Raw genomic sequence first — 57,671 nt, forward strand, 5'->3', positions numbered from 1 at the left:
CTGGCTGCGCCTCCGGCTGCATAACACGGGCGACGCCGCGAAGCGCTGGTACCTGCTGCTGAAATGGCCGGTGCTCGACCGCGTCGCGGTGCGCCTGTATTACCCGGACAGCGACCGCTGGGGTCAATCCATGCTGGCCGGGGATGCCGTGGCACTGAGCAGCCGACCGCTGGCCGACCATCACTTCGTCTATCCACTCGAGCTGCCGGCGGGCGAGCGAGCGGTGGTCTATCTGCAGCTGCAGGCCAGGGAAACCCTCGCCCTGCCGCTGGAGCTGATCGACGAAAAGCAGCTGATCCAGGGCAAGCTTCGCGACGTCACGCTGGTCAGTCTGTTCTTCGGCGGCATCCTGGTGATCGTGCTGTACAACTGCAGCCTGCTGATCTTCACCCGCGACGGCAGCTACTTCCTCTACGTGCTTTACCTGCTCAGCGCGGTGTTCTACGTGCTGACCATTACCGGCTTCGGCCAGCTCTACCTCTGGCCGGAAATCCCCGAGCTGTCGGCACGCTTCTACGGCCTTTCCGCGGCGCTGTGCTTCTTCACGCCGATGCTGTTCGCCCTGCGCTTTCTCGGCATACGCCGCTATGGCGGCTGGGTCTGGGCGGTGTCCGTCAGCCTGACCGGCTACTGGGGTGTGGCGGTGCTCATGCTGCTGCTGGCACCAACCCTGGCGCGCTATCTGTTCATGGACAGTGTCGCGCTGCTGCACTGCGTCGTGACCATGGCCGTGACGCTCAACCTGTGGATGCGCGGCAATCCGTCCGCGCGGCTGTTCAGCATCGCCTGGAGCACCTTGCTCGGCTTCACCGTGGGTCAACCTGCTGGCGCTCAACGGCACCTTGCCACTCAACGCCTGGACGCTGAATGGCCAGCTGATCGGCATGTTCGCCGAGTTCGTGCTGCTATCCATGGCGCTGGCCGAGCGCATCAACGTCGAGCGCAACCGGCGCATCGCCGCGCAGCAACTGGCATTGCACGCCTCGGAATCGCTGGCCGAGGAGCGCGCACTGCGCTTGCAGGCCAAGCAGGAGGCGCTGGATCTGCAACTGCGCGCCAACGAGGTGCTTGAAGCGCGGGTGTACGAACGCACCCGTGCGCTGGAAGAAGTCCGCCACGGCCTGGAAGCCGCGAATGCCGAACTGATGCGCTTGAGCACCACCGATTCGCTGACCCAGCTGGCCAACCGCCGGCGTTTCGATCGTCTGCTGGACGAGGAAATCCGCCGCGCGCGGCGCGCCGGCAGCCCACTGTCGGTGTTACTCGCCGATATCGATCACTTCAAGCGGGTCAACGACAGCTACGGCCACCCCTTCGGTGACGAGTGCCTGCGCCAGGTCGCGGCAGTGCTCGCCGCGCACTGCCAGCGCGCCGGCGACGTCGCGGCGCGCTATGGCGGTGAGGAGTTCGTCGTCCTCCTGCCGGGGCTCGACGCCGAACAGGCCGTCGCCCTGGCGGAATCGATCCGCTGCACGATCGCGCACCTGCAGCTGCAGCATGGCGAACAGCCGGTGGCGCTGACCATCAGCCTTGGCGTCGCCACGCTGACCCCCTCGCTCGCCGCGCCGGCCGATCTGCTGGCGGCGGCGGATGCGGCGCTCTATCAGGCCAAGAACGCTGGTCGCGACCAGGTGGTTCTGGCCGCTGAGGTGAATGCTGGCGAGCAGACTCCGGCCCTCAACGCTTGAGCGGTATGAAACGGTCCTGCGCGAGGTCCGCGCGGCTCGCTGGCATGCCCTGAAAAAGGGACCGCCCGCTGCGCGCCTAAATACAAAAAGTTACATACAATGACCCGCTTCAGGCTCCGATCGCACGGCGGGGCCGCGCCGATACCACCACGTCCTTCCGAAGCGCTTCCGGCTCGATTCCGGCGGCGCTACCGGCCATGAGAAATCGATGCCGTTCAATGCACTGCTGATCCTGTGCTTCATGCTCTTGCTTGGTGCCGCGCCGGGCCGGGCTGTGGCCGAAGACAGCCTGATGATCGAAAGCCGGCACGCTCCCGGGCTGCAGGTTGGCCAACCGGAGTACGCGCTTGGCCGGCTGGAGGCTGGCTTCGACCAGGCACGCAGCGACGACCGGGGCTGGCAGCCGCTGCAGGTACCCAATCTGCTCCGCCAGCCAGCAGGCGCATGGCTACGATTCCCGGTGCATAACCTCCAAGCAAACGCCAGCAGCTGGTATCTGTTGCTCAAGTGGCCCGTGCTCGACCGCGTTACGCTGCGTGTCTACTACCCGCGGCAGGACCGATGGGGTGAGCCCATGGTCGCTGGCGATACGCTGGCGGTCAGTCAGCGGCCGGTGGTCGATCACAACCTGGTCTTCCCGCTGAACCTGCAGCCCGGCGAGCAGGCGGTGGTCTATCTGCAGCTGGAGGCCAGCGAGCTGATGGTGCTGCCGCTGGAGCTGGTCGACGAGAAGAGCTTCATCGAGGGCAAGGTGCTCGATACGGCGCTGTTCAGCCTGTTCTTCGGCGGCATGATCGTCATCGTGCTGTACAACCTGAGCCTGCTGATTTTCACCCGCGACCTCAGCTATCTGCTGTACGTGCTGTATCTGCTCAGCGCAATGTTCTACGTCGGCACCATGAGCGGCTTCGGCCAGCTGGTGTTGTGGCCCGGCGCACCGCCGTTCTCGGCGCGCTTCTACACGCTGTCGGCAACCCTGTGTTTCCTTACTCCACTGCTTTTCGTCGTACGCTTTCTGCAGGTTCGCCAGTACGGCGGCTGGGTCTGGCACATCACCTGGGTGCTGGGCTGCTACTGGATCACGGTGCTGTTGGCGGTGCTGCTGATTCCGGAGCATGCACACTGGCTGTTCATGGAATACGTGGCGCTGCCCTACTGCCTGATCAGCCTGGCGGTGACGCTCACGTTGTGGGCCCGTGGCAACGTATCGGCGCGGCTGTTCAGCATCGCCTGGATAACGCTGCTGGGTTTCACCGTCATTCACCTTCTGGCGCTGTGGGGCTACATGCCACTCAATCGCCTGACGCTGCATGGCCAGCTGGTAGGCATGTTCATCGAGTTCGTGCTGCTATCGATGGCGCTTGCCGAACGGATCAACCTGGAGCGCAATCAGCGCATCGCCGCCCAGCAGCTGGCGCTGGAGGCATCGCGCAGCCTGGCCGACGAACGCGAGCAGCACCTGCAGGCCAAGCAACAGGCACTGCTGATCCAACAGCGTGCCAATGAAGAGCTGGAAACGCGCGTAGTGGCGCGCACCAAGGCGCTCGAGGAAGTCCGTCACGGTCTCGAGCTGGCGAATGCCGAGCTGCTCAGACTGAGCTCCACCGATCCGTTGACGCACCTCGCCAATCGCCGCCACTTCGATCAGCTACTCGAAGACGAGGTCCGTCGCGGACGCCGCAACGGCACGCCGTTGACCGTCCTGCTGGGCGACATCGATCACTTCAAGCGAGTCAACGACAGCTACGGCCATCCGTTCGGCGACGAGTGCCTGCGCCGGGTAGCGGCGGTACTCCAGCAGCATTGCCAGCGAGCCGGTGATCTCGCGGCGCGTTACGGTGGTGAGGAGTTCGTCATCACGCTGCCGGCAACCGGCGGGCCGCAGGCGGTGCTGCTGGCCGAGCGGATGCGGCGGGATGTCGAGCGGCTTGAGCTCGACTGCGATGGCGAGCGCATCAGCCTGACCATCAGCTTTGGCGTGGCTACGCTCGATCCGCAAGCCACGGCGGCGCCGCTGGAGTTGCTCAGTGCAGCAGACCGTGCGCTCTATGAGGCCAAGCGCAGCGGCCGCAATTGCGTGGTCGAGGCCGCCGACCTCGGACCGGATGGCGCGACCGTGTTTGCCTGAGGCGCGGCCGCCTTTCAGCTCTCGGCCGGTACGAAACGCACCCGCACCAGCAGGCCGCCGAGAGCGTCCTGATCCAGGCTGATCTCGGCGCGATGGGCGCGGACGATTTCGCCGACGATGGCCAGCCCGAGGCCGGCACCATGGCCGCCGGTGTCGCGGCGGTAGAAGCGCGCAAAGACGCGATCGCGCTCGGCGGCCGGAATACCCGGGCCGTCGTCCTCCACCTCCAGCACGGCGCCGTCGAGCACGCGCAGCACCACGTTGCCGCCGTCGCCGGTATGCGCCAGCGCGTTGTCCAGCAGGTTGCTCAGCAGTTCGCTGATCAGCGTCGGCTCGCCGTCGATCCATACCGGTGCCTCGGCCTCCAGCGCCAGGGCGACGCCGCGCTTGTGCGCCAGCGCGGCCATCGCCAGGCCCAGCTCGCGGGCCAGCTGCGACAGGTCCAGGCGCTGAGCGCCGCCTTCGGCGATGGATTGCGCGCCGCTTTCGATGCGCGCCAGCGAGAGCAGCTGGTTGGCCAAATGGATGACCTTGTCGGTGCTCTGTCCGGCGTCTTCCAGGGTGCTGCGCCAGACCGCCGGTTCGGCTTCGCGCAGGCCCAGCTCGATCCGCGCCTTGAGCGCCGCCAGCGGCGTGCGCAACTCGTGGGAGGCATCGGCGATGAAGCGCGCCTGGCGTTCGAACTGCCCGCGCAGGCGCTCGGTGAACCCGTTGAGCGCCGCCACCAGCGGCCTCAGCTCGCGCTGTACATGGATCAGCGGCAGCGGCCGCAGGTCATCCGGTGCGCGTTCCTGCACCGCCTCGCTGAGCTGCCCCAGCGGTCGCAATGCAGCGCTGACCGCCAGCCACACCAGCACCAGCGCGGCAACCGCCAGCAGGCCGACGCGCCACAGGGTGTCGGTCAGCAGGCTGCGCGCCATGCGCTCGCGGGCGCCGAGGGTTTCGGCCACGCGGATCTCGGCGATGCCGTTGAGCTCCGGTTCGCTGACCGGCTGCAGCAGGCTGACCAGGCGCACGCCCTGGCCCTGGAACTCGCCGTCGTAGAAGCGCGCCAGCGCCGGGTAGTCGTCGGTGCGCGGGACGTCGGCAGCGGGCGCCGGCAGGTTCTCGTAGCCGCTGACCAGGCGCCCCTGGATGTCCAGTACCCCGTAGTAGATGCGCCCGGCGCTGTCGTAGGCGAAGGTGTCCAGCGCCACGTAGGGCACGTTGGCGCGCAGCACGCCTTCATGGGTGACCAGTCCATCGGCGATGGCTCGGGCCGAGGCGAGCAGGGTGCGGTCGTAGGCGGTATCGGCGGCGGCGCGGCCGTTCCAGTAGGCGCTCAGGCCGCCAAACAGCAACAGCAGTGCGAGCAGGATCGCCAGCCGCCGCAGCAGCCGCGCGCGCAGGCTGCCGGCGAGCGCTTCCTCAGCCATCGAGCGCCTCGAGCAGGTAGCCGAGGCCGCGGAAGGTGACGATGCGTACCGGCTGGCCCTCGAGCTTCTTGCGCAGACGGTGGATGTAGATCTCGATGGCGTCGGCGCTGGCGTCCTCGTCCAGGCCGAATACCTGGGCGGCCAGCTGATCCTTGCTCATCATCCGACCGGGGCGGGCGATCAGCGCTTCCAGCACGCCCTGCTCGCGGGAGGTCAGCGTCAGAGGCTCGTCGGCCAGGCTGAAGCGCCGCGCATCCAGATCGTAGACCAGCGCGCCGCAACGCTGCTGGCGTTCGCCGCCGCCGACGCTGCGCCGCAGCAGCGCCTTGACCCGTGCTTCCAGCTCGGACAGTTCGAACGGCTTGGCCAGGTAGTCGTCGGCGCCGAGGTTGAGCCCGTGCACGCGATCACTGACCTCGCCGCGGGCGGTGAGCATCAGCACCGGCAGCGTCTTGCCGCGCTCGCGCAGGCGCGCCAGCACCTGAAAGCCGTCGAGCCGTGGCAGGCCGACGTCGAGGATCGCCAGCGCGTAGTCCTCGCTGGCCAGCGCCAGGTCGGCGGCGACGCCATCGTGCAGCAGGTCCACGGTCCAGCCGGCGGCGCGCATTGCCTGCGCCACGCTTTCGGCCAGCTGGGGGTGGTCCTCGACCAGAAGAATTCGCATTGCCTGTCCTCTGCGATGGCGACGGAGCGCCAGTGTAGCGGCAGAACTTTCACGCCGCTGCCGGCTTTCAGCGCTGAAAGGCTGGCGAAAGCTTGACCGCCTAGGATCGCTCGCAGGTGGCTCGAACCACCACGCGCGGCGCATGCGCCGTCACAACAAAAACAATAGTGGAGATACCCGATGCTGACTGCCGTCAGACGTTCACCCGCTCCTGCCCGTCTCGCTTTGGCCGTTGCCGCCGCCTCGCTGGCACCCATGGCCCAGGCCGCATTCATCGAAGACAGCAGCGCGACCCTGCAGACCCACAACATCTACCTGAACCGCGATTTCCGCGAAGGCAGCGGCCAGTCCAAGCGTGAAGAATGGACCCAGGGCTTCATTCTCGACGTCCAGTCGGGCTTCACCGAAGGCACCGTCGGCGTCGGCCTCGATGCCCTGGGCATGCTCGGCGTCAAGCTGGATTCCGGTGGCGGCCGCGCTGGCACCGACCTGCTGCCGGTGCACGACGATGGCAGCACGCCGGACGAGTTCAGCCGCCTGGGCCTGACCGCCAAGGCCAAGATTGCCGAGACCGAACTGCGCTACGGCTCGCACATTCCGGAGACGCCGGTAGTCAAGGCCAGCGACAGCCGCACGCTGCCGCAGGTGTTCGAGGGCGCTACCGTCACCTCCACCGATATCGACGGCCTGACCCTGACCGGCGGCCGCCTGGACAAGGTGATCGACCGCTCCTCGACCAACTCCCAGGACCTGCAGCTGAACAACAAGAACGGCCGCTTCGCCAGCGCCGCCGAGGCCGACCACCTGACCTTCGCCGGTGCCGAATACGCCTTCAACGAGAACCTCACCGGGCGCTACTACTACGGCGAACTGGATGACGTGTATCGCCAGCACTTCTTCGGCCTGCTGGCGAACAAGCCGCTGAGCGACAACTCCGCGCTGAGTGCGGACCTGCGGGTGATGCTCAGCGACGACACCGGCGCGGCGAATGCCGGCAAGATCGATAACCAGGCCTGGAACGGCATGCTCGGCTACAGCCTGGGCGGGCACAAGGTCAGCGTCGGCTACCAGCAGATGCGCGGCGATACCGGCTACGCCTACATCGACGGCGGTGATCCGTTCCTGGTCAACTTCGTACAGATCAACGACTTCGCCAACGCCGACGAGCGTTCCTGGCAGGCCCGTTACGACTACAACTTCGCCGCCATGGGCATCCCCGGGCTGACCTTCCTGACCCGCTACATCTCCGGCGACAACGCCGAGTACAGCGGCGGCAACAACGGCAGCGAGTGGGAACGCGACTTCGAGTTCAAGTACGTGGTGCAGAGCGGGCCGCTGAAGAACGTCGCGCTGCGCTGGCGCAACGCGATGTACCGCTCCGATTTCGCCCGTGACGCCGACGAGAACCGTCTGATCGTCAGCTACAGCCTGCCGATCTGGTAAACAGAACAAGAACGCGAGGACTACCCGATGAAAACCAGACTCAGCCGTTTCGCCCTGCTGTCGTCCTGCCTGCTGCTCTCGAGCCAGCTGCTGGCCGAACCCAAGCGCCCCGAGTGCATCGCCCCGGCCAAGCCCGGCGGCGGTTTCGACCTGACCTGCAAGCTGGCCCAGAGCGGCCTGAAGGACAGCGGCCTGCTCGAAGCACCGATGCGCGTCACCTATATGCCCGGCGGCGTCGGCGCGGTGGCCTACAACGCGGTGGTCGCCCAGCGTGCGGCGGAAGCCGGCACCATCACCGCCTTCTCCAGCGGCTCGCTGCTCAACCTCGCCCAGGGCAAGTTCGGCCGCTACGACGAGAGCGCCGTGCGCTGGCTCGCCGCGGTCGGCACTGATTACGGCGCCATCTCGGTACGTGCCGACGCGCCCTACCAGAACCTCGACGAGCTGATTGCCGCGGTGAAGAAGGACCCGGGCAGCGTGGTATTCGGCGCCGGCGCCACCATCGGCGGCCAGGACTGGATGCAGACCGCACTGATCGCCCGCGCTGCCGGTGTCGATCCGAAGAAGCTGCGTTACGTCGCCTTCGAGGGCGGCGGCGAAACGCTCACCGCCATGCTCGGCGGCCATGTGCAGGTCACTTCCAGCGGCCTCGGCGAAGTCACCCCGCAGCTCGACGCCGGCAAGATCCGCATCCTCGCCGTGCTGTCCGACGAGCGTCTGCCGGGCAAGCTGGCCGACATTCCTACTGCCAGGGAACAGGGCTACGACATCAGCTGGCCGGTGATCCGCGGCTTCTACATGGGGCTGGAAGTGCCTGACGAGGACTTCAACTGGTGGAAGACCCAGTTCGACACCCTGCTCGCCGACGAGGACTTCGCCAAGCTGCGCGAACAGCGCGACCTGTTCCCGCTGTCGATGACCGGCGATGAGCTGGAGGCCTTCGTCAAGAAGCAGGTGCAGGACTACAAGGCGCTGGCCGGCGAGTTCGGTCTGGTCAAGTAACGCGAACCGGCCCGCGCCCGCGGGTCGTACGGCTGGCCCGGCAGCTGCCGGGTCGCCGAATCCCTGAGGTATCCCGTCATGTACGTACGTGTCTTCGCCGCGGCGTGGCTGCTCGCCTGCGCCGGCCTCGCCCTGCTCGCCTGGGGCTTCGAGGCGCCCTTTGCCTACGACCCGGTCGGGCCGCGCGCCTACCCGCTGCTGTTGCTGTTGCTGATGGCCTGTGGTGCGGCGTGGCTGCTGTTCAAACCGCACGGTGAGCCGACGCCAGCGTTCGATCGTGCCAAGGCGCAGCGCGCCGTGCTGTGCGTGCTGGCCCTGCTGGCCTACGCGCTGCTGTTCGAAACCCTGGGTTTCGTCATCAGCACCGCTCTGGCCGGTTTCGCCCTCGGTCTGCTGTTCAACGGTCGCCTGTGGCCCAGCGTGATCAGCGGTGCGCTGCTTGGCGTGCTGCTCTACGGGCTGTTCGATTACCTGCTGGACGTGCCGCTGCCGCTTGGCCTGCTGCGTCTGCTGGAGAGCTGAAATGGAAACACTGAATTTCTTGATGCAGGGCTTCGATGTCGCCACGCGACCGACCAACCTGCTGGTGGCGCTGTTCGGCGCCTTCGTCGGCACCGTGGTCGGCCTGCTGCCGGGCCTCGGCCCAATCAACGGCGTGGCGCTGCTGCTGCCGCTGGCCTTCGCCCTCGGCCTGCCGCCGGAGACCGCGCTGATCCTGCTCGCCGCGGTGTACCTGGGCTGCGAATACGGTGGCCGCATCTCGGCGATCCTGCTCAACGTGCCGGGTGATGCCGCCGCGGTGATGACCACCCTCGACGGCTACCCGCTGGCGCGCCAGGGCAAGGCGGGTATCGCCCTGTCGCTTTCCGCGGTCAGCTCCTTTATCGGCAGCACCATCGCCACCTGCGGGGTGGTGCTGTTCGCCCCGCTGCTGGCCAAGTGGGCGGTGGCCTTCGGCCCGGCGGAGTACTTCGTGCTGATGATCTTCGCCATCGCCTGTCTCGGCGGCATGGTCGGCGACAAGCCGGTGAAGACTCTGATGGCCGCGCTGATGGGCCTGGCGCTGGCCACCGTCGGTGTCGACTCGACCACCGGCGTCTACCGCTTCACCTTCGGCAGCGTCAGCCTGTCCGACGGCATCCAGTTCGTCATCGTGGTGATCGGCTTCTTCAGCGTCAGCGAGATCCTGCTGATGCTGGAAAAGACCCACAGCGGGCAGAAGGCGGTGAAGGCCAGTGGCCGGCTGCTGTTCAACTTCAAGGAGTTCTGCCTGACCTTCTGGACCATGGTGCGCAGTGCCGTGGCCGGCTTCGTCATCGGCACGCTGCCGGGCGCCGGGGCGACCATCGCCAGCGCCATGACCTACATGAGCGAGAAGCGCATGGCCGGCGACAAGGGCCGCTTTGGTGATGGCGACCTGCGCGGCCTGGCGGCGCCGGAAGCGGCCAACAACGCCTCGGCCTGCGGCTCGCTGATCCCCATGCTGACCCTCGGCGTGCCGGGTTCAGGCACCACCGCGGTGATGATCGGCGCGCTGACGCTGTACAACATCACCCCCGGCCCGCTGCTGTTCGAACAGCAGCCGGACGTGGTCTGGGGCCTGATCGCTTCGCTGTTCATCGGCAACGTGATCTTGCTGGTGATGAACATCCCGCTGGTCGGTCTGTTCTCGCGCATGCTCGCCGTGCCGAACTGGGTGCTGGTGCCGGCGATCACCGTGATCAGCATGGTCGGCGTGTATTCGGTGCACAGCACCACCTTCGACCTGGTGCTGATGGTCGGCCTCGGCGTGTTCGGCTACCTGCTGCGCAAGCTGGACTTCCCGCTGTCGGCGCTGATTCTCGGCTTTGTGCTCGGCGAGATGATGGAAGACAACCTGCGCCGTGCGCTGTCGATCTCCAACGGTGAGCTGGGCATCCTCTGGGGCAGCCCGATCACCCTGGCGCTGTGGGCGCTGACCGTGGCGATGCTCGGCATGCCGGCGCTGCGCTGGTACCTCAAGCGCCGTCGCGGCAACGTGGTCGAGGCGCAGGCCTGACATGCATCGGCGGCTGCCGGCCTGGTGGGCGACCCCGCTGATCGGTGCGCTCGGCGGCTGGCTGGCGACTCTGGCCAACTGGCCGCTGCCGTGGATGATCGGCTCGCTGCTGGCGGTGATCGCCGTGCGCTGCAGTGGCTGGCTGGTGAGCGAGGTGCCGCGCGGCCGTCAGGTCGGGCAATGGATCGTCGCCAGCGCCATCGGCCTGCACTTCACCAGCGAGGTTATGCAGCAGGTGCTGGCGCATCTCGGCGTGATCCTCGCCGGCGCGGTCGGCACATTGCTGCTGGGCCTGATCGGCCTCTTCATCCTGCTGCGCAGCGGCACCGATCGCGCCACTGCGTTCTTTGCCAGCATGCCGGGAGGCGCCAGCGAGATGGTAGTGCTGGCCAACCGGCACCAGGCCGAACCGGCGCGGGTGGCGGCGGCGCACAGCCTGCGCCTGCTGCTGGTGGTACTGATCGTGCCGGCGCTGTTCACCTGGGGCCTGCCGTCGATGGAGGCGCCAGCGCCAGCGCCGGTGAGCTGGCCCTGGTTGGCGCTGCTGCTGCCGGCGGGCGGTCTGCTGGCGCTGCTCTGGCAACGGCTGAACCAGCCCAACCCGTGGATGCTCGGCCCGCTGACCGCCTGCGCGTTGGCCAGTGTGGCGCTCGACCTGCACGTCGGCCTGCCGGGCTGGGCCGGCGCGCTCGGCCAGTGGTTGATCGGCTGCTCACTGGCCTGTCATTTCGACCGGCCGTTCTTTCGCAGTGCGCCGGCGTTCCTGCTGCGCATTCTGCTGTTCACCCTGCTGGCGATGCTGCTCGCTGCCGCACTGGGCGGCGCGCTGGGCTGGATGACCGCGCTGGACGAGGTGTCGCTGATGCTCGGCATGATGCCCGGCGGCATTACCGAGCTGTGCCTTACCGCGGAAGCGCTGCAGCTGTCGGTGGCGCTGGTCACCGCGGTGCAGGTGCTCAGGCTGTTTCTGGTGATGTTTCTCGCCGAGCCGTTGTTTCGCCTCTGGCAACGCCGCGCTTGCTGACCGACGTGGCTCTGGATCAGGCCGGCCGTCCCGGCAGGTGGGGCTCTCCGGATATCACCCCCCGTGGCGCTTCGCCGGCTGTGCGCGCCTTGTTGCCGCCGGGGCCTTCCAGTGCCGGATAGGCGGCGCTGCAGAACAGTGAATTGAGGCGTTTCATGTCGGCAATCAGCTCCAGGTGCGCGGCGCTGGTCTCGATGCTCTCCACCACCTGCTGGTGCAAGCGCTGCACGTGGGAGTGCGCCAGTTCGCGCTCGAGCTTGCGGAACTGGCGTTTCTGCTGCAGCAGCTGGCGGGCGCTATGGGAATCGCCGGAGATGAAGACCGACAACCCCAGCCGCAGGTTGGTACTCAGCTGGGCGTGCAACTGGCCAAGTTCCTCCAGCCCGCTGTCGGAGAAGGAGCGGCGCTTGGACGTCTTCAGGTTCTGCACCTTGCTGACCATATGCTCGATGATGTCACCGGCCTGTTCCAGGTTGATTGCCAGCTCGATGATCTCCGCCCAGCGCCGGCCCTCCTGCTCGGCGAGGTCTTCGCGCGGCATTTGCGCCAGGTAGAGCTTCACACCGCTGTAGAGGGCGTCGACGTCATCGTCCAGGCGGCGAATCTCGTCGCCGGGCTCCGGTCGGTCTTCGCGCAGCACCTCCAGCAGCCGCGCCAACATCAGCTCCACCATGTCGCCGATGCGCAGGGTTTCGCGGACCGCATTGGCCAGCGCCAGGCTCGGCGTATCCAGCGCGGCGGGGTCGAGATGCCGCGGCTGCGCCACGCCGTTGTCCAGCGCACGCTCCGGCAGCAGGTATTCACACAACTGCGCCATCGGCTTAACGGTGGGAAGCAGGATCACACAGCGCAGGCTGTTATAGATCAGGTGAAAGCCGATCACCTGGGTCTGTGCGCTGACACCCAGGGTGTCCATCCAGGCCACCAGCATGCCGAGAAACGGCAGCACGATCAGCCCGGCCAGCTTGTACAGCAGGTTGCCCAGCGCCACGCGGCGCGCCGAAGCCGGCTGCAGGCTGGCGTTGAACCAGGCGAGCAGGCCGCTGCCGATGTTGGCGCCGATCACCAGGCCCAGCGCCACCGGCAGGCTGATCAGGCCGGCACCGGCCAGCGTCGAGGTCAGCAGCACCGCGGCGAGGCTGGAATACGACAGCACGGCGAACAGCGCGCCCACCAGCACCGCGAGCAGGGTGTCGCCGGCCAGCGAGGAGAACAGCACCTGCATGCCGCGCGCCTCGGTGATCGGCTCGGCGGCGTGCACGATCAACTGCAGGGCGAGAATGATCAGGCCGAGGCCGATCAGCACGCGGCCGATCTGGCCGACGCGGGTCTGTTTGCGCGAGAGGAACAGGCAGACGCCGAGCAGCGTCAGCAGCGGCGACAGCCAGGAAAGATCGAGGGTCAGCACGCGGGCCATCAGCGCAGTGCCGACATCCGCGCCGAGCATGATTGCCAGCGCCGTGGGCAGCGCCATCAGACCCTGGGCGACAAAGGAGATGGCCAGCAGCGCGGTGGCATTGCTGCTCTGCACCAGCGCGGTGACGCCGATGCCGGCGCCGAAGGCCAGCGGCGCGTTGCCCATGCTCTGGCCGAGCGCCCGTCGCAGGTGCGAGCCATACACCCGCATGATCCCGGTACGCACGATATGCGTACCCCAGACCAGCAGGGCGATGGACGACAGCAGGTGCAACAGGGTCAGCATCGGTCGGGCTCCTGCCCCGGCGAGCAGCAACGACGAAAGCCTGCGTCACAAGGACGCAGCGCTTTACCGGGGATACTCGATTGACCCTGGCCTGCCGGCCCCGTTCACCGAAACGTCACAAAGCCCGTTTCGCCCGATCCTCAGGGGCGGGTGTAGTAGCCGACACCGAGCAGTACGTCGTCGACCCGCTGGATCAGCGTGTGCTTCTGCTCGACCGCGTTGGTCGCGGGGTTGCGCCAAACGTAGTCGACGCTGCCGGAGCCGTGCTTGCGGGCCAGTTCGATCATCTCCTTGAATAGCGGCTTGCCGGCGGCATCGTTGACGTTGCGCACATCGACACCCACCAGGTTCGGCGAGCTGCCGCTGGCGCGGTAGCGACCGTCATCCAGGCCGATGGCGAAGACGTACTCGTCGTTGAAGACGAAGCCGCCACGCGGGTCGTTGAAGTTACGGAAGGCGGCCTCGGCACCCTTGTCCTTGACCTGCTGCACGGCGCGGTCGAGCAGCGCCTTGGCGTGCTCGGCCGTGGCACGCGGGATGTAATAGCCGACACAGAGCACGTGGTCGCCGATCTTGCGGAACTGGCTGATTTTGTTCTCGACCTTGTTGTCGGCCGGGTTGAGCCACTGGTACTCGACTTCGCCGCTGTCCTGCTTGGCCGACTTGTCGAGGATTTCACGCATAAAGGACTTGCCGGCGGCATCCTTGAGTTCAGCGACGTTCAGCCCCACCAGGCTGGCCGAAGGGCCGCTGCTTGCCTGCATGGTGCCGTCCTCGCCGAGCACGAAGATGTAGTACTGGCCGTGGACGAATTCACCGTTGCGGTCGTTGAAGGCGGCCAGTGCCTGCTCCGGGCCCTTGGCCTGGAAGGTCAGCACGGCCTGGTCGAGCAGGCCGCGGGCCTGGCTGGCGTGGCTGCGCTCCACCGAGCCGAGCGTTCGCTGCTGGGCTGGCTCCTGTGCGTGCAGAAGCAGCGGCACGGCGCCCAGCGTGGCGGATAGGGAAAGGGCGAGCAGCTTCTTGCGGTTCCGGTTCATGAACGACTCCTGACCTGATGGCGGGCGACTAAGCGGCCGCCCCGTATCCCCATGCTAGGCAGCAGCAGCGGAATTGATATTGGTCGAGAGGAGCAAAAGGACAAGGCGAAAGGAGGAGATTCGCCGCGACACGAGTTGTCGCAACCGGGATACAGACTCAAGTGCACGGCTCGCTCCGCTGCAGAGCGGCCTGTAACCTAGCGACTTCTGTTCACGCGGTGCACTCATGCTCAGCCTCTACCATGCCCCTGATCTGGAAACCCTCGGCGAACTGGCCACGCGCCTGCTTGCCCAGCCGCTCGCCGACCCCTTCGCCCCGGCGCTGGTGGTGGTGCCAAGCCAGGGCATGGGGCGCTGGCTGACGCTTGAGCTGGCACGCAAGCAGGGCATCGCCATGCAGCTGGAGATTCAGCTGCCGGCCAAGTTCGTCTGGGACCTGAGCCGCACGGTGCTTGGCAGCCTGCCCGAGCAGTCGGCGTTTTCCCCGACTACCCTGACCTGGCGGCTCTATGGCTGGCTTTGCGAGCCAACCAATCTCGAGCTGGCGCCACGTCTGGCGCAGTATCTCGACGGCGGCGATGAGCGCCGGCGGCTGTCGCTGGCGGCGAAGATCGCCGACGTGTTCGACCAATACCTGCTCTATCGCGACGACTGGCTGGCAGCCTGGGAGCGTGGCGAAACCTTCGATCTCGGTCCGGACGAAGCCTGGCAGGCGCTGCTCTGGCGCGAGCTGACCAAGGACGGCCATCCGCACCGCGCGCGGCTGCTCGACGATCTGCTGCAGCGGCTCTACAGCGACCAACCGTTGCCCGGCCTGCCCGAGCGCCTGCTGGTGTTCGGCATCAGCAGCCTGCCACCGCACCACCTGCGCGTGCTCGATGGTCTGGCGCGGCATATCGACGTGGTGGTATGCGCACTCAACCCGAGCCGCGAGGCGTGGGGCGAGATTCGCGATATCCGCGAGCTGGCGCGCCAGCCTGAGAGCGGCGCTGACGATTGGTACCTGGACGTGGGTCACCCGTTGCTGGCCAGCCTTGGCAAGCAGGGCCGGGACTTCTTCGATTCCTTGTTCAGCCTGACCGCCAGCGAAGGCAGCCAGGAGTTCGGCCTGTATTCCGAAGACGAAGACCTGCGCGACGACAGCCTGCTGCACGCCTTGCAGAACGACATCCTGCGCCTGCGTACCCGCCTGCCGGATGAGCGCATCACGCTGGGCGACGGTGACCGTTCGCTGGAAGTGCATATCGCCCATTCGCCGCTGCGCGAGGTAGAGATCCTGCATGACCAGCTGCTGGCTCGTTTCGCCGCCAACCCGGCGCTGACGCCTGATCAGGTGGTGGTGCTGACCCCCGACATCGAGCGCTACGCACCCTTTATCGAAGCCGTGTTCGCCCCCCGCGAGGGCAGCCCGCGGATTCCCTACAGCCTCGCCGACCGCAGCCTGCGCGCCGAAATGCCGCTGATCGAGGCCTTCCTCGAATTGCTGATGCTGGCGCAGAGCCGTTTTACCGCCGAGGAAGTCCTCGCTTGGCTGGAGCAGCCGGCCATTGCCCGGCGCGCCGGGATCGAAAGCGAAGACCTGCCGCTGCTGCGCGACTGGCTACGCGAAGCCGGCGTGCGTTGGGGCCGCGACGGTAGCCAGCGGGCGCGTCTCGGCCTGCCGGACGAGTCAGCCTTCACCTGGCGCCAGGGGCTGGACCGCCTGCTGCTGGGCTTTGCCGCGCCGCCGCAACTGGCTGGCGACCACGCGCCACTGCTCGGCGAGCACTGGCCGCTGGATGCCCTGGAAGGCGCGCGCGGGCAGTTGCTCGGGCGGCTGGTGGAGTTTGTCGAACGGCTCGGAGTCATGGCCGATCAGCTGGCGCGGCCGCGTCCGTTGGGCGAGTGGGCCGATGACCTGCAAATCCTGATCGACACCCTGTTCGACGAGCGCGAAGCCGGCGACACGTTGCTCTTGTTGTCCCAGGCCTGCGCGGCGTTGCGCGATCAGGCCCAGGCCGCCGACCTCACCCGGCCCATCGAGCTGGAACTGGTGCACCAGCAGCTCAGCGCCGCGTTGCAGCAGGGCGGCGGCGCCTCGGGCTTTCTCACCGGTGCGGTGACCTTCTGCACCATGGTGCCGATGCGCAGCCTGCCGTTCCGCGTGGTCTGTCTGCTCGGCCTGGACGATGGCGCCTTCCCGCGGCGCACGCCGCCGTCGGGCTTCGACCTGATTGGCCGGCATCCACGGCGCGGGGATCGTGCACGACGTCTCGATGACCGCTATCTGCTGCTGGAAACCCTGCTTTCGGCGCGTGAGGCGCTGTACCTGTCCTATGTCGGCCGCGACCCGCGCGACAACGCCGTGCTGCCGCCTTCGGTGCTGCTCAGCGAAGTGCTGGAAGCGGTCGACATGACGGCGGTGCTGGCCGATGGCACGAAGCCGGTCAGTCAGCAGGTCCTCGTCGCCCATCCATTGCAGCCCTTCTCGCCACGCAATTTTGGCGACGGGCTCTGCACCGGGTTCTCCTCGCCCTGGTTCCGCGCCGCCCAGCGCCTGGCCGAGCCACCACAGGCGCAGGCGCAACCCTTCGCCAGCGTGCTCGCCGAACCGGATGAGGCCTGGCTGACCATCGAGCCGTCGCAGCTGTTGCAGTGCTTTCGCCATCCGGCGCGCTTCCTGCTCGAACAGCGCCTTGGTTTGCGTCTGGCCGACGACCAGGAATCGCTCGCCAGTGACGAGCCCTTCGATCTGGAGATGCCGGCCTGGAATGGCCTGCGGCGTCTGTCACTGCAGGCGATGGAGCACGGCTGGAGTGATGAAGACGAACGACGTATGGCCTGCGCCGCAGGTTGGTTGCCGACGGGCGAGTTGGGCCAGGCGCTGTGGGGCAAGCTGCGCGGGCCGGTGCGTGCCTTTGCGCCGCGCCTGTTCGAACTGCGCCCGGAAGCGGTGCCCGAGCCGCTGCCGGTGGATATCACCCTGGCCGGCGTGCGTATCCATGGCTGGCTCGATGGCGTGACCCCGGCCGGACTGTTCGGCTGGAAGCTTGGCCGTCTCGGTGAGTGGGACCTGCCGCCGTTCTGGCTGCGTCATCTGCTGCTCAACCTGTCCGCCACGCCCGGTATCGAGCGCCACAGCCTGATGCTATCGCCCGCCGGTGACTGGCAACTGGGGCCGCTGGCCAATGCCGCCGAGCTGCTCGAACCCTGGCTCGCCGCCTATCGCTGTGCCATCCGTGAGCCACTGCCGTTGCTGCCGCGTAGCAGCCATGCCTTCGCCAAGGGCTATCGCAAGCCGGCCCGCGGCAGTGAACCGCTCGACTGCGCCCGCAAGCGCGCCCGCGAAGCTTGGCTCGGCGCAGAATTCAGCCCAATCGCCGCCGAAGCCGAAGACCCCTGGAACGCCTTGGCCTTCCGCGACCGCGATCCGCTGGACCAGCGCTTCGAAACACTGGCTCAGGAATTGATCGGCCCGGCACTCGACGCCCTGGCTGAAGACGAGGAGGAAGCATGAAACTCGACCTGCTCGACTCGCCCTTCGACGGCCGCTCGCTGATCGAGGCCAGCGCCGGCACCGGCAAGACCTGGACGCTCACCGCGCTCTACGCCCGTCTGCTGCTGGAGCGGCAGCTGTCGGTGGGGCAGATTCTGGTGGTCACCTACACCACCGCGGCCACCGCCGAGCTGCGCGAGCGCATCCGCGCAAGGCTGGCCGACCTGTTGGCTGTCTATGACGGCACGCCGAGCGAGGATGACTTCCTCAACCGCCTCCACGCCCGCTACCCGGACGAAGCCTCGCGCCGCCGGTTGCTACTGGCGGTGCACGGTTTCGACGAGGCGGCGATCTTCACCATTCACGGCTTCTGCCAGCGCGCCCTTCAGGACGCCGCGTTCGAGGCCGGTGGCGATTTCGACAGCGAGCTGACCGCCGATGACCGCGAGATCATCGACGCGCTGCTGGCCGACGCCTGGCGCAGCGAATTGGCTGATGCTGATCCGGCCTGGGCGCGCTTTCTGGCGAAGAGCCGGATCACGCCGCTGTGGTTACGTCAGCGCTTGCGCAGTCATCTGGGCAAGCCCTATCTGCGCGTCGAGCCGCAGGGTGCGCCGGTCGCCGCTGATCTGCGCCCGGTCGAAGCCGCCTGGCAGCGCGCCGCTGATTTGTGGAAGAGAGCGGGCAGCGCCTGGGTCGCCGAGCTGCTGGCCCATGGTGGACTCAGCCAGAGCACCCACAAAAGCATCAAATTTGCGCCCTGGCAGATGGATTTGGATGCCTATTTCGCCGATCCGGCCGTGATGTTCGACCTACCCGAGGGCGCGGCCAAGTTCGGTGTCCGCGCGCTGACGAAAGCCTGCAAGAAGGGCCATGACGCGCCCGTCTGCGAACTGGCCCATGCACTGGATGAACTGGCCGATCAGGTCGCCGAGGCGCTGCCGGCCGGCAAGCAACGCCTGATCGCCCTGCAGGTGGCGCTGCTGGAGCGGCTCAACCGTGAGCTGCCCGAACGCAAGGCGGCGCAGCGGCTGCTGGCCTTCGACGATCTGCTCAATCGTCTGGACCAGGCGCTGCAAGGCCCGGTCGGCGAAGACCTGGCGGCCTCGCTGCGTGCCACCTATCCGCTGGCGCTGATCGACGAATTCCAGGACACCGACCCGATCCAGTACGCCATCTTCAACCGCATCTACGCCAAGGGGGGCGAGGCGTCGCTGTGTTTTGTGGGCGATCCCAAACAGGCGATCTACGCCTTCCGCGGCGCGGACCTTGCAACCTATATGACGGCCAAGCAGCAGGCCGATCGCGAGCCCTTCAACCTGCCGACCAATTACCGCTCGACGCCCGAGCTGATCGCCGTCTTGAACCAGCTGTTCGATCATCCACAGCCGTTCGCCCAACCTGATCTGCGCTATCCAGCAGTAGGCGCGGCCGACAAGCCGCGTGCGAGCTTGCGGCTGGTGGAGGAGGGCGAGGCGGCGCCGCTGTCGCTGGTCTGGCTTGGCGACGATCCGCTTGGCAAGGGCGAAGCTGCACAGCTGGCGGCGAGCGACACCGCACGGCGTATCGCCCTGCAACTGGCAGGCGCTGCGGAGGGCCATGCTGGTTTCGAAAAGGACGGCGTGTTCACCCCTCTGAAAGGTGGCGACATTGCCGTGCTGGTCGCCAACCACCGGCAGGCCGGGATGATCGCCGATGAACTGGCCGCACGTGGTGTGCCCAGCGTGCGCCGAGGGCGCGACAGCGTCTGGCGCAGCGAGGAGGCCGGTGAGCTGGCCGCGGTGCTTGCCGCTTATGCCGAGCCCGGTCGTGAAGGGCTGCTGCGCTATGCACTGGCCACGCGCCTACTGGGCCGCAGCGCTGCCGATCTCGCCCGCTGCCAGGACGATCAGCAGCAGTGGGACGCCGAGCGCGAAGCCGCCGAGCGCTATCACCAGCTCTGGCAGCAGCAGGGCTTCATGCGCGTATTCCGTGCCTGGCTCGACGATCAGGCGGTGGCCGAACGGCTGCTGGCACGGGTCGATGGCGAGCGCCGGTTGACCAACCTCCTGCATCTCGGTGAACTGTTGCAGGCCGAAAGCCTGCTGCGGCCGGGGCTGGAGCCATTGCTGGCCTGGTTCAACCAGCAGCGAGGTAGCGAAGGCGCCGGCGAAGAAGCCCTGCTTCGCTTGGAAAGCGATGCCGAGCGGGTGCAGATCGTCACCATCCACACCAGCAAGGGCCTGGAATACCCGCTGGTGTTCTGCCCCTTCCTCTGGGACGGCAAGCTGCTCGGCAACAATCGCGACAACGCCCGCTGCCACGACGCTGACGGTCAGCCGCTGCTGGATCTTGGCAGCGGCGAGCTGGAGGACAACCTCGAACGCGCCCGCCAGGAAGTCTTCGCCGAACAGCTGCGCCTGGCCTATGTCGCGCTGACCCGCGCCCGTGACCGGCTTTGGCTGCACTGGGGGCCTGTGAATCTCTGCAAACCAAAAAAGGATGGCAGCCTGGCCGATGAAGGCCTGCACAGCAGCGCCCTGGCCTGGCTGCTGCATGGGCGCGAACTCCCAGGTGAACAACCGCTGAGCGAGCTGGGCAACTACTTGGCGGACTTCAACGGTGGCAGCCTGCGCCTGGCCATCGAGCGACTGGTGCAGGGAAGCGACGGCCATATGGCCTGCCTGCCGCTGGAGTCACGCGAAGCCAATGCCCAGGGTCCCGGCCGCGCCGCGCCGCCTCAGCAGCTGTCGCAGCTCAATCGCAGCCTGCACAGCGCCTGGCGCATCGGCAGTTTCTCCGGCCTTGCCGCCGGCATGCATATGGAAGCGCCGGACCGCGACGCCCTGGCCATTCCCGATGCCGGCGAGCCGGGCAGCGGCTTTTTTGCCTTTCCCCGTGGCGCGCGCGCCGGAACCTGCCTGCACGCGATTCTCGAAGACTGGGCGCGAGGCAAAGGCGAGCTGGAGGCGCTGGTCGAACCCGCTTTGCAGGCCTACGGTCTGCCGCTGGAGTGGAAGGAAATCGCCATCAGCCATCTGCAAAAGGTGCTCGACACCGATATGGATGGCGCCGGCCTGACCCTCGCCGCGTTGCAGTCGGCCAGACGCCTGCCGGAACTGGGCTTCACCTTCCCGGTGCGGGATCTGGATGTGGCGCGGCTGCGCGCATTGCTCGTCGATCCGGCCAACGGCCTCGCCGAACCCTTGCGCGAAGCGGCGGCGCGGCTGGAATTCGACAGCCTCAAGGGCTTTCTCAAAGGCTTTATCGACCTGACCTTCGAGCACAACGGCCGCTGGTACATCGCCGACTACAAGTCCAACTGGCTCGGCCCGGATGCCAGCTACTACGGCGGCGAACGGCTGCTGCAGGCGTTGGCAGGCGAGCATTACTACCTGCAATACCTGATCTATCTGGTCGCCCTGCGCCGCTTCCTGCGCCAGCGCCTGGCGGACTTCCACGACGAGCAGCTCGGCGGTGCCTTCTACCTGTTCCTGCGCGGCATGCCCGACGCCGGCGTCTACTTCGCGCGGCCGGACGATGCGCTGCTCGATGCGTTGGATCGATTGTTCGAGGAGGGCAAGTGATGCGCCCCATATTCGCAGGAGCCCTATCTCGCGAACGGCAAGCGCCCGCTCTTGTAGGAGCCAGCTTGCTGGCGATCCGCGGTACCGGAACGAGTACTGCCAGCAAGCGGGTTTCTGCTGGATCGAGGTCGCCACGATGACGAATATATTCGAGTTTCCGTTAGACCCACTGGAGCGCGCCTTCATCGCCAGTCTGCAGCGCCTCGAGCCGGATACCCCTGAAACGGTGCTGCTCGCCGCCGCGCTCTGCTGTGAAGCCCTGGCGTCCGGAGACGTCTGCCTGCCGCTGGGTCGGTTAGCCGGCAAGCGGCCATGGCCGGATCAGGATTTCAGCCTGCCGCCGCTTGCGACCTGGCGAGCGCAGCTGGACGCCTCATCGCTGATCGGTGCGCCGGGGGATTACGCACCGCTGATTCTGGTCGGGGAACGGCTCTACCTCGCCCGTTACCAGGCCTATGAACAGCAGTTGGCGGAACAGCTGCTGGCTCGTGCAGCGGACGCACCCGATGCCGACGAGGCTCAGCTGAGCGACAGCCTGGCGCGGTTGTTCGCCTTCAACCAACAGAGCCCCGACTGGCAGCGGTTAGCCGCGGCCCAGGCGGTACGTCGGCGCCTGGCGGTGATCTCCGGCGGCCCCGGCACCGGCAAGACCACCACCGTGGTACGCCTGCTGGCGGCGCTGCTCGAGCAGCCCGGCGGCGAGCGCCTCGCCATCGGCCTCGCGGCACCTACCGGCAAGGCTGCTGCGCGCATGGCCGAAGCGATCCGCAACGCCAAGGCCGATCTGCCGGTCAGTGATGCCGTCAAGGACGCTCTGCCGGACGAGGCGCGCACACTGCACCGCCTGCTCGGCAGCCGCGGCGATAGCCCGAAGGTGCGCCATGACGCGGCCAATCCGCTGGCACTGGACGTACTGGTCGTGGACGAAGCGTCGATGGTCGATCTGGCACTGATGGCCAAGCTGGTTGCAGCGCTACCGCCCAAGGCGCGCTTGATCCTGCTCGGCGACAAGGATCAGCTGGCCGCCGTGGAAGCCGGTGCGGTGTTCGCCGAACTCTGCGAAGGGCGCGGATTCGATAGTCAGGCCACGACCGATCTGCAACGCCTCACCGGGCAGAACGTACCGGTCGAGACGCCGCGCTCGCGCCTTGGCGATGCGGTGGTGCTGCTCACCCACAGCCACCGCTTCGCCGGCGACAGCGGCATCGGCGAACTGGCGCGGCGCATCAACGCTGGTGACGCCAAGGGCACCGTCGCGCTGCTGCAGGAAGGCCGTGCAGACCTCGCCTGGAGCGCAACGCCCAGCCCGACCGCATTGATCGAGAGGCTGGAACAGGGTTATGCACCTTACCTGCAGGCCGCACGCCAGACCGATCCATCCGCCGCGTTCGAGGCCTTCAACGGTTTCCGCGCGCTGACTGCCCAGCGCGAAGGCGCCTTTGGCGTCACTGGCATCAACGAGGCGCTGGAAGCGCGCTTCAAGCGTCGCCTCGGTGTGCCCGCCCGCGAACGCTGGTACCCCGGCCGCGCGGTGATGGTCCGGCAGAACGACTACGCCCTGGGCCTGTTCAACGGCGATATCGGCTTGTGTCTGAAAACCGAGCAGGGCCTGCGGGTGTTCTTCGAGGGCGACGAGGGCTATCGCGGCTTTGCCCCGGCACGGTTGCCGAGTCATGACAGCGCCTTCGCCATGACCGTGCACAAAAGCCAGGGCTCAGAGTTCACCGAGGTGCTGCTGGCGTTGCCGGAACAGCCCAGCCCGCTGCTGACGCGCTCGCTGTTCTACACGGGCATCACCCGCGCCAAGCGCAAGGTGGAGATCTGGGCGCTGCCGGCGCGGCTGGCCGAAGCGGTCAATACCCGCGCCGAGCGCGCCGCAGGATTGGCCGAACGCTTGGCGCCCCCCAGCGCTCAGACCAGAGCCACAGAGGCAGTGCCGGCGGCCAAGCCAGATGAGCCAAAAAGCGATCAGCTCAGCCTGTTCTAAACCGTGCGCGCCTGCTCGAAGCCGACATGATCGCTGCTCATCGCCGCCTGTTTCGTGAAGCGGTTGTGCGTATGGCGCTCGGAATTCTGTTCCGATGCGCTTTCGCCAAAAGCCGACACCGGGACTTGCGATGAGAACCTTCTTTCTTCTGCTATGGGGCGCACTCAGCCTGTTCATCAGCACCGCGGCGCTGCGTGAACTCTGGCTCGCGCCGTCCGTGGCCAGCGGTTTCGCCCTGCTGCTGGTGGTCTATTACATCGTTTGCTTCTTCCAGCTGATTCGCGCCGCCTACCTGCCATGGGGGCTGCTGGGTGCGTACCGGCGCAGCGGCTACTGGCTGTGCCTGATCCTGCTGCCGCTGACGCTGATCCCGCTGTACGCCGCCTACCAGATCTGGGAGCAGGGCGGTTACGTTGCAGTGGAAGCCTCGTTGCACACCGAATGGCTGCACCTGCTGCTCGGTTGGCTGCAGGACGCCCTCGGTTATCTCGGCCCGCTGCTGGTGCTCGGCGCGCTGGGTGTCGGCATGGCGCTGATGCTGCTGCGTCTGCTACGCGGGCAGGTCGCGCGCTGATCAGCCGTTGAGCAGCGTCAGCACCAGCGGCAGGCTGGCCGCCGCGAGCAGGGTCTGCAGGGTGATGATGCCAGCCATCAGATGGCTGTCGCCGCCGAGCTGGCGGGTGAGCACGTAGGCAGTGGGGGCGGTGGGCAGGGCGAAGAACAGCACCAGGATGGTGGTTTCCATATCGGGCAGGCCGAGCACCATCGCCACACCGTAGGCGAGCAGCGGAACGGCCAGCAGGCGCACCGCGCTGTTCCAGCCCAGCGCCGGGATTTCCCCGCCCAGCTCCTGGGGTTTGAGCGCCGCGCCGACGCAGAGCAGGCCCAACGGCAGGCTGGCGGCGGCGAGCAGACCTAGCAGGCGGTCGGTGCCGCCGGGCAGACCCAGGCCCGACAGATTGACCAGCGCGCCGGCGATACAGGCGAGAATCAGCGGGTTCTTTGCGATGGGCAGCAGCAGACCGCGCACGCTGACGCCGCGCTCGGCGGTCAGCGCCCACACCGACATCACGTTCACCGTCGGCACCATCAGCGCCAGCATCAGCGCAGCCAACGCCAGACCTTCCTTGCCGAACAGGCTGCCCACCGCGGCCAGGCCGAGGTAGGTGTTGAAACGCAGCACGCCCTGGGTGATGGCGCCGAAGCGGCCGGCAGACCAGCCGCGCAACCGCTTGGCGATCAGCAGCCCGATCCAGGCCAGGCCCAGGCCGAGCATCACGGCACCGGCCAGGCGCGGCAGTGCTGGGTTATCCAGCGGCGCTGTGGCCAGGCTGCTGAACAGCAGGGCGGGAAATAGGATGAAGTAGTTGATGCGCTCGGCGCCGGGCCAGAATTCGGCACTGGGAAAGGCGCGCAGGCGCAGGAAATAGCCGGCGACGATAAGGGCGAACAGGGGCCAGAGGGCGAGTAGCAGGGCGGTCACGGATACATCCAACAGTGCATGTAGCGCGATCTTCGATGCTGCCATCCGCCAGTGCAACCCTCATCTTCGAGCTGGCGTGGCGGCAGCGGTGCTACGTCGGTCGGACGGTTGTCTGTTGCGTGGTGGCTTGGTGATATCATCGCGCGTCGAACCTGCGAGCTTCCGATGCGCCACATACCCCCCCAGGCCTCTACCGAGGACTTCCGCGATACGCCTTATGGCCGGCAGTTGCATGGCGGGTTCCGTCTGCTGCGCTTCGCGCCGGAGCTGGAGAGGGAGTTTCGGCGCTATCTGGATCGTCATGCGCGACTATCGCAACGCCTCGCCGCCCTGCTGTTGATCTTCGCGGTCGGTGGATATCTGTATTGCGAACACCGGTTGTTCGATCTTGCCGATACCGGCTGGCTGACAACGCTGACGCTGTTGCGCCTCCTGCAGATTCTGCCGGGCGTCGTCGTGCTGGTGCTGACCTTCTACAGCCGCAGGTTTCGCGCGCAGGCCAACCGCATATTTCCGGTGCTGCTGGTGATGGTCGGCATGCTGGCCGCGCTGATCGACATCCGCTTCGAAACGCTCGATGCGGAGCTGAATTTCCGTTATGGCGCCGGGCTGCTGATCGTCGCGTCGTTCTTCTTTCTCGGCGTGACGTTCTGGTGGGCGCTGCTGTGCGCGGTGCTGATCGTGCTGGCCGATGTGTGCATGGCTAGCCTGATCCTGTCGGCCGAGCAGATGCCGGAACACTGGATCGCCGTCAGCTACTACCTGCTGTTGCTGATCATCGGCGCGATCAGTCGCTATGTTCATGAGTACTCGCAGCGCGACCAGTTCCTCACCCGCCAACTGCTGGGCTGGGTCGCCGAGCACGACGCGCTCAGCGGTCTGGCCAACCGGCGCAGTTATGATCGCGCGCTGCCCCAGCGGATCGCCCAGGCCCGCCGAGACCGGCGCCCGCTGAGCCTTCTGCTGCTCGATCTGGATGATTTCAAGGCCTATAACGACACCTTCGGCCATCCGGCCGGCGATGCACTGATCCGCGCCTTCGGCGAGCTGCTCGCCGGCTTCGCGCGGCGCCCGCTGGACGAGGCGGCACGGGTTGGCGGTGAGGAGTTCGCACTGCTGCTGTACAACTGCGACAACGCCGCTGCACAGCGCATTGCCCGTCAGGTGATCAACGCGCTGGCCGCGCTGGATATCAGACATCCGCATGATCCGGCGGCGCGTGTGGGTGTCAGTATCGGGATCGCCACGTTGCAGGACGGCCAGCAGGCCGAGCAGCTCTATCACTGCGCCGATACCGCGCTATATCAGGCCAAGAGTGGTGGCAAGAATCGCTTTGCCGTCGCGGCCGGGCTACTGCGACCCGAGCCACAGCCTCACTAGCGGATGGCTTAGCGGCGCGGTGGCACCGAGCGGGTGCGGCCGCTGCCGTCGATGGCGACGAATACGAAGACGGCTTCGGTGACCTTGCGCCACTCGCTGGACAGCGGGTCATCACTCCAGACTTCCACCAGCATGCGGATCGAGCTGCGCCCGACCTCCAGCGTCTGGGTATAGAAGGACAGCTGCGCGCCAACCGCTACCGGAACCATGAACGCCATGCGATCGATGGAGACCGTGGCGACACGGCCGGCGGCCACGCGGCTTGCCATCGCAGTGCCGGCCAGATCCATCTGCGACACCAGCCAACCGCCATAGATATCGCCAAAACCATTGGTTTCCCGCGGCAATGCGGTGAGCTGCAGGGCCAGGTCGCCCTGCGGGATCGGATCTTCCTGTTCGTATTCTTTCATTCGGTCGGACTCGCGGCGCGTTGTTGTTCTGGCGCGAAATGCCCGCTCTGGCACGGGCGACGGCGCGAGTATAGCGGCTGTGTTGCGCTACAGCGACCGAACCAGGTCAACGGTGCGCTTGGTAATCAGATTGTCACACTTGCTTCATAGAGTGTTCACACGGCCTGCAGATACTGGCCCCCGTTCCAACACACTCGAGCACACACCTGCTAGGAGCAAGGTATGAAACTGAATCGTTTGATGGCGGCCCTGACCTTTGTAGCCGCTGGCGTTGGCGCCGCGAGCGCGGTCGCTGCTGTGGACCCGGCGCTGCCGAGCTACCAGAAGACTTCCGGTGTTTCCGGCAACCTGTCCAGTGTCGGTTCGGACTCCCTGGCCAACCTGATGACCCTGTGGGCTGAGGAATTCAAGCGCAGCTATCCGAACGTCAACATCCAGATTCAGGCTGCCGGCTCCTCCACCGCGCCGCCCGCTCTGACCGAAGGCACCTCCAACATGGGCCCGATGAGCCGCCCGATGAAGGACAACGAGATTCAGGCCTTCGAAGAGAAGTATGGCTACAAGCCAACTGCCGTTCCGGTGGCCATCGACGCCCTGGCGGTGTTCGTGCACAAGGACAACCCGATCAAGTCGCTGGACATCGAGCAAGTCGACGCGATCTTCTCCAGCACCCGCCTGTGCGGTGGCGAGAAGGACATCAAGACCTGGGGCGACCTGGGTATGACCGGCGAGTGGGCGGCCAAGCCGATCCAGCTGTTCGGTCGCAACTCGGTATCCGGCACCTACGGCTACTTCAAGGAAGAAGCCCTGTGTAAAGGTGACTTCAAGTCGAACGTCAACGAGCAGCCGGGCTCCGCTTCGGTGGTGCAGTCGATCTCCAGCACCCTGAACGCCATTGGTTACTCGGGTATCGGCTACAAGACCTCCAGCGTCCGCGCCGTACCGCTGTCCAAGGGTGGCGAGGCTTTCGAGGCCAACGAAGAGAACGCTCTGGCTGGCAAGTTCCCGCTGGCGCGCTTCTTCTACGTCTACGTCAACAAGGCGCCGAACAAGCCGCTGAGCCCGATCGACGCCGAGTTCCTCAAGCTGGTGCTCTCCAAGCAGGGCCAGGAAGTCGTGGTCAAGGATGGCTACATCCCGCTGCCGAAGAAGGTGGTCGACAAGACCATGCAGGACCTGGGTCTGTAAGACCCGCGTGACGGCCGGCGACGTAGCGCGCCGGTCATGCGCAGATGCCCGCCACGCGAAACGCGCTGGCGGGCTTCGTCGCGTCACCTGGCTGTAATTTTTCTGTCACACAGCTTCATTAGATTAGGCGCCCCGAAGGGCCGCTCTGGCCCAGGAGCCCTGGCATGAACGACATGGAAAACATGACCGCGAATTCCGATGTGCAACGGCTGGACTTCAACACGCCGGCGCTGCAACGCAAGCGCCGCATCCGCGCGCTGAAAGATCACCTGGCGCGCTGGTACGTGTCCATCGGCGGTCTGGCGGTGCTGGTCGCCATTACCCTGATCTTCTTCTACCTGGCGCAGGTCGTACTGCCAATGTTCCAGGGCGCCGAGCTGGAAAGCCGCGCGGCGCAGCAACCGGCCTGGTTGGCCGATGCCGGCGAGCCGCTGCTGCTGGCGGTGGAGGAGCAGAACCAGGTCGCAATGCGCCTGGGTTCCGACGGGCAGGTGCGCTTCTTCGGGCTGAGCGACGGTGCACTGCTGTCGAGCAAGACGTTGCCGCTGCCAGCCGGCAGCCGTGTCGTCTCGGTGGGGCAGGACACGCCAAGCACACGCCGGCTGGTGCTGGGCCTGGATAACGGCCAGGCGCTGGTGCTCGAGCACAACTACAAGGTCACCTACCCAAACAATAAGAAGACCATCACCCCCGAACTCGCTTATCCCTTCGGTGAGGAGCCGCTGCAGCTCGACCCCGAGGGTCGGCCGATCGATCAGGCCGCCATCAGCCTGAACGGCAAGACGTTGCTCGTTGCCGGCGCTACCGGCACGGCATTGCACGCTCAGCGCATCGCCAGCAGCGAAAACCTGATGACTGGCGAGGTGACGCTGGAGCAGGAACGCCTCAATCTGCCGCAACTGGCCGAGCCGATTCGCCAGCTGCTGCTCGACCCGCGGCATATGTGGCTCTACGCAATCAGCGGCAAGGCCAGCGCGGATGTCTTCGATCTGCGCCGCAAGCAGCTCAATGGTCGCTACAAGCTGGTCGGTGACGGCAGCGAGATCACCACGATCAGCCCGCTGCTGGCGGGCATATCGCTGATGATCGGCGACTCCAAGGGTGGCATCGGCCAGTGGTTCATGGTGCGCTCCGCCGACGGCCAGGCGGAGCTGAAGAACGTACGCAACTTCAAGCTGGGCAGCAGCCCGATCCGCCAGATCCTGCCGGAGGAGCGCCGCAAGGGCTTCCTCGCGCTGGATGACGCCGGCAGCATCGGCATTTTCCACAGCACCGCGCATCGCACCTTGCTCAAGGAACAGGTCGCTGAAGGCGCCGCTTTGGCTGCCATGTCGCCGCGTGCCACGCGCCTGCTGGTGGAGTCGGAGCAGGGTCTGCAGCGCTTCGTGATCGACAACCCGCACCCGGAAATCTCCTGGAGCGCGCTGTGGGGCAAGGTCTGGTACGAGAGCTATCCGGAGCCGGACTATGTCTGGCAGTCGACCTCGGCCAATGGCGACTTCGAACCCAAGCTGAGCCTCGCGCCGCTGGCCTTCGGCACGCTCAAGGCGGCGTTCTACGCGATGCTGCTGGCGGCCCCGCTGGCGATCTGTGCGGCGTTCTACACCGCGTACTTCATGGCGCCCAGGCTGCGCAGCAAGGTCAAGCCGATCATCGAACTGATGGAAGCGTTGCCGACGGTGATCCTTGGCTTCTTCGCCGGCCTGTTCCTCGCGCCGTTCCTGGAAAACCACCTGCCGGGCATCTTCAGCCTGCTGTTGCTGATGCCGGTCGGCATTCTCTTCGCTGCCTGGACCTGGAGCCGCCTGCCTCAGGCCGTGCGTCTCGCGGTGCCGGATGGCTGGGAAGCCGTGCTGCTGATCCCGGTGATCCTGCTGATCGGCTTCGGCTCGCTGGAAATCAGCGGCCATCTGGAGAATTGGTTCTTTGGCGGTGACATGCGCCTGTGGCTGTCCAACGACATGGGTATTCCTTTCGATCAGCGCAACGCGCTGGTAATCGGCCTGGCGATGGGCTTCGCGGTGATCCCGACCATCTACTCGATTGCTGAAGACGCCGTGTTCAGCGTGCCGCGCAGCCTGACGCTGGGCTCGCTGGCTTTGGGCGCCACGCCCTGGCAGACGCTCACCCGCGTGGTGCTGCTGACCGCCAGCCCGGGCATTTTCTCCGCGCTGATGATCGGCATGGGCCGCGCCGTGGGCGAAACCATGATCGTGCTGATGGCCACCGGCAACACGCCGATCATGGAAGCCAACATCTTCGAAGGCATGCGCACCCTGGCCGCCAACGTCGCCGTGGAGATGCCCGAGTCCGAGGTCGGCGGCACCCATTACCGCGTGCTCTTCCTCGCCGCGCTGGTACTGCTGATGTTCACCTTTGTGATGAACACCCTCGCCGAGCTGATTCGTCAGCGTCTGCGTGGAAAGTACGCCAGCCTGTAAACCAGATTTCGCAGAAGGTATCGATCCGTGAAAAAGGATTCGTTGAACACCTGGGTCAAGAGCGGCACACCCTGGATCTGGATGAACGCCGGCGCGGTGTCCATCGCCGTGATCATGACTCTGGGGCTGCTGGCGATCATCGCCGTGCGCGGTCTGGCGCACTTCTGGCCGGCCGATGTGATTGTCGCCGACTACAGCATGCCGGGCGCCGAGATGCGCGTGCTGGCCGGTGAGGTGGTCCAGGCTGAAGAGGTGCCACGCGCGCGTCTGGCGGCCAGCGGCCTGCCGGTGAACGTCGAAGGTGGCGAGTTCATGACTCGCGAGCTGCTCAAGGTCGGCAACCGCGAGGTGTACGGCGCGGATTTCTCCTGGGTGGTTGGAGAGTGGCTGAGCAATCAGCACACGCCCGCCGAGCTGATGGTGCTGGAGCGTCGTGAGTGGGGCAATTTCTATGGCTACCTGCTCAACGTGAAGGAAGCCGGCCAGCTGGTCGCCGAGGGAGAAGGCGCCTGGAACGAGTTGCAGGCACGCATCGACCGCGTCGACCAGCTGCACACGCAGATATCTCGTATCGAAAAGGTGGAGATCGGCCGCATCAACCACGGCCTCGAGCGTCTGCGCCTGAAGACCCGTCAGCTGGAGCTGAACGATCGCCTGGACGCGGCTGCCCAGGCCGAGCTGGATGCCGAGCGCGCCCAGTGGGATGCCGAGTACCGGGTGCTGGAAGAAAAGCTGGTCGCCCTGCAGCAGCAGTTCAACCGCGACAGCATCACCGTGCGCACGGCCGACGGCCGCGAGCAGGAGATCACCCTGGGCAAGGTGGTGCGGGCGTTCCAGCCCAATGCCATGTCGACGCCGCAGAAGCTGATGTTCTACTTCGCCAAGCTGTGGGAATTCGTCAGCGACGAGCCGCGCGAGGCGAACACCGAGGGCGGCGTGTTTCCGGCGATCTTCGGTACCGTACTGATGACCCTGATCATGGCGGTGATCGTCACCCCGTTCGGCGTGATCGCCGCGGTATACCTGCGTGAATACGCCAAGCAGGGCCTGCTCACCCGGATCATCCGCATCGCGGTAAACAACCTGGCCGGGGTGCCGTCGATCGTCTACGGCGTGTTCGGCCTGGGCTTCTTCGTCTACGTCCTGGGCGGCTCGCTGGACCGGCTGTTCTACCCCGAAGCCGCACCGGCACCGGTGTTCGGCACGCCGGGCCTGATGTGGGCTTCGCTGACTCTGGCAATCCTCACTTTGCCGGTGGTGATCGTTGCCACCGAGGAAGGCCTGGCGCGCATCCCACGGATGATCCGCGAAGGCTCGCTGGCCCTTGGTGCGACCAAGTCGGAGACGCTGTGGAAGGTGGTTTTGCCAATGGCCAGCCCGGCAATGATGACCGGCCTGATCCTTGCCGTGGCCCGCGCCGCCGGTGAAGTGGCGCCGCTGATGCTGGTCGGTGTGGTCAAGCTGGCACCGAACCTGCCGCTCAATGGCAACTACCCCTACCTGCATCTGGACCAGAAGATCATGCACCTGGGCTTCCACATCTACGACGTCGGCTTCCAGAGCCCCAACGTCGAGGCGGCACGGCCGCTGGTGTATGCGACTGCGCTGCTGCTGGTGCTGGTGATCGCCGCGCTCAACTTCACAGCGATCTACATCCGCAACCACCTGCGCGAGAAGTACAAGGCGCTGGATCATTAATTGAAGCGGCAAGCTCAAGCCACCGGCCTCGGGAGAAACGAGGCGCTGACTTGGGCTTGCAGCCTGTAGCTTGCAGCTGGCAGCTGCGAACGGAGCGAGCACATGCAAACCAACACGCATTCCATCGACATCTCGGCCCTCGGCCGCGACAAGCGCAGCCTGAGCCTGGCCAACGAGCAGGTCGCCATCGAAGTGCCCGATCTGAGCCTGTACTACGGCCAGAAGCAGGCGCTGTTCAACGTCGCGATGAACATCCCCAAGCAGCGCGTGACTGCCTTCATCGGCCCGTCCGGCTGTGGCAAGTCGACCCTGCTGCGTTGCTTCAACCGCATGAACGACCTGGTCGACGGCTGCCGCATCGAGGGTGCGATCAACCTCGACGGCACCAACATCTACCGCAAGGGCGAAGACGTGGCCGACCTGCGTCGCCGCGTTGGCATGGTGTTCCAGAAGCCCAACCCGTTCCCCAAGAGCATCTACGAGAACGTGGTCTACGGCCTGCGCATCCAGGGCATCAAGCAGAAGCGCGTGCTCGACGAGACCGTCGAATGGGCGCTCAAGGGCGCTGCGCTGTGGGATGAGGTGAAGGACCGTCTGCACGAATCGGCGCTCGGCCTCTCCGGCGGTCAGCAGCAGCGTCTGGTCATCGCCCGCACCATCGCCGTGCAGCCGGAAGTACTGCTGCTCGACGAGCCGAGTTCGGCGCTCGACCCGATCTCCTCGCTGAAGGTCGAAGAACTGATCTACGAACTGAAGACCAAGTACACCATCGTCATCGTCACCCACAACATGCAGCAGGCCGCGCGGGTATCCGACTACACGGCGTTCATGTACATGGGCAAACTGATCGAGTACGGCGATACCGATACGCTGTTCACCAACCCGGCCAAGAAGCAGACGGAAGACTACATCACGGGCCGCTACGGCTAGTCTGGCCATGTCAGAGGGCGCCAGGCGGCGTCGGCGGAACTTGCCGTACAAATCGTACTGTCTGCGTTCCGCCTCCTTGCCTGACACACTCTGCCAAAGCCCAGACGGGTTTGCGTGGTACTCATTTTTTCCAGGTGCGCTGCGCACCAGATCCGCCTAGCGGCAGTCTCCTCGGAGCGAGAACAATGATCAGTAAAGACAGCCACACCCAACACATTTCCCAGCAGTTCAACGCCGAGCTCGAGGAGGTGCGCAGCCACCTGCTGGCCATGGGCGGGCTGGTGGAGAAGCAAGTCAATGACGCGGTGACCGCCCTGATCCAGGCCGATTCGGGCCTCGCTCAGCAGGTGCGCGACGTCGATGACCAGATCAACCAGATGGAGCGCAACATCGACGAGGAGTGCGTGCGCATCCTCGCCCGCCGTCAGCCGGCGGCCTCCGACCTGCGTCTGATCATCAGCATTTCCAAGTCGGTGATCGACCTCGAGCGCATCGGTGACGAGGCGACCAAGATCGCCCGCCGCGCCATCCAGCTGTGCGAGGAAGGCGAGTCGCCCAAGGGCTATGTCGAGGTGCGCCACATCGGCGACCAGGTACGCAAGATGGTGCAGGAAGCGCTCGACGCCTTCGCCCGCTTCGATGCCGACCTCGCGCTGTCGGTGGCGCAGTACGACAAGACCGTCGACCGCGAATACAAGACCGCGCTGCGCGAACTGGTCACCTACATGATGGAAGACCCGCGCTCGATCTCCCGCGTGCTCAGCGTGATCTGGGCCCTGCGCTCGCTGGAACGCATCGGCGACCACGCACGCAACATCGCCGAGCTGGTGATCTACCTGGTGCGCGGCACCGACGTGCGCCACCTGGGCCTGGCGCGCATGGCCGAGGAAGTGGAAGGCTCGAAGGAGCGCTGATTCGCGGTCGCGGGGCGGGCAGCGATGTCCGCCCGGCGCCAAAATCTGCGGACAGAGCCGCCGCTGGCGTTGAGGCTCGACCCATCCACCGGCATCGGTTCGCCCGCACGGATGCCGCTCAGGTGCGGATCAGCGCCTCGCTCAGATAATCGATCAGCGCCCGCGTCTTCGGTGGCAGATGATGATTCTGCCGCCACAGCAGCCAGGCCGCGCCCTGGTATGAACCGGTGTAGCGCCACTGCGGCAGCACTTCGCGCAAGCGTCCCTCGGCCAGTGCCTGGGCTGCGGTGAAGTGCGGCAGGCAGGTGATGCCAAGACCCGCCAGCGCTACCTGCAGCCGCGCTTCGCTGTGGTTGCTGATGTAGCGGCCACGCACCGTCACCGTTTCCTGCTGCTCGCCGCGGCGCAGGTGCCAGCGATTGTCCCCGGCCGTTTCCCCCAGATACAGACAGCTGTGGCGCAGCAGGTCCTGCGGATGCTGCGGCTCGCCGTGGCGTTGCAGGTAGTCGGGGCTGGCGCAGAGCAGCTGGCGTACCGGTCCGAGCGGTTTGCCGGCCAGGCCTTCGGGTGGGGTGTCGGTGACCAGTACCAGCAGGTCGAAGCCGTCCTCGATCAGGTCCGGGCTCTGGTCGCTGATCCGCAGCTGCACATCGACCTCGGGGTAGCGCTGCAGAAAGGCCGGCATCAACGGTCCGACGACGAACTTGCCATAGGCCTTGGGCACGCTCAGGCGCACCAGCCCGCGCGGGCTGCGCATCAGCCGTTCGCCGATGGCGACGGCGGCGTCGGCCGCATCGAGCATGTCCCGGCAATGCTGGTAGAACTCCGCCCCGGCCTCGTTCAGCCGCAGCTGGCGCGTCGTGCGTTCCAGCAGGCGCAGTGCCAGAGCCTGCTCCAGCCGGGCCACCTGGCGGCTTACCGCCGACGGTGTGCTGCCCAGCCGCCGAGCGGCGCCAGAGAAGCTGCCGGCCTCGACCACCCGCACGAACACGGCCATGTAGGGCAGCAGAGCTGCGCTGTCATTCGTTCCCATGCGGAACAGGTCCTGTGCTGTTTCGCTGGATTATCGACCGTGGCGGCAGGCCCGACAATCAGCGCCTGATTGGTGCGGGGATTCGAACATGAAAGGCACGTCGAGACAGGGGCTGTGGCTGGCCGATGGCATGCTGCTGATGGTGGCGCTGATCTGGGGCAGCAGCTATGCAGTGGCCAAGCAGGCGCTGCTGTTCTATCCGGTGCTGGGTTTCTTGGCGATTCGCTTCGGCCTGACCTTCGTCCTGTTGCTGCCGCAACTGCGCGGGGTCGGCCGCCGGGCGCTGCGCCCCGGTCTGCCGTTGGGGCTGGTGATGCTGGCGATCTTTCTCTGCGAGACCTGGGGCGTGATGCTGACCAGCGCCAGCAATGCGGCGTTTCTGATCAGCCTGTGCGTGGTGATCACACCGTTCATGGAATGGCTGCTGCTGCGCCAGCGGCCGCACAACACGCTGTTCCTCGCCTGCGCGCTGTCGCTGGCGGGCGTCTGGCTGCTGACCGGCGGGCCGCAGCTGTCGCTCAATCTCGGCGATGCGCTGATGCTGGCCGCCGCATTGCTGCGCGCGGTGCTGGTCTGCCTGACCCGGCAATTGACGGCCGGTCAGGCGATTCCCGCGCTGGCGTTGACTGCGGTGCAGAGCGGGGTCGTTGCGAGCGGCTGTATCCTTCTCGGCTTGTCTTTGCCTGGCGAGCTGCCTGCGCTGCCAGGGGAGCCGGCGTTCTGGTTCGCGGCGCTGTATCTGGTGCTGTTCGCCACGCTGTTCGCCATGTACGCGCAGAACCGCGCGCTGGGGCGCAGCAGTGCAACGCGGGTGTCGCTGCTGATGGGCTCCGAACCGCTGTTCGGCGCGATCATCGCCGGCCTCTGGCTGGGTGAGCGGCTGGGGCCGATGGGCTGGGCGGGTGGGTCGCTGATCATGCTGGCAACGCTGTGCACCTTGAGCATCGGCCGCCAGCCGGCGCCGAGCACGGCCGGCGATGGTGCACCGATCCGTGCCCGTGCCTAGCGCGTACGCACGGCGGGGCTTGCAGACCGGTCAGCTCTGCCGTAGTTCGGCCTGCAGCTCATCCAGCGCCGCCTGGCGCTCGCCGTCCTGCAGGCGGGCGCCGGGGTTGAGAGAAGACCACTCGGGATGCGCGCGGCAGCGCTGCAGCGCATCGGGTAGCTTGCCCTCGCGCCAGCCCTGATCCTGCGGTGTGGCCAGGCGGATCGCTTCCGTGGCAGCGTGCCCTCGGGTGGCGAGCACGGCGAGCAGCTGGCGTTGGCGCAGGGCGAGCAGGCGCAGCACGGCGTCATCGACGCTCAGTTCACGCTGGCCCTTTAGTTTGCCCAGCAGGCGATTGCCATAGTGCCGCGCGGTCTGCGCGCCGCCGCCGGCAAGGGCGCCGAGCAGTGCCGCCGCGCCGAGGGTGATGCCGCCGACCATCAGGTCGACCCCAGCACCGGCGGCCGCGCCTGCGGCCATACCACTGCCGATCTTCACGCCCAGCTGCTTGAGTGTTTCCGGATTGAACACGTCGTCGCCCCAGCGGCCGTCGAGCAGTGGCAGGTCGCTTGCCGCCGCCTGCTCCTTGCGGAAGGCGTACAGGCGCAGCAGGGCCTCGACGCAGCGCTGCTCGCGGCCGCGCACGGCGTCGTGCAGTTCACGAATGGCGCCGCGCTCCAGTTCCGGCTGTGCGGCCACGCTGCGTCGGCAGGCGGCGACGTCTACCAGTAGCTCGGCGATCAGCCGCTGGCCGCTGACCAGGCGCGCCGCGGCCTGTGCTTCATGGTCCTCGATCAGCCGCTGCAGCTTGGGCCGCGCCTGTTCCAGCAGCAGCGCCAGGCTTTCGTACAGCCGGCGCTCGCCGTCCACGGGGGGCGCCACGCTGTCGAAGCGCACCAGTGCATGCAGGCCGAGACGGGCCAGCGCCTGACGCCATTCCTCCTCGCGATGGCCGGGCTGGGCGACGAAGTTGAGCACCGGCAGCAGCGGCTTGCCGCAGCCGGCGAGTACCGCCAGCTCGTCCTTGTACTTGGCCAGTACCGGCTCGCGGGCATCAATCACGTAGAGCCCGGCATCGCTGGCGAGCAACTGGCGCAGCACCTTGGCTTCCTGCTCGAAGCGCTGGCGCGCCTCGCTGCCGTCGAGAAAGCGTGCGGTTCGCGCCGGGCCGTCGAGGCGTTCGCCGGGGCGCTCCACGCGTTCCAGGTAATCGAGCAGGGCGATGGCATCTTCCAGGCCGGGGGTGTCGTACAACTCCAGCAGCGCCTCGCCGTCCACCGACAGCCGTGCGCCTTCGACATGGCGGGTGGTGCTGGGACGGTGCGAAACCTCGCCGAAGCCTGCATCACGGGTCAGGGTGCGCAGCAGCGAGGTCTTGCCGACATTGGTATGGCCGACCACGGCGAGCTTCAGGGCTTCAGTCATGTCCGCTCTCCAGCCAGCCGAGCGGCGTCGTATTGGAATGGGGCAGGCCCAGGGCGTCCAGCGCCTGGTGCCAGTCATTCAGACGCGCACTGTCCAGCGCCTCGCCCGGCGGTGCCTGCAGCAGCCAGACCCGTGTCGCCGCGGCACAGCGCGACAGTTCGCCGATCAGCGCCAGCGTGCCGCGATCCGGCGAGCGTCGGGGGTCGCAGGCGATGGCCAGGCGTGCCGGTGGAAAACGGCTGAGCTGATCGAGTAGCCGCCGGCGCCCCTCGCGATCGTCGAGGATGCCGGCATCGGCGATGCCCTTGGATAGAGCCGGTGGCCAGGGGCGACTGCCGTCCAGCTCGATGGCCACCAGCACGGCGCCGGCACTGCCATCAAGCTGGGCGCCGGCGCTGGGAGCGTGCAGTTGGGCGGGTGCTGCATCACTGATACCGAGTCGCTCGCTGGGCGGCTGCAGGCGTTCGCGCAGCAGGCGATAGGCCGGCAGGCTCAGGTCGAGCTTCAACGCGGCACGACCGCGGCGCCAGCGCCACAGGCTGAACCCCGCCAGCAGCAGCCGCGGCAGCAGCCCATAGATCAGCAGCACGCCGACCAGCCAGCCGGCCCAGAGCTGGCGGGCACCTTCCAGATCACCGCCGAGCGTGCCGCTGGCGCGGATCTGCCCGGCATCCGGCACGCTGAAGCCGAGCAGTGCCGGCAGCGCGCCGAGGGCCTGGGTCAGGCCGACGAAGGCGCTTTCACCGAGAATGGTGGTCTCCCAGACGAAGCCATAGCGCCGCGTAGCCAGTAGCGCCAGTAATGTCAGCATCGAGCTGCCCATCGCCAGCAGCCACAGGCCATGCACGCCGACGCCCAGCAGCCAGCGACCTAGTCGGCGCTGGTGCAATACGCTCAGCAGCGCTGGTGCCAGTTGCGCGGCGCGGGCGTCGCGGGCGAGCTTTTCGCTCTGCCAGAGCCACAGCCGCCCCAGCGCACCGCCGCTGTCGCCAGCGAAGAGCAGGCCGAGCAGCCAGCCAAGCAGGGTCAGCAGATTCAGCCCGAGCAGGCTGCCCAGCGCCCAGAACACATTGACCGGTCGCTGCCCGTCGCCCAGTGCAGCGAAGGCCAGGCCGGCGCCGGTGAAGACCGCGAGCAGTGCCAGCACGAACCCACCCAGCCGTGCGCCCTGACGCCAGTGCAGGAGCGCTTCGACCAAGCCATCACGGCGGGCCAGCCAGAGCGCGCGCTGTTCGATCAGGGCCGGCAGGTCGCCGCCTTGGGCGCGGGCCTGGCGGTTGGCTTCGTCATCCTCCAGCGGCCCGGCATGCTCTTCGCGCAGGCGCACGGCTTCGGTCAGCCAGAGGCGGTCGAGCGTATCGAGATCAGGGGTGGGGCGGGCTATCACACGGCATCTCGCTGGCGGGTCGTGCCTTGAGGATAACCGCTGCCGTGGGGAACGGGAAAACGGGGAGCCGTTGCGGCTCCCCGCTGTGGCCGTCAGTCGGCGTTGCGCAGGCGCACGGCGATGTCGGGCTGGTCGATGAATAGGCCATCGATACCGGCGTCGAGGAAGGTGCGAATCTCCGTTTCACTGTCGCCGCGTTCGTGGCGCTTGTCGCTGCTGCGCAGGTTGGCCGGGAGGAAGGTGTTTTCCGCGCGGAAGGTGTACGGGTGGACCTTGAGGCCGGCGGCGTGGGCGGCGGCGACGAAGCCGGTCGGCGTGCCGAGGTTGCCGTTGGCATCACGCGGGATGATGTAGCTCTTCTCCGGACCGACGCCGGCGGCGTAGCGGGAGATATCCTTGAGCCCGGCCGACGTCGCCATCTGCGCATAGGTCAGCTTGCTGCCGCGCACCTGCTGGTCATACGGCTGGCCGGAGCTGAACAGCTGCACCAGGCGCAGCTGGGTCAGGCGGCTGAGGGTCTTGAGGTTGTCCACTTCGAACGACTGGATATACACCGGCGCCTGCCGCCCGACGTAGCCGTTGCGCGTAAGGATGCGCACCAGTGGCTTTTCCATGGCCAGGCCAAGCTGCTGGAAGTGCGTCGGGTGCTTGGTTTCCGGGTACAGGCCGATGCGCCGGCCCTGGCTCAGCTGCAGGGTTTTCACTAGGTCGATGATTTCCTGCAGGGTCGGGATCTCCAGGCTGCCGTCGAGGCGCGCGTTGCCCGGGCGGGTATCCGGGATACGCTCGATGGCGCGCAGGGTCTTCAGTTCGGCGAGGGTGAAGTCTTCGCTGAACCAGCCGGTAAGGGTGACGCCATCGACCTGCTGGGTGCGCTTGCGATCGGCAAACTCGGGGCGCTGCGAGACGTCGGTGGTCAGGCCCAGCTCGTTGTCGTGACGGGCGACGATCTGTCCGTCGCGGGTCATCACCAGATCCGGCTCGATGTAGTCGGCGCCCTGGAAAACGGCCAGCGCATAGGCGGCCAGGGTGTGCTCCGGCAGGTAGCCGCTGGCGCCGCGGTGGGCGATCACCAGCGGCGTCGGCTCGCCCCGCGCAACCTGGTGTTTCGCGGCGTGTTCATCCGGCGCAGCGAAGCCGGTGAGCGGTAGCAACAGGCTGCAGGCGGTCAGCCAGCGGCGAAGGGAAGCGGTGGTCTTGCGGGCCATTTCGGCATCTCCTCGGTTTGGATGTCACAGCCTGAGGCACTTGCATGACCGGACTTTGACGCTGCGGTGCCGCTTGTATTGCAAAGCGATGAAGCCGACGAACGGCTGACGCTGCGATTTCTGTTCGACTCAATGTGGCCAACAGCGCTGCAGTAAGACACGGCCCTCTGATATTCTCGCCGCCATGAATCAGACCCGCCTTCCCCTCGCCATGATCGCTGCTCTCGCTGAGCGGCACGTGATCGGGCGTGACAACATCATGCCCTGGCACCTGCCCGCCGATCTCAAGCATTTCAAGGCCATGACCCTCGGCAAACCGATCATCATGGGCCGCAAGACCTGGGATTCGCTCGGCCGTCCGCTGCCGGGGCGGCTCAACCTGGTGGTCAGTCGCCAGGCGGATCTGCAGCTCGACGGCGCGGAAACCTTCACCGACCTGGATGCCGCGCTGGTGCGTGCCGAGCAGTGGGCGCGTGAGCAGGGCGTCGACGAGCTGATGCTGATCGGCGGTGCGCAGCTGTACGCCCAGGCGCTGGGGCAGGCGCAGCGGCTGTACCTCACGCGTATCGATGCGGCTCCCGAAGGCGATGCGTTCTTTCCAGAATTCGACGAAGCTGAGTGGCAGTGCGTCGAAAGCCGGCCACATCCGGCTGAGGGCGAGGCACCAGGCTACCGTTTCGAAACCTGGCAAAAACAGAGCTGACCGGCACCCTCTTCGCTTGATCGGCGCCAAATCTTTCGCGGGCCGCAGCTTCTATGCTGGCCCGTCGCTGTCGTAACGAGAAATCTCATGCAACCTGACAAATCCGACGCCCCGGAAGCCGAGCGCGTTGCCGCGATCTTCGTCCGCCACCCGCTGTGGGAGGATGGTCTGGCGCTGCTCACCGGCACCGCGCTGGTCGCCCTTGGCATTGCCTTCTACAGCCATGCCGGGCTGCTCACCGGCGGCACCGTTGGGCTGGCGTTCCTGCTCAAGTACCTGGCCGGCTGGTCCTTCGGCCCAGTGTTCTTCCTGCTCAACCTGCCGTTCTACGCGCTGGCGATCTGGCGCATGGGCTGGCAGTTCACCCTGCGCACCGTCTGTGCGGTGGGGCTGGTCTCGCTGTTCGCCGAACTGACCCCGCAATGGGTGCGCTTCGCCGAGCTGAATGTGGTCTACGCCGCTGTGTTTGGCGGGTTCGCCATCGGCATCGGCCTGCTGATCCTGTTCCGCCATCGCGCCAGTCTTGGTGGGGTGAACATCCTCGCGCTGTTCCTGCAGGAGCGTTTCGGCCTGCGCGCCGGCACCTTCCAGATGGGTATCGACGCGCTGATCGTCATGGCCGCGGTGTTCGTCGTGCCGGCGGACAAGGTGCTGCTGTCGGTACTCGGCGCCGTGGCGCTGAATCTGGTGCTGGCGATCAATCACCGCGCCGATCGCTACATGGGCGTCAGCTGAGGCTGATCAGCTCGACCTGTGCATCACCGTCGTTCAACTCCAGCAGCGCCAGGCTGATCGGCAGGCTGAAGCGTCGCGGACCGGCGCTGCCCGGGTTGATGTAGAGCACGCCGTCGCGCCGCTCGACCTTCGGTTTGTGCGAGTGGCCGGCGATCACCACGTCGATGCCGGCGGCGAGCGGATCGATATCCAGCTGCTTGAGGTCGTGCAGCACGTGCAGGGTGAGACCGCCGATGCGCAGATCCAGTCGCTCGGGCAGCTCTAGCGCCCAGTCAGCCGTATCGATATTGCCGCGAATCGCCTCCAGCGGCGCGATGGCGCGCAGCCCGTCGAGCACCTGCGGTTTGCCGATATCGCCGGCGTGAATGATCTGCGCGCAACCCTGCAGCGCCGCCAACGCCTCAGGGCGGAGCAGGCCGTGGGTGTCGGAGATCAGGCCGATGCGCATACCGGTTTTCCTTGAAAAGACATCGTTAGGACATCCGACCCTTGGCCGGCCGCTGTGGTTGCGGCAGGCTTGGGACCCTCGGGTCGAGGAGTCTGGCATGGATCGAGTGGATTGCGTGGTGGTGGGTGCGGGAGTGGTCGGGCTGGCGGTGGCACGCACGCTGGCGCTGGCCGGCCGCGAGGTGCTGATACTGGAAGCCGAAGCGGCCTTCGGCACCGCTACCAGCGCGCGCAACAGCGAAGTCATCCACGCCGGCATCTACTACCCGCAGGGCTCGCTCAAAGGCCGGCTGTGCGTCGCCGGGCGCCGCCAGCTCTACGGTTTCTGCGACAGCCATGGCGTGGCCTATCGCCGCTGCGGCAAGCTGATCGTTGCCACCGACGAGGCCCAGATCGCTGCGCTGGAGCAATTGCAGCGGCACGCGCAGGCCAATGGGGTCGACGATCTGCAGCGTCTGGATGGCCACGAGGTGCTGACGCTGGAACCGCAGCTACATGCGCTGGCTGGGCTGCTTTCGCCAAGCACCGGCATCATCGACAGCCACGCGCTGATGCTGGCACTGCTGGGCGATGCCGAGCGCCACGGCGCGGTGCTGGCGCTGAACGCGTCGGTAACGGCGATCACGGCTGGCAGCGAAGGCTTGCAGGTCGAGGTGGGCGGCGCCGATCCGCTGCAGCTGCTGGCCCGCACCGTGGTGAACTGCGCCGGGCATGGCGCGCCTATCCTCGCCGCGCGCACCGCCGGGTTGGACCCGGTGGTGCGGCCGCGGCAGTACTTCGCCAAGGGCAGTTATTTCAGCCTGGCCGGGCGCACACCGTTTCGCCATCTGGTCTATCCGCTTCCGGAGCCCGGCGGGCTTGGCGTGCACCTGACCCTGGACCTGGCGGGTCAGGCGCGTTTCGGCCCGGATGTGCAGTGGGTCGAGGACCTGGACTACCGCATCGAGCCGGAACGGGCCAATGGCTTCTACGCGGCGATCCGCCGTTACTGGCCGGGGCTGCCGGACGATTCGCTGCAACCGGCCTACACCGGCATCCGCCCGAAGATCAGCGGGCCCGGCGAGGCGGCCGCGGACTTTCGCATCGATGGCCCGGCGCAGCACGGTATCGCCGGCCTGGTGAACCTGTTCGGCATCGAATCGCCGGGACTGACCGCCTGTCTGGCGATTGCCGAACACGTCTGCGGGCTGCTCGACCCTGAGCCATTGGCGACCTGATCACGCGCTGTCGCACCTGCGTTGCGGCCCGTCCGGGCGGGTAGCACACTGCAACCCGCCGCGATCGGACGGCGCAATCACCGGCAAAAGGAATGTGCATGGAACAGACAGGCGAAGCTCGACCGCTGAAAGTCTATCTGGCGGTCGGATTGCTGCAGGGGTTGACGCTCTGGGCGGCCAGCGAGGCCTGGCCGCACGCTGCTGGCTGGCGCGTGCTGTGCTCGGCACTGCTGGCCTTCACGGTGATTGGCGGCTGGCAGTTGCAGCTGCTCTGGGGCGATCTGCGCGCGGCCGGGCGCTGGCGCCTGGTCCTTGCCGCAGCCCTGTTGCCGGCCGTGCTGGCGGGCGGTCTCGCACTGCAGTTCGACCAGCCGCGCTGGTATTACCTGGGTGAATCCGTCGGCACCCTGCTGCTCTGGAGCAACCTGATCCTGGCCTATGTGCTGACACCCTTCATCCAGGCGCGGGATGTCGATCATCGCTGGCGTGTCGACTACGCCGCTCTGTACCGGCATGCCATCAACAACGGCCTGCTGCTGTTCATGGCACTGCTGATGCTGGCGGCGTTCTGGCTGCTGATCTGGCTCTGGGCCGGCCTGTTCAAGTTGGTCGGCATCAGGATCTTCTCAACGCTGTTCGAGTCCTCCGGCTTTATCTGGATCGCCAGCGCGACGGTTGTCGCCATCGGGCTGTGGATCGGGCTGGAGCGCGGCCAGGTGGTCGATGCGCTGCGCAATGTGCTGCAGGCGATGTGTCGCTTCCTGCTGCCGCTGACGGTGCTGATCCTGCTGCTGTTCGTGGTCTGCCTGCCTTTTACCGGCCTGCAGCCATTGTGGGAGACCCGCCACGCGACGCCGATCCTACTGGCCATGGTGTTCGCCCATGTCGCGCTGCTCAACGGCGTCATTCAGGATGGCCGGCAAGCGGTGCATTACCCGCGAGCGCTGCGCGTGCTGGTCGACGCCAGCTCCCTGTGCCTGCCGCTTCTGGCAGGGCTTGCGATTTACGCGCTCTGGCTGCGGATCGGCCAGTACGGGCTCACGCCTGATCGGGTGGTGGCGGTCGGTGCGACGCTGGTTGCCCTGCTGCATGCGCTGGCGCTGATGGCAGCGGTGCTGCAACGGCGGGATGGATGGCTGGCCGGCCTGCGCCAGAGCAATCCGCTGCTGGCGCTGGTGTCGGTGGCACTGTTGCTGCTCATGCATTTGCCACCGTTGAGCCCGTTGCAGCTCAGCGCAGCCAACCAGTACCAGCGCCTGCTCGACGAGCAGGTGCCGGCAGAACGCACCGATCTCGGCGCACTGCGCTTTCAGCTGGGGCAACCCGGTCGCGACCAGCTCGAAAAGCTGCGTCAGCGCGTGGTCGAGCCTGGTCTCGCAGACGCGCGACGGGAGCAACTGCAGGCAGACCTGCAGCGACTGGACAAGGCCGACAGCTACTGGAACTGGCGACACGAGCACGATATGGCCAATACCGCACCGGTGCCCTGGATCGGCGAGCCTCTCGAGGATGCCGGTGGCGCGTTGGCACAGGCCATCGCGACCCAGGGCTGTGACGGGGACTGCGCCCTGTTCGCCGTCGATCTGGATGACGACAGCCAGCCCGAGGTGCTGCTGCTACGCGGTGCGCGGCAGCGGATCGTGACGGTGCTGGGGCGTGGCGATACCGGTACTTGGCGATGGATCGGGCACCTTCGCACGACCGATCAGCAAACCCTCGACGGCGAGACCCTCAAGCAGCAGATCGAGCGTGGCGCTTTGCAGGTGGTAGCGCCGCGCTTCAAGGCGCTGGAAATCGACGGCATCCGTCTGGAACCGGCGATTACCGAATAGTCTGCTGAGCATGAAAAAGCCCGACGCGAAGGTCGGGCTTTTCATTTACAGCGAGCAAGCCTGGCGATCAGCCGTCCAGCATCGCCTTGTTGCGCACCGCACCCTTGTCGGCGCTGGTGGCGAGCAGGGCGTAGGCCTTGAGCGCCGTCGTCACCTTACGAGTGCGTGGCTGGGCGGGCTTCCAGCCTTTCTTGTCCTGCTCGATGCGGCGGTGGGACAGTTCTTCATCGCTGACCTGCAGCTGGATGCTGCGGTTGGGGATGTCGATCAGCACCTTGTCGCCGTCCTGCACCAGCCCGATGGCGCCGCCCGCAGCCGCTTCCGGCGAGGCGTGGCCGATGGACAGGCCTGAGGTGCCGCCGGAGAAGCGGCCATCGGTGAGCAGGGCGCACTCCTTGCCCAGTCCCTTGGACTTCAGGTACGAGGTCGGGTAGAGCATTTCCTGCATGCCCGGGCCGCCCTTCGGGCCTTCGTAGCGAATGATGACGATGTCGCCAGCCTTCACTTCGTCATTGAGGATGCCTTTGACGGCGCTGTCCTGGCTTTCGAAGATCTTGGCGGTGCCTTCGAAGACGTGGATGGATTCATCCACTCCAGCGGTTTTCACCACGCAGCCATCGAGGGCGATGTTGCCGTAGAGCACGGCCAGGCCGCCTTCCTGGGAATAGGCATGCTCGACGCTGCGAATGCAGCCTTCGGCGCGGTCCAGGTCCAGGGTGTCCCAGCGGGTCGACTGGCTGAATGCCGTCTGCGTCGGAATACCGGCCGGGCCGGCCTTGAAGAAGGTGTGCACCGCTTCGTCTTGGGTCTGGGTGATGTCCCACTGCGCGATGCCTTCAGCAAGCGTCCGGCTGTGCACGGTGGGGACGTCGGTGTGCAGCAGGCCGCCACGGGCGAGCTCACCAAGAATGGAGAAAATGCCGCCGGCGCGGTGCACGTCTTCCATGTGGTACTTCTGGATGTTCGGCGCGACCTTGCACAGCTGCGGAACCTTGCGTGACAGGGCATCGATGGCGCGCAGGTCGAAGTCGACCTCGGCTTCCTGAGCGGCGGCCAGCAGATGCAGGATGGTGTTAGTCGAGCCACCCATGGCGATATCGAGCGTCATGGCGTTTTCGAACGCGCGGCGGCTGGCGATGTTGCGCGGCAGGACGGATTCGTCGCCCTCGCCGTAATAGCGCTGGCACAGCTCTACGATGGTGCGGCCGGCGCGCAGGAACAGCTGCTCGCGGTCGCTGTGCGTAGCGAGGGTCGAGCCGTTGCCGGGCAGGGCAAGCCCTAAGGCTTCGGCCAGGCAGTTCATCGAGTTGGCAGTGAACATGCCGGAGCAGCTGCCGCAGGTCGGGCAGGCACTGCGCTCGTATTCGGCGACCTTCTCGTCCGAGGCGCTTTCATCGGCCGCGATAACCATGGCGTCGACCAGGTCCAGGCCGTGGCTGGCCAGCTTGGTCTTGCCGGCTTCCATCGGGCCGCCTGAAACGAACACCACCGGGATGTTCAGGCGCAGGGCGGCCATCAGCATGCCGGGGGTGATCTTGTCGCAGTTGGAGATGCAGACAATGGCGTCGGCGCAATGCGCATTGACCATGTACTCCACCGAATCGGCGATGATCTCGCGCGAAGGCAGCGAATAGAGCATGCCGTCGTGGCCCATGGCGATGCCGTCATCGACTGCGATGGTGTTGAATTCCTTGGCGACGCCGCCGGCCTTTTCGATCTCGCGGGCGACCAGCTGGCCCAGGTCTTTGAGGTGCACGTGGCCAGGCACGAACTGGGTGAAGGAGTTGGCGATGGCGATGATCGGCTTCTTGAAGTCTTCATCCTTCATGCCGGTGGCACGCCACAGCGCGCGGGCGCCGGCCATGTTGCGGCCGTGCGTGGAGGTTTTCGAGCGGTAATCAGGCATGACGGTTCCTGCGGCTGATCAGGTAATCGGAGGTATGCGTATGGTGAGCAACGCCTGTGCCGGATGCAACGGAGGATGACCGTGCGTTCGGAAGGGGCCGGGTCGAGGCGGGTAGACGCTCGTAGGGCCTGGGCTCAGAGTCCGCCGTGTGGTGAATGGCGAGATATCACCGATTCTACGCACGTTCCGGCAGCCGGGCCAGGCGGGACGATTGCCGGTCCAGCGCTATCCCGCATGCCAGCGGCCCGGAGCGGCTGGATAGGGCGTGAGGCCTGCGCATCGGCCGCCTTTTTCGGCGTATGACCGCCGGTCCACTTGACTGGCAGGTCGAGGATCGCTCGCTAGAGTCCAAACCCGACCGTTTCGCTGGTGACTGCACCTTGTCTTGCCGCTGGCCAGCGAGCGGTCGCCTCGCCATGGGTGCGCGTTCTGCGGAGTAGCGGGCAGTCGATGATGGGCGAGGCGTCCTTATACCAACGATAAGAACGAGGAATGCAGATGCACAAATTCACACGTCTATACCTGAGCGCCGCTGCTCTGGTGGCCCTATCCGCAACCGCCGCCGCCGCCCCCCTGCCGGACACACCCGGAGCACCATTTCCCTCGGTTTCGAGCTTCGACAATTCCGGCCCCTACGCCGTCACCAGTCAGAGCGAAGGGCCGAGCTGCCGCATCTACCGGCCACGCACGCTGGGCCAGGATGGCGTCAGGCATCCGGTCATCCTCTGGGGTAATGGTACCGGCACCGGGCCGACGACTTATTCAGGGCTGCTGACCCACTGGGCCAGCCATGGCTTCGTGGTGGCCGCGGCGGAAACCTCGAATGCCGGCACCGGGCGCGACATGCTGGCCTGCCTCGATTACCTGGTACAGGAAAGCAATCGCACCTACGGCACCTACGTCGGCGTGTTGAACACCGGGCGCGTCGCCACATCGGGCCACTCCCAGGGCGGTGGAGGCTCGATCATGGCCGGGCAGGATGATCGCGTGAAGGTCACCGCGCCGATCCAGCCGTACACCATCGGTCTTGGCCATGACTCGTCGTCGCAGCGCAACCAGCGCGGGCCGATGTTCCTGATGTCCGGGGGTGCCGACACGATCGCCATCCCCTATCTGAATGCGCAGCCGGTCTATACCCGCGCCAATGTGCCGATCTTCTGGGGGGAAAGGCGCTATGTCAGTCACTTCGAGCCGGTGGGTGATGGCGGGGCTTATCGCGGACCGACGACGGCCTGGTTCCGTTATCACCTGATGGACGACGAGAGTGCGCGTGGCACCTTCTACGGACGTTTCTGCGGGTTGTGCACCAGCCTGCTGTGGAGCGATCAGCGCAAGGGCATCGAGTAGCACCGCACGTTGAAACCTTCGCCCGCACTGCCGGGCGGAGGTTTCATGGCGATACGGTAGGCGCGTGTGCCGCCCCTCAGCTGTTGGGCAGGATGCGGCAGGTCAGGCTCTTGATGTAGCGGGTTTCCGCGATCGCCGGATGCACCGGATGATCCGGGCCCTGGGCGCCGCGTTCGAGCAGCTGGATATTGCGGTCCAGATGGCGTGCGCTGCCGAGCAGGATGTTCTGCAGGTGATCTTCTTCCAGGTGCATGGAACAGCTGGCGCTGACCAGGATGCCGTCCTTGTTCAGCAGGCGCATCGCGGCTTCGTTGAGGCGGCGGTAGGCGGCCTCGCCGTTCTTGATGTCCTTCTTGCGCTTGATGAAGGCCGGCGGGTCGGTGATGACCACGTCGAAGCGTTCCTCGGCGTTCTTCAGTTCCTTCATCGCCTCGAAGGCATCACCCTCGACGCAGGTCATCTTCTCCGCCACGCCGTTGAGTGCGGCGTTGCGCTCCACGCCATCCAGGGCGAAAGCCGAGGCGTCGACGCAGAACACCTCGCTGGCACCGAAGGCCGCCGCCTGCACGCCCCAGCCGCCGATGTAGCTGAACAGATCGAGTACGCGCTTGCCCTTCACGTAGGGCGCCAGGCGCGCGCGATTCATGCGGTGGTCGTAGAACCAGCCGGTCTTCTGGCCCTGCAGCACCGGCGCCTCGAACTTCACGCCGTTCTCTTCCAGCGCGACCCACTCCGGCACCACGCCGAACGCCGTATCGACGTAACGCTCCAGGCCTTCGGCATCGCGGGCGCTGGAGTCGTTTTTCCACAGCACGCCGCGCGGCTTGAGCACCTGGACCAACGCCTCCAGCACGGCATCCTTGTTGCGCTCCATGGTCGCCGACGCCAGCTGCACCACCAGATGGTCGTGGAAGCGATCCACCACCAGGCCCGGCAGAAGATCGGAATCGCCATAGATCAGGCGGTAGCACGGCTGATCGAACAGGCGATCACGCAGCGATAGGGCGACCTGAATGCGGTGCACCAGCAATGACTTATCCAGGCTGTGCTTGAGATCGCGTGACAGCAGGCGCGCACAGATCAGGTTGTTCGGCGATACCCCGACGATGCCCAGCGGCTTGCCGCCGGCGGCTTCGAGTACGGCCTGATCCCCGGCAACGAAGCCCGCCAGCGGCGTGGCCGCGGTGTCCACCTCGTTGCTGTAGACCCACAGATGGCCGGCGCGCAGGCGGCGATCGGCGTTGGCTTTGAGGCGCAGGCTGGGCAGGGTCATCGGCGGGGCTCCGGGAAAAAGACGGGCATTCTAAACGAGCGGCAGGCCACGCGCGCCGGCGCTGCCGGAAATTCCTCGCAGCGCCCGTCACGCATCACCGGTCAGGCGGACAGGGCTTGAATCAGCGCCTGGCTGAACGCTGGGATGTCATCCGGCTTGCGGCTGCTGATCAGTTGACCGTCCACCACCACCTCCTGATCCACCCAATCGGCGCCGGCGTTCTTCAGGTCGTCGGTAAGCGACGGCCAGCTGGTCATGCGCTTGCCCTTGACCAGTCCGGCCGAGATCAGCAGCCAGCCGCCGTGACAGATCACCGCGATCGGCTTGTTCGCCGCGGCGGCGTCGCGTACCAGCTTTTGTGCGCTTTCGTCGGTGCGAATGGTGTCGGAGTTGACCACCCCGCCGGGCAGCAGCACGGCGTCATAGTCATTCATATCGAGGTCGTCGAAGGTCTTGTCCACATGAAACTTGCTGGCCGGGGTGGTGTGGTTCCAGCCGGTCACTTCGCCATTCTTGGCGGAGACGATCTGCGCTGTCGCACCGGCCTTCTCCAGCGCTTCCTGCGGGCCGGTCAGCTCGACCTGCTCGAAGCCGTCGGTCACCAGGATTGCCACGCGCTTGCCGTTGAGGGATTGGGTCATGAGCATGCCTCCGTCTGTCTGTCGGTAACGCTCGCCGAATGCGAGTCACTTGAAATGGGACCCGCATCTCAGCCAAAGTTCGCCCTTTCGTGCCGATGGCACTTTGCCTTCTAGTCGAGCGTCCCCCTCATGGCCGTTGAACTCTCCGCCGAACAGATCCGCCGGGTGCTGCAAGGCATCAGCGTGCCGCCGCAGCCGCAGATCATGGTCGACCTGCAGATGGAGCAGGTCATGCCGGTGCCCGATCTGAAAGCCATCGCCCGGCTGATCAGTCAGGACCCGGGGCTTTCGGGGGCGCTGCTCAAGCTGGTCAACTCGCCGCATTTCGGTCTGGCCAACCGCATCGCTTCCATCCAGCAGGCGGTGAACCTGCTGGGCTGCAATTCGGTGATCAACCTGATCAATGCGCAGTCGATCAAGGGCGAGATGAGCGACGAGACCATCGTCACGCTCAGCCGCTTCTGGGACAGCGCGCAGGACGTGGCCATGGCCTGCCTGACCCTGGCCAAGCGCATCGGCTACCAGTCGCCGGACGAGGCCTACACCCTCGGGCTGTTCCACAATTGCGGCATCCCGCTGATGCTCAAGCGCTTCCCCGGCTACATGAGTGTGCTGGAAGAGGCCTACGCCAGCACCGGAGACGGCCAGCGCATCGTCGATATCGAGAATCGCGTGCTCAGCACCAACCATGCGGTGGTCGGCTACTTCACCGCCAAATCGTGGAACCTGCCGCTGCACCTGTGCGATGCCATCGCCAATCACCATAACGCGCTGTCGCTGTTCGCCGACGACTCGGGGCGCGACGCGCCGATCAAGACGCTGCTGGCGATCCTCAAGATGGCCGAGCACATCTGCGCCTGTCATCGGGTGCTCGGCGCGCAGCCGGACGATCACGAGTGGGACCGCGTGTCGCAGCTGGTGCTCGAGTACGTCGGGCTGTCGGAATACGATTTCGTCTGCCTCAAGGAAAGCATCCGCGAGCTGGGCGTGGGCTGACGGCCCGGCGCCGGCCTGCTAAGGTCGGCATCCCTTCGCTGTATCCAACGTCCCGCCATGCCCGAACTTCCCGAAGTCGAAACTACCCGCCGTGGTATCGAGCCATACCTTGTTGGTCAGCGTGTCAGCCGCGTGCTGGTGCGTGACCGGCGGTTGCGCTGGCCGATCCCGGAAGACCTCGATGTGCGTCTGTCCGGCCAACGCATCCAAGCCGTCGAGCGTCGTGCCAAATACCTGCTGATCAAGGCCGAGAGCGGCACGCTGATCGTTCATCTGGGCATGTCCGGAAGCCTGCGTCTGGTTGACTCGGCATTGCCGGCGGCCAAGCACGAGCACGTCGATATCCTGCTGGAGTCCGGCCAGGCGCTGCGCTACACCGATCCGCGGCGCTTCGGCGCGATGCTCTGGAGCCACGAGCCGCTCGCCCATGTGTTGCTCGCCAGTCTCGGGCCCGAGCCGCTCGGCGAGGATTTCGACGGTGACCGTTTGTATAGGCTGTCGCGTGGGCGCAGCATGGCGGTCAAGCCGTTCATCATGGACAACGCGGTAGTGGTGGGCGTCGGCAACATCTATGCGAGCGAGGCACTGTTCGCCGCCGGGATCGATCCGCGGCGGCCGGCTGGGAGCATCTCGCGAGCGCGTTACCTGAAACTGGGCGAGGAAATCCGGCGGATACTGGCGATGGCCATCGAGCGTGGCGGCACAACCTTGCGCGATTTCGTCGGCGGCGATGGCAAGCCCGGCTATTTTCAGCAGGAGCTGTTCGTCTACGGGCGGGCCGGCGAATTCTGCAAGAACTGCGGCGGCACGCTGCGTGAGATTCGCCTCGGTCAGCGCGCCAGCGTGTATTGCGCTCGCTGCCAGCGTTGAGCGGCTGGCGGAACTGTGCATGCGTTGACGGCGTTCACGCTCAGCGTGCCCCGGCCACTGCTATAGTGGCCGCCACAACTAAAAATTGCCGCGTTTCGCACATCTGAAGGACCACACCATGAATCTGTTCCGCTCTACCGCTGCTGTCTTGGCACTGACCACTGGCCTGCTGGCGCTGCCGGCACATGCGGAGTCGGTCCCGCAGAACGCCAGTGGTGATCCGATGTACTCCGTAGAAGCGCCCAAGGCCTACTCCATGGTCGGTGACCTGATCATCGCCCGCCCGCTGCTGATCGCCGCGACTGCCATCGGCGCCGGTGTTTTCGTTGTCAGCCTGCCGTTCACCGCCTTGGGCGGCAACGTCGGCGAGGCTGGCAAGGCGCTGGTCGTCGAGCCGGGCAAAGCGGCGTTCGTACGCTGCCTGGGCTGCACCACCAGCGGTTACAACGCCCAGCGTTGATCGACGTCATCCGCATCGCGACTGGCAGGGCCTGAGCCTTCCGGTCGCGGTGTTGCTGCAGTAGGCTTCGCCTCCCATCCCGCGCCGCGAAGCCCCCTCCTTGAACAGCCGCTTCTTCAAGACATTTCTGCCCATCGTGGGCCTACTGATGTTGTCCTGGTCGTTCTGGGCTAGTGACGGATGGCTCGAGCTGTGCGCGGGACTCGCCCTGTTCCTGTTCGGCATGCAATGCCTCGAAGAGGGGCTGCGCCAACTGGCCGGTAGCAAGCTCGAACAGCTGCTGACGCGCAGTACGGCGACGCCGCTCAAGGGCCTGATGTTCGGCATGAGCGGCACCATGCTGCTGCAGTCCAGCACGCTGGTCTCGTTGCTCACCATCGCGTTCATCAGCACCGGGCTGATCAAGCTTGCCGGCGGTATCGCCATTCTGTTCGGCGCCAATCTCGGCTCTACCACGGGTATCTGGCTGCTGGCACTGGCCGGGCAGAACGTCAGCCTGAGTCCGCTGGCCTTGCCGCTGCTGGTTTTCGGGGTGCTGGCCAGCTTCACCGGCGACAAGGGCAAGGCGGCCGGGCGTATCGTGCTCGGCATAGCTTTCATCTTTCTCGGCATCGATCAGATCAAGACCGGTTTCTCCAGCTTCGGTGGCATGGACCTGTCGCAGTACCACGCTGGCGGTCTGGCCGGGCAACTGATGTTCGTCGCGATCGGCCTGTTTGCCACGGTGGTGCTGCAGTCCAGCCATGCCACATTGATGCTGACGCTGACCGCTTTGGCTACCGGCCAGCTGGATCTCGGCCAGGCGCTGGCGACCGCGATCGGCGCCAATGTCGGCACGAGCGTCACCACTGCGTTCGTCGGCTCGCTCGGCGGCAACCGCAGTGGTCAGCGCCTGGCGCTGGCCCATGTACTGTTCAACGTGACTACCGCCGTGCTGGCCATCGCGCTGCTGCTGCCGTTGACCTGGCTGGTCGAGTGGCTGGTCGCGCCGCTCGGCCTGGCTGAAAACCGCCTGATTCAGCTGGCGCTGTTCCATACGCTGTTCAACGCCATGGGTGTGCTGCTGTTCTGGCCGTGGCAGGCGCAGCTGGCAAACCTGCTGTTGCGCGTGTTGCCCGAGCGAGTCGAACCGACGGTGCTGATCACCGAGCTTGCGCCTGCTCGACCGGAGGAGCCGACCCGCGCGCGCTACCTGAATGACCGTGCGCTGGACTCCGCGGATGCTGCCGCCAGCGCCGTGGCGCAGGAGCTGCAGCATCTGGCGCGCCTGAGTCTCGAGGTGATTTGCCATGCCACCTATCTGCCGGTGGACCAGCTGCGCCAGCAGGGACGGATTGACGAGGCGCTGATCAACGCGAAGCCCGACGCCCAGGCCCTGGATGCCGAGCGGCTGTATCAGCGGCACATCAAGGGCGTGTATTCCGATCTGCTGACCTTCATGGGGCGTCTGGAGCTGCCGCTGGACGAGAGCCACCAGGCGTTCTGGTTGAGCTGCCAGGTTGCGGCGCTGCAGCTGGTGGACGCGGTCAAGGATGCCAAGCACCTGCAGAAGAACCTCGGCCACTACCTGCGCACCGATGACTCCGCGGCGCGCCAGGCGTATGTCGAGCTGCGTCGGCATTTGCTGGAGTCGTTGCGCGAGATCCGCGCGCTCAACCACTCGGAGCTGCCCGATGAGCTATGGCGCGAGCGCTTGAACTGGCTGGACGAGCACGCTGCGAAGTTCGATGCGGAGTTTCGCCGGCGCCTGTTCGAGTCGATCCGCAACCAGAAGCTGGACGGTTTGCAGAGCAGTTCGCTGATGAACGACCTGGGCTACGCCAGCCGCATCATTCAGAGTCTGCGCAACGCCTTGCTGCTCGGTGAGGGCCATGAGCTGACGCGGCAGCTGCGTCAGCTCGCTGAGGACGAAGGCCCGGTCATTCTGCAGCTGTAACCGGCTCGCGGCGTGCTGGCACCATCAGTGCCTGGCCGATGCCGCGCGGGTCGCTGGCCGCCTCGACCGTGCCGCTCGGCTTGTGCCAATAGAGCACCTGCTGGTTGCCGTAGTCGCGTTCGATCAGCCTGGGCTGGTGGCCGCGCGCGCGCAGGGTGTCCAGCTGTGCCGGGGTGAACGCGTCGGCTTCGTACTGCAGTACGTCGGGCAGGTACTGGTGGTGATAGCGCGGCACTGCCGGCCAGGCCTGCACCGGTTCGCCATCCAGGTAAGACAGTGCCGAAAGCAGCACCATGCTCGGGATGCGGCTGCCGCCGGGCGTGCCGAAGGCTGCGAACTCCTCGGCGCTTTCGATGAAAGTCGGGCTCATGCTCGACAGCGGACGCTTGCCGCCGGAGATGGCGTTGGCGCTGCTGCCCTTCAGGCCATAGGCATTGCTGCCGTCGATGTCGGCGGCGAAATCGTCCATCTCGTCGTTGAGCAGCACACCGGTGCCGGGCACGCTGAAGGCGGCACCGAACATCATGTTCAGCGATAGCGTCGCCGCCACCGCGTTGCCTTCGGCATCGATCACCGCGAAGTGGGTGGTGTGCTCGCCCTCGCGCCAGCGTGGCGCTGGCGGCAATACGTTGCTAGGTGTGGCCTGGTCGGGGTCGATGGAGCTGGCAAGCTGGGCCAGATACTGGTCTGACAGTAGACGTCGCTGCGGTGACGCGACGAAATCCGGATCGCCCAGCAGACCTCGGTCGCGATAGGCCCGGCGCAACGCCTCGACCACCAGATGACTGCGTTGCAGCGGTTCGGTGTCGCGCCAGGACAGGCGTTCGAGAATGCCCAGGCTCTGCGCGAGGATCATGCCGCCGGCTGACGGCGGTGGCGCGCCGATCAGCTCACGACCATTGGCGAGGGTGAAGCGTAGTGGCTCGCGCTCGACGGTGTGGTAGTCGGCCAGATCCTCCAGCGACCAGATGCCGCCGGCGGCGCGCACGCCTTGCACCAATTTCTTTGCGAACTCGCCGCGGTAGAAGCCGTCGTGACCGTGCATGGCCAGGCGCTCCAGGGTTTTCGCCAGCTCCGGCTGGCGCAGCAGATGGCCTTCGGCTGGCAGGTCCCCGTCGCGGAGAAACAGCCGCGCGCTCTCCGGATCGTCACGCAACGCCGCGAGGCGCCAGCCGGCGCGCTGGCGATAGACGGCATCCACCGCAAAGCCGTCGCGGGCCAGGGCGATGGCCGGCGCCAGGGTGGTCTTCAGGGGCAGGCGGCCGCGCTTTTCGGCGAGCTCGACCAGTGCGGCCGGCGTGCCGGGTATCGCCGCGGCCAGCGGGCCATTCAGCGAAAGCTCGCGCCGGATCTTGCCGTCGCGCAGGTACATATCCGGCGAGGCAGCGGCGGGTGCGCGCTCGCGGGCGTCGAGGAAACTGTGGTGGGGGGATTCGCCGGCTTCGCGCAGCAGAAAGAAGCCGCCGCCGCCAAGTCCGGAGCCGTATGGCTCGACCACCGCCAGGGCGGCGCTGACTGCAACGGTGGCATCGAAGGCGTTGCCGCCGGCTTCGAGAATGCGCCGGCCAACTTCACTGGCCAGCGGATGGGCCGTGGCGACGGCGCCGTTTGCAAGAGGGTTGCCCTGGGCCGCGCAGGCGAGCAGCAGGAGGGCGGCGAGACAACCCTGGAGGTCCCTGAGCAGGCGGGTCCTTCGGGTCGGTCGCCGCGAGAGCATCACGCCTTGCCGGTGATGATCAGGTACTTCTGCATCAGTTCGTCCTTGCTCTCGACGTTGTTCTCGTCGAGCGGGATGCAGTCCACCGGGCAGACCTGCTGGCACTGTGGCTCGTCGTAGTGGCCGACGCATTCGGTGCAGAGGTTGGGGTCGATGACGTAGATTTCCTCGCCCTGGGAAATGGCGCTGTTCGGGCACTCTGGCTCGCACACATCGCAGTTGATGCAGTCATCGGTGATTTTCAGGGACATCCAGCGAACTCCTGCCGTGGCTCGAACCACGGCACAGCAATATTACGACCGGGCAATTGTGCCGCATCGCCGGCCAGCGTGCACTCGACGCGGCCCGACGGGCATCGTCAGTTCTGGCCGAAGCGCTCGTGCAACGCGCTCATCACCGCCGGGTGGACGAATTTGGATACGTCACCCTTGAGCGAGGCAATCTCCCTAACCAGCGTCGAGGAAATATAGGAGTACTTTTCCGACGGCGTGAGGAACAGGCTTTCCACATCGGGCGCCAGCTGGCGGTTCATGTTGGCCAGCTGGAACTCGTACTCGAAGTCCGAAACCGCACGCAGCCCGCGCAGCAGGATGTTGGCCTGCTGCTCCTTGACGAAGTGCGCCAGCAGCGTGGAGAAACCCATGACCTTCACGTTCGGCAGGTGCTTGGTGACTTCTTGAGCCAGCGCCACACGTTGCTCGAGCGGGAACAGCGGGTTCTTCTTGGGGTTGGCCGCCACGGCGATGATGACCTCGTCGAACAGGCGCGAAGCGCGTTCCACCAGATCGGCGTGGCCCATGGTGATGGGATCGAAGGTTCCCGGATACAACACTCGATTCATCGCGGCGTCCTGACGCATGCGTGGGGGGTGGATGGTAGCGGCTCGGTGTCGACAGCGTAAAGCCTGAATGCCATGCCGCGATCTGTCGTGAATGACAGTCAATCTCAGGACTTCTGCAGGCGATCACCCAGTTCCGTGGCGAGTTTGGCGCACAGCGCATAGATCGACAGCTGGGGATTGGCGCCGATGCTGGTGGGGAACAGTGAGCCGTCGTGTATCGACAGGTTGGCCAGCTGATGGTGCCGACCGAGGCTGTCGGTGATGGCCTGGCGTGGGTCATCACCCATGGCGCAACCGCCCATGACGTGGGCGCTGCCAAGACGGGTGCGATACAGCGCAAGGTCCAGACCCTCGATCAGCTCCCGGGCGGCGCGGGGCGTGCGCACGTAATGGGCGTCGGCATGCAGGGGCAGCACGGCGCGCGCACCGGCGGCGAACTGGGTCTCGGCCATGCTCAGAAAGGCGCGGCGGATACCGTTCCAGGCATAGTCGGTCATGCGGTAGTCGAGCGCCGGGCTGCCGTCGCTGCGCAGCTCGACCGTGCCCTCGGCGCTGTCCTGATGAAAGCCGTCGCGCTGCAGTGCGATCATCGCGTGAGTATGCGGCAGCTCGGCCATGCGCTGCGCATTCTCCGGGCCGAAGTCGCCGAGCAGGGTGGCCGCGAGCGCGGGATGGATGGGCGGTACTTCGAGCTTGTAGCCCGCCGGCCCGGCAATCCCGTCGCGCCACTGGAAGTGGTCGGAATAGATCGACTGTGGCGCGCCGCTGAAGGCGTCGATGCGCTCGTCGAATTGCGCCGCGGAGAAGTTGGTCAGATGCAGGAAGGTGCGCTTGCCGACGCGCTGATGCGGGTCGGGCGCCTGCGAGCGCAGCAGCAGCGCCGGCGTGTTGATGCCGCCGCCGGCGAGTATGTAGTGCCTGGCGACGACGCGGATGCGCCGCCCGTTCGGTTCCACGCAGCGGTCGTCCATGCCCAGACAGTCCAGGCCGACGACCCGCTCGCCCTGCATCAGCAGGCGTTCGGCGCGGGCGAGGTAGAGCAGTGCGCCGTCCTTATCCAGCAGCGCCGGAATGCTGGTGACCAGCATCGACTGCTTGG

General features: G+C 66.3%; 44 protein-coding genes and 1 pseudogene (2 of these 45 running past the window's edge). 27 read left to right on the top strand and 18 right to left on the bottom strand.

What is annotated here, in order from left to right; genetic code table 11:
- Both CW305_RS20355 and CW305_RS20360 read left to right on the top strand, forming a co-directional pair.
- Positions 1-1,688 (top strand): annotated as a pseudogene (locus CW305_RS20355) (sensor domain-containing diguanylate cyclase) (it extends 236 nt beyond the left edge of the window).
- A gap of 208 nt (positions 1,689-1,896) precedes the next feature.
- On the top strand, positions 1,897-3,816 hold the full coding sequence (locus CW305_RS20360; protein ID WP_245891014.1) for a sensor domain-containing diguanylate cyclase: 1,920 nt from the start codon (positions 1,897-1,899) through the stop codon (positions 3,814-3,816).
- A gap of 14 nt (positions 3,817-3,830) precedes the next feature.
- Here CW305_RS20360 and CW305_RS20365 read toward each other — a convergent pair whose 3' ends face one another.
- Positions 3,831-5,231 (bottom strand): sensor histidine kinase, encoded by a 1,401-nt coding sequence (locus CW305_RS20365; protein ID WP_104098798.1) that lies wholly within the window; start codon positions 5,229-5,231, stop codon positions 3,831-3,833.
- Complete coding sequence (locus tag CW305_RS20370; protein WP_104098799.1) at positions 5,224-5,895, bottom strand: response regulator; 672 nt, start codon at positions 5,893-5,895, stop codon at positions 5,224-5,226. Before CW305_RS20370 ends, CW305_RS20365 begins: the two co-directional genes overlap by 8 nt.
- A gap of 180 nt (positions 5,896-6,075) precedes the next feature.
- On the opposite strand from CW305_RS20370, the gene CW305_RS20375 reads away from it, so the two are divergent.
- The 5 genes from CW305_RS20375 to CW305_RS20395 all read left to right on the top strand — a co-directional run bounded on the left by CW305_RS20375 (position 6,076) and on the right by CW305_RS20395 (position 11,402).
- Positions 6,076-7,338: an OprD family porin gene (locus tag CW305_RS20375; RefSeq protein WP_104098800.1), complete on the top strand. Its 1,263-nt coding sequence runs from the start codon at positions 6,076-6,078 to the stop codon at positions 7,336-7,338.
- A 27-nt stretch (positions 7,339-7,365) separates the two neighbouring features.
- The gene (locus tag CW305_RS20380) at positions 7,366-8,340 is read left to right on the top strand and encodes a tripartite tricarboxylate transporter substrate binding protein (RefSeq protein WP_104098801.1); all 975 of its coding nucleotides are present in this window, start codon (positions 7,366-7,368) and stop codon (positions 8,338-8,340) included.
- Between the two features lie 78 nt (positions 8,341-8,418).
- Positions 8,419-8,862: a tripartite tricarboxylate transporter TctB family protein gene (locus tag CW305_RS20385; protein ID WP_104098802.1), complete on the top strand. Its 444-nt coding sequence runs from the start codon at positions 8,419-8,421 to the stop codon at positions 8,860-8,862.
- 1 nt (position 8,863) lies between these two features.
- Positions 8,864-10,378, top strand: a complete 1,515-nt coding sequence (locus CW305_RS20390) for a tripartite tricarboxylate transporter permease (RefSeq protein ID WP_041015074.1) — start codon at positions 8,864-8,866, stop codon at positions 10,376-10,378.
- Position 10,379: 1 nt separating this feature from the next.
- Positions 10,380-11,402: an AbrB family transcriptional regulator gene (locus tag CW305_RS20395; protein WP_104098803.1), complete on the top strand. Its 1,023-nt coding sequence runs from the start codon at positions 10,380-10,382 to the stop codon at positions 11,400-11,402.
- Positions 11,403-11,418: 16 nt separating this feature from the next.
- Here CW305_RS20395 and CW305_RS20400 read toward each other — a convergent pair whose 3' ends face one another.
- Together CW305_RS20400 and CW305_RS20405 are read right to left on the bottom strand one after the other, a co-directional pair.
- Complete coding sequence (locus CW305_RS20400; RefSeq protein WP_104098804.1) at positions 11,419-13,104, bottom strand: Na/Pi cotransporter family protein; 1,686 nt, start codon at positions 13,102-13,104, stop codon at positions 11,419-11,421.
- Between the two features lie 140 nt (positions 13,105-13,244).
- Positions 13,245-14,141, bottom strand: a complete 897-nt coding sequence (locus CW305_RS20405; protein ID WP_104098805.1) for a cache domain-containing protein — start codon at positions 14,139-14,141, stop codon at positions 13,245-13,247.
- A gap of 226 nt (positions 14,142-14,367) precedes the next feature.
- Between CW305_RS20405 and recC the strand changes: the two genes are divergently transcribed.
- From recC to CW305_RS20425, 4 genes are all read left to right on the top strand, one after another.
- Positions 14,368-17,637 carry an exodeoxyribonuclease V subunit gamma gene (gene recC / locus CW305_RS20410; RefSeq protein WP_104098806.1) on the top strand — a complete coding sequence of 1,090 codons (3,270 nt, stop codon included), beginning with the start codon at positions 14,368-14,370 and terminating at the stop codon, positions 17,635-17,637.
- Positions 17,634-21,182 (top strand): exodeoxyribonuclease V subunit beta, encoded by a 3,549-nt coding sequence (gene recB / locus CW305_RS20415; protein WP_104098807.1) that lies wholly within the window; start codon positions 17,634-17,636, stop codon positions 21,180-21,182. The genes recC and recB overlap by 4 nt, the downstream gene beginning before the upstream one ends.
- Positions 21,183-21,318: 136 nt before the next feature.
- Positions 21,319-23,169 (top strand): exodeoxyribonuclease V subunit alpha, encoded by a 1,851-nt coding sequence (gene recD / locus CW305_RS20420; protein ID WP_104098808.1) that lies wholly within the window; start codon positions 21,319-21,321, stop codon positions 23,167-23,169.
- 130 nt (positions 23,170-23,299) lie between these two features.
- The gene (locus CW305_RS20425) at positions 23,300-23,743 is read left to right on the top strand and encodes a hypothetical protein (RefSeq protein ID WP_023443983.1); all 444 of its coding nucleotides are present in this window, start codon (positions 23,300-23,302) and stop codon (positions 23,741-23,743) included.
- Here CW305_RS20425 and CW305_RS20430 read toward each other — a convergent pair whose 3' ends face one another.
- Positions 23,744-24,652 carry an AEC family transporter gene (locus tag CW305_RS20430; RefSeq protein ID WP_104099119.1) on the bottom strand — a complete coding sequence of 303 codons (909 nt, stop codon included), beginning with the start codon at positions 24,650-24,652 and terminating at the stop codon, positions 23,744-23,746.
- A 165-nt stretch (positions 24,653-24,817) separates the two neighbouring features.
- Between CW305_RS20430 and CW305_RS20435 the strand changes: the two genes are divergently transcribed.
- Positions 24,818-26,032, top strand: a complete 1,215-nt coding sequence (locus CW305_RS20435; RefSeq protein WP_104098809.1) for a GGDEF domain-containing protein — start codon at positions 24,818-24,820, stop codon at positions 26,030-26,032.
- Positions 26,033-26,040: 8 nt separating this feature from the next.
- Here the strand turns inward: CW305_RS20435 and CW305_RS20440 are convergent, their stop codons facing one another.
- The gene (locus CW305_RS20440; RefSeq protein WP_003303235.1) at positions 26,041-26,442 is read right to left on the bottom strand and encodes an acyl-CoA thioesterase; all 402 of its coding nucleotides are present in this window, start codon (positions 26,440-26,442) and stop codon (positions 26,041-26,043) included.
- Between the two features lie 222 nt (positions 26,443-26,664).
- Between CW305_RS20440 and CW305_RS20445 the strand changes: the two genes are divergently transcribed.
- From CW305_RS20445 to phoU, 5 genes are all read left to right on the top strand, one after another.
- Positions 26,665-27,630 carry a PstS family phosphate ABC transporter substrate-binding protein gene (locus CW305_RS20445; protein ID WP_014818690.1) on the top strand — a complete coding sequence of 322 codons (966 nt, stop codon included), beginning with the start codon at positions 26,665-26,667 and terminating at the stop codon, positions 27,628-27,630.
- Between the two features lie 164 nt (positions 27,631-27,794).
- A complete protein-coding gene (locus CW305_RS20450; RefSeq protein WP_014818691.1) occupies positions 27,795-30,071 on the top strand; it encodes an ABC transporter permease subunit in 2,277 nt (758 codons plus the stop codon).
- A gap of 27 nt (positions 30,072-30,098) precedes the next feature.
- On the top strand, positions 30,099-31,769 hold the full coding sequence (gene pstA / locus CW305_RS20455; protein ID WP_104098810.1) for a phosphate ABC transporter permease PstA: 1,671 nt from the start codon (positions 30,099-30,101) through the stop codon (positions 31,767-31,769).
- Positions 31,770-31,871: 102 nt separating this feature from the next.
- The gene (gene pstB, locus CW305_RS20460) at positions 31,872-32,699 is read left to right on the top strand and encodes a phosphate ABC transporter ATP-binding protein PstB (protein ID WP_104098811.1); all 828 of its coding nucleotides are present in this window, start codon (positions 31,872-31,874) and stop codon (positions 32,697-32,699) included.
- 185 nt (positions 32,700-32,884) lie between these two features.
- Positions 32,885-33,613, top strand: a complete 729-nt coding sequence (phoU, locus tag CW305_RS20465) for a phosphate signaling complex protein PhoU (protein WP_003303228.1) — start codon at positions 32,885-32,887, stop codon at positions 33,611-33,613.
- A 118-nt stretch (positions 33,614-33,731) separates the two neighbouring features.
- On the opposite strand, the gene CW305_RS20470 is transcribed toward phoU, so the two are convergent.
- Positions 33,732-34,646 carry a LysR family transcriptional regulator gene (locus CW305_RS20470; RefSeq protein WP_104098812.1) on the bottom strand — a complete coding sequence of 305 codons (915 nt, stop codon included), beginning with the start codon at positions 34,644-34,646 and terminating at the stop codon, positions 33,732-33,734.
- A gap of 88 nt (positions 34,647-34,734) precedes the next feature.
- On the opposite strand from CW305_RS20470, the gene CW305_RS20475 reads away from it, so the two are divergent.
- The gene (locus CW305_RS20475; protein WP_104098813.1) at positions 34,735-35,652 is read left to right on the top strand and encodes a DMT family transporter; all 918 of its coding nucleotides are present in this window, start codon (positions 34,735-34,737) and stop codon (positions 35,650-35,652) included.
- A 30-nt stretch (positions 35,653-35,682) separates the two neighbouring features.
- Here the strand turns inward: CW305_RS20475 and CW305_RS20480 are convergent, their stop codons facing one another.
- The 3 genes from CW305_RS20480 to CW305_RS20490 form a co-directional block, all read right to left on the bottom strand.
- Complete coding sequence (locus CW305_RS20480; protein ID WP_104098814.1) at positions 35,683-37,056, bottom strand: DUF3482 domain-containing protein; 1,374 nt, start codon at positions 37,054-37,056, stop codon at positions 35,683-35,685.
- Positions 37,049-38,443, bottom strand: coding sequence for a DUF2868 domain-containing protein (locus CW305_RS20485; protein WP_104098815.1), 1,395 nt, complete (start codon positions 38,441-38,443; stop codon positions 37,049-37,051). Before CW305_RS20485 ends, CW305_RS20480 begins: the two co-directional genes overlap by 8 nt.
- A 92-nt stretch (positions 38,444-38,535) precedes the next feature.
- The gene (locus tag CW305_RS20490; RefSeq protein WP_104098816.1) at positions 38,536-39,651 is read right to left on the bottom strand and encodes a glycerophosphodiester phosphodiesterase; all 1,116 of its coding nucleotides are present in this window, start codon (positions 39,649-39,651) and stop codon (positions 38,536-38,538) included.
- 184 nt (positions 39,652-39,835) lie between these two features.
- Between CW305_RS20490 and CW305_RS20495 the strand changes: the two genes are divergently transcribed.
- Both CW305_RS20495 and CW305_RS20500 read left to right on the top strand, forming a co-directional pair.
- Positions 39,836-40,354: a dihydrofolate reductase gene (locus CW305_RS20495; RefSeq protein WP_104098817.1), complete on the top strand. Its 519-nt coding sequence runs from the start codon at positions 39,836-39,838 to the stop codon at positions 40,352-40,354.
- Between the two features lie 87 nt (positions 40,355-40,441).
- Entirely contained in the window at positions 40,442-41,089 is a 648-nt protein-coding gene (locus CW305_RS20500) for a YitT family protein (protein ID WP_014818699.1), read from the top strand.
- Here CW305_RS20500 and CW305_RS20505 read toward each other — a convergent pair.
- Positions 41,082-41,537, bottom strand: coding sequence for a metallophosphoesterase family protein (locus CW305_RS20505; RefSeq protein WP_044313907.1), 456 nt, complete (start codon positions 41,535-41,537; stop codon positions 41,082-41,084). The genes CW305_RS20500 and CW305_RS20505 overlap by 8 nt on opposite strands.
- Before the next feature lie 97 nt (positions 41,538-41,634).
- Between CW305_RS20505 and CW305_RS20510 the strand changes: the two genes are divergently transcribed.
- A complete protein-coding gene (locus CW305_RS20510) occupies positions 41,635-42,753 on the top strand; it encodes an NAD(P)/FAD-dependent oxidoreductase (RefSeq protein WP_104098818.1) in 1,119 nt (372 codons plus the stop codon).
- A gap of 98 nt (positions 42,754-42,851) precedes the next feature.
- Positions 42,852-44,585 (top strand): DUF4153 domain-containing protein, encoded by a 1,734-nt coding sequence (locus CW305_RS20515; protein ID WP_104098819.1) that lies wholly within the window; start codon positions 42,852-42,854, stop codon positions 44,583-44,585.
- Between the two features lie 67 nt (positions 44,586-44,652).
- On the opposite strand, the gene ilvD is transcribed toward CW305_RS20515, so the two are convergent.
- Positions 44,653-46,491: a dihydroxy-acid dehydratase gene (gene ilvD / locus CW305_RS20520; protein ID WP_014818703.1), complete on the bottom strand. Its 1,839-nt coding sequence runs from the start codon at positions 46,489-46,491 to the stop codon at positions 44,653-44,655.
- 498 nt (positions 46,492-46,989) lie between these two features.
- On the opposite strand from ilvD, the gene CW305_RS20525 reads away from it, so the two are divergent.
- Complete coding sequence (locus tag CW305_RS20525; RefSeq protein ID WP_014818704.1) at positions 46,990-47,838, top strand: poly(ethylene terephthalate) hydrolase family protein; 849 nt, start codon at positions 46,990-46,992, stop codon at positions 47,836-47,838.
- A 76-nt stretch (positions 47,839-47,914) separates the two neighbouring features.
- Here CW305_RS20525 and CW305_RS20530 read toward each other — a convergent pair whose 3' ends face one another.
- Both CW305_RS20530 and CW305_RS20535 read right to left on the bottom strand, forming a co-directional pair.
- Positions 47,915-49,111, bottom strand: coding sequence for a class I SAM-dependent rRNA methyltransferase (locus tag CW305_RS20530; RefSeq protein WP_090520777.1), 1,197 nt, complete (start codon positions 49,109-49,111; stop codon positions 47,915-47,917).
- Positions 49,112-49,212: 101 nt separating this feature from the next.
- On the bottom strand, positions 49,213-49,752 hold the full coding sequence (locus tag CW305_RS20535; protein ID WP_041015092.1) for a type 1 glutamine amidotransferase domain-containing protein: 540 nt from the start codon (positions 49,750-49,752) through the stop codon (positions 49,213-49,215).
- A 129-nt stretch (positions 49,753-49,881) separates the two neighbouring features.
- On the opposite strand from CW305_RS20535, the gene CW305_RS20540 reads away from it, so the two are divergent.
- The 4 genes from CW305_RS20540 (at position 49,882) to CW305_RS20555 (ending at position 54,014) form a co-directional block, all read left to right on the top strand.
- The gene (locus tag CW305_RS20540) at positions 49,882-50,748 is read left to right on the top strand and encodes an HDOD domain-containing protein (protein ID WP_104098820.1); all 867 of its coding nucleotides are present in this window, start codon (positions 49,882-49,884) and stop codon (positions 50,746-50,748) included.
- 57 nt (positions 50,749-50,805) lie between these two features.
- Positions 50,806-51,618 (top strand): bifunctional DNA-formamidopyrimidine glycosylase/DNA-(apurinic or apyrimidinic site) lyase, encoded by an 813-nt coding sequence (gene mutM / locus CW305_RS20545; protein ID WP_104098821.1) that lies wholly within the window; start codon positions 50,806-50,808, stop codon positions 51,616-51,618.
- Positions 51,619-51,736: 118 nt separating this feature from the next.
- The gene (locus CW305_RS20550) at positions 51,737-52,078 is read left to right on the top strand and encodes a hypothetical protein (RefSeq protein WP_014818709.1); all 342 of its coding nucleotides are present in this window, start codon (positions 51,737-51,739) and stop codon (positions 52,076-52,078) included.
- Positions 52,079-52,226: 148 nt separating this feature from the next.
- The gene (locus CW305_RS20555; protein WP_425444923.1) at positions 52,227-54,014 is read left to right on the top strand and encodes a Na/Pi cotransporter family protein; all 1,788 of its coding nucleotides are present in this window, start codon (positions 52,227-52,229) and stop codon (positions 54,012-54,014) included.
- On the opposite strand, the gene ggt is transcribed toward CW305_RS20555, so the two are convergent.
- The 4 genes from ggt to CW305_RS20575 form a co-directional block, all read right to left on the bottom strand.
- Positions 53,998-55,731, bottom strand: a complete 1,734-nt coding sequence (ggt, locus tag CW305_RS20560; RefSeq protein ID WP_104098823.1) for a gamma-glutamyltransferase — start codon at positions 55,729-55,731, stop codon at positions 53,998-54,000. The genes CW305_RS20555 and ggt overlap by 17 nt on opposite strands.
- The gene (locus CW305_RS20565; RefSeq protein ID WP_003303200.1) at positions 55,731-55,982 is read right to left on the bottom strand and encodes a YfhL family 4Fe-4S dicluster ferredoxin; all 252 of its coding nucleotides are present in this window, start codon (positions 55,980-55,982) and stop codon (positions 55,731-55,733) included. The genes ggt and CW305_RS20565 overlap by 1 nt, the downstream gene beginning before the upstream one ends.
- Before the next feature lie 107 nt (positions 55,983-56,089).
- On the bottom strand, positions 56,090-56,572 hold the full coding sequence (coaD, locus tag CW305_RS20570; RefSeq protein WP_014818712.1) for a pantetheine-phosphate adenylyltransferase: 483 nt from the start codon (positions 56,570-56,572) through the stop codon (positions 56,090-56,092).
- A 104-nt stretch (positions 56,573-56,676) separates the two neighbouring features.
- Positions 56,677-57,671: the 3' portion of a GMC family oxidoreductase gene (locus CW305_RS20575; protein ID WP_104098824.1), read on the bottom strand. The gene runs 601 nt beyond the window's last position; only the last 995 of its 1,596 coding nucleotides appear in the window; its start codon lies beyond the right edge, outside the window; it ends in the stop codon at positions 56,677-56,679.

The sequence above is a fragment of the Stutzerimonas kunmingensis genome, assembly GCF_002929225.1.
GTDB lineage: Bacteria > Pseudomonadota > Gammaproteobacteria > Pseudomonadales > Pseudomonadaceae > Stutzerimonas.

Excerpts from the sequence above, each read along its gene's own strand:
- CW305_RS20450 (WP_014818691.1), top strand. The coding sequence starts at position 27,795 with ATGAACGACATGGAAAACATGACCGCGAATTCCGATGTGCAACGGCTG.
- ilvD (WP_014818703.1), bottom strand. The coding sequence starts at position 46,491 with ATGCCTGATTACCGCTCGAAAACCTCCACGCACGGCCGCAACATGGCC.
- mutM (WP_104098821.1), top strand. The coding sequence starts at position 50,806 with ATGCCCGAACTTCCCGAAGTCGAAACTACCCGCCGTGGTATCGAGCCA.
- CW305_RS20375 (WP_104098800.1), top strand. The coding sequence starts at position 6,076 with ATGCTGACTGCCGTCAGACGTTCACCCGCTCCTGCCCGTCTCGCTTTG.
- coaD (WP_014818712.1), bottom strand. The coding sequence starts at position 56,572 with ATGAATCGAGTGTTGTATCCGGGAACCTTCGATCCCATCACCATGGGC.
- CW305_RS20480 (WP_104098814.1), bottom strand. The coding sequence starts at position 37,056 with ATGACTGAAGCCCTGAAGCTCGCCGTGGTCGGCCATACCAATGTCGGC.
- CW305_RS20390 (WP_041015074.1), top strand. The coding sequence starts at position 8,864 with ATGGAAACACTGAATTTCTTGATGCAGGGCTTCGATGTCGCCACGCGA.
- phoU (WP_003303228.1), top strand. The coding sequence starts at position 32,885 with ATGATCAGTAAAGACAGCCACACCCAACACATTTCCCAGCAGTTCAAC.
- CW305_RS20405 (WP_104098805.1), bottom strand. The coding sequence starts at position 14,141 with ATGAACCGGAACCGCAAGAAGCTGCTCGCCCTTTCCCTATCCGCCACG.
- CW305_RS20365 (WP_104098798.1), bottom strand. The coding sequence starts at position 5,231 with ATGGCTGAGGAAGCGCTCGCCGGCAGCCTGCGCGCGCGGCTGCTGCGG.
- ggt (WP_104098823.1), bottom strand. The coding sequence starts at position 55,731 with ATGCTCTCGCGGCGACCGACCCGAAGGACCCGCCTGCTCAGGGACCTC.
- recB (WP_104098807.1), top strand. The coding sequence starts at position 17,634 with ATGAAACTCGACCTGCTCGACTCGCCCTTCGACGGCCGCTCGCTGATC.
- CW305_RS20510 (WP_104098818.1), top strand. The coding sequence starts at position 41,635 with ATGGATCGAGTGGATTGCGTGGTGGTGGGTGCGGGAGTGGTCGGGCTG.
- pstB (WP_104098811.1), top strand. The coding sequence starts at position 31,872 with ATGCAAACCAACACGCATTCCATCGACATCTCGGCCCTCGGCCGCGAC.
- CW305_RS20435 (WP_104098809.1), top strand. The coding sequence starts at position 24,818 with ATGCGCCACATACCCCCCCAGGCCTCTACCGAGGACTTCCGCGATACG.
- CW305_RS20440 (WP_003303235.1), bottom strand. The coding sequence starts at position 26,442 with ATGAAAGAATACGAACAGGAAGATCCGATCCCGCAGGGCGACCTGGCC.
- CW305_RS20500 (WP_014818699.1), top strand. The coding sequence starts at position 40,442 with ATGCAACCTGACAAATCCGACGCCCCGGAAGCCGAGCGCGTTGCCGCG.
- CW305_RS20555 (WP_425444923.1), top strand. The coding sequence starts at position 52,227 with ATGTTGTCCTGGTCGTTCTGGGCTAGTGACGGATGGCTCGAGCTGTGC.
- CW305_RS20370 (WP_104098799.1), bottom strand. The coding sequence starts at position 5,895 with ATGCGAATTCTTCTGGTCGAGGACCACCCCCAGCTGGCCGAAAGCGTG.
- recC (WP_104098806.1), top strand. The coding sequence starts at position 14,368 with ATGCTCAGCCTCTACCATGCCCCTGATCTGGAAACCCTCGGCGAACTG.
- CW305_RS20525 (WP_014818704.1), top strand. The coding sequence starts at position 46,990 with ATGCACAAATTCACACGTCTATACCTGAGCGCCGCTGCTCTGGTGGCC.
- CW305_RS20380 (WP_104098801.1), top strand. The coding sequence starts at position 7,366 with ATGAAAACCAGACTCAGCCGTTTCGCCCTGCTGTCGTCCTGCCTGCTG.
- CW305_RS20475 (WP_104098813.1), top strand. The coding sequence starts at position 34,735 with ATGAAAGGCACGTCGAGACAGGGGCTGTGGCTGGCCGATGGCATGCTG.
- CW305_RS20360 (WP_245891014.1), top strand. The coding sequence starts at position 1,897 with ATGCCGTTCAATGCACTGCTGATCCTGTGCTTCATGCTCTTGCTTGGT.
- CW305_RS20515 (WP_104098819.1), top strand. The coding sequence starts at position 42,852 with ATGGAACAGACAGGCGAAGCTCGACCGCTGAAAGTCTATCTGGCGGTC.
- CW305_RS20505 (WP_044313907.1), bottom strand. The coding sequence starts at position 41,537 with ATGCGCATCGGCCTGATCTCCGACACCCACGGCCTGCTCCGCCCTGAG.
- CW305_RS20445 (WP_014818690.1), top strand. The coding sequence starts at position 26,665 with ATGAAACTGAATCGTTTGATGGCGGCCCTGACCTTTGTAGCCGCTGGC.
- CW305_RS20565 (WP_003303200.1), bottom strand. The coding sequence starts at position 55,982 with ATGTCCCTGAAAATCACCGATGACTGCATCAACTGCGATGTGTGCGAG.
- recD (WP_104098808.1), top strand. The coding sequence starts at position 21,319 with ATGACGAATATATTCGAGTTTCCGTTAGACCCACTGGAGCGCGCCTTC.
- CW305_RS20395 (WP_104098803.1), top strand. The coding sequence starts at position 10,380 with ATGCATCGGCGGCTGCCGGCCTGGTGGGCGACCCCGCTGATCGGTGCG.
- CW305_RS20540 (WP_104098820.1), top strand. The coding sequence starts at position 49,882 with ATGGCCGTTGAACTCTCCGCCGAACAGATCCGCCGGGTGCTGCAAGGC.
- CW305_RS20470 (WP_104098812.1), bottom strand. The coding sequence starts at position 34,646 with ATGGGAACGAATGACAGCGCAGCTCTGCTGCCCTACATGGCCGTGTTC.
- CW305_RS20400 (WP_104098804.1), bottom strand. The coding sequence starts at position 13,104 with ATGCTGACCCTGTTGCACCTGCTGTCGTCCATCGCCCTGCTGGTCTGG.
- CW305_RS20385 (WP_104098802.1), top strand. The coding sequence starts at position 8,419 with ATGTACGTACGTGTCTTCGCCGCGGCGTGGCTGCTCGCCTGCGCCGGC.
- CW305_RS20530 (WP_090520777.1), bottom strand. The coding sequence starts at position 49,111 with ATGACCCTGCCCAGCCTGCGCCTCAAAGCCAACGCCGATCGCCGCCTG.
- CW305_RS20535 (WP_041015092.1), bottom strand. The coding sequence starts at position 49,752 with ATGACCCAATCCCTCAACGGCAAGCGCGTGGCAATCCTGGTGACCGAC.
- CW305_RS20425 (WP_023443983.1), top strand. The coding sequence starts at position 23,300 with ATGAGAACCTTCTTTCTTCTGCTATGGGGCGCACTCAGCCTGTTCATC.
- CW305_RS20490 (WP_104098816.1), bottom strand. The coding sequence starts at position 39,651 with ATGGCCCGCAAGACCACCGCTTCCCTTCGCCGCTGGCTGACCGCCTGC.
- CW305_RS20550 (WP_014818709.1), top strand. The coding sequence starts at position 51,737 with ATGAATCTGTTCCGCTCTACCGCTGCTGTCTTGGCACTGACCACTGGC.
- CW305_RS20495 (WP_104098817.1), top strand. The coding sequence starts at position 39,836 with ATGAATCAGACCCGCCTTCCCCTCGCCATGATCGCTGCTCTCGCTGAG.